Consider the following 57,671-nt stretch of genomic DNA (forward strand, 5'->3'; position numbering starts at 1 on the left):
TGGCGATCGATTGCCGTTGGATTTAACCCGTAACCACGAAAAATAAGCAGCCCGGACAGAGTTCAGTTTACATACCCATTACGACACTTCGTCTTGCTTTCTAATGCCAATTTTTGAGCCCACTCATAATTTCTCCCACACTCTACCACACTTTTCCCCACTTTCTGTAATTTTGATATTCACTCCTTTACAGACTATTAAAAACGCCTTTACATTAAGTAAGAGACGTTTCTCTCATTTCATTTCTTACTTTCATCTTCCAAAATAATCTCCTCTCAAATCTTTCTTTAATAAATGCTTGACAAATTACATCCTTTCGGGGTACATTGTGGAGTGAAGTGGGAGAATGTGGGAGTTCTAAATCCACTTATCGAATTCGATAACATTTGCTGTTAATTCTGGGGACCATATGCCAAGCTTTAAGGGTCAATACGAACATAGTGTTGATAACAAAGGACGCGTTAGCTTCCCGGCTAAACTACGTAAAACCCTTAACCCCCAGGCACAAGAGCGTTTTACTATATTAAGAGGTCTTGAACCCTGCCTTTATCTGTACCCAGAAGATGAATGGCAGAAAGTAGAGGATCAGCTCTCCCAGATCAACAGCTTTACCAAAGAGGGTCGCACGGTAAAACGTAATTTCTTGCGTTTCGCCGAAGATGTTAACTTGGATAATCAGAATCGCATTCCTCTCCCTTCACAATTAACTGATTGGGCCGGCATTGATGGCAAAGCCATTTTCATCGGTAGCGGCGAACGCATTGAAATATGGTCGCCCGAAAAACTGGATGAAATTGACTCCGGCCTCGATTTTGAATCGTACCAAGAACTTTTTGAGCGCGTGATGGGTGACAATGACAACCATAATGACGAACAATGATACATATCATGAGCATCAGCCGGTACTGCTGGAAGAATCCGTAGACTACTTAATTACGGATGCCAGCGGGATCTATATCGATGCGACTTTAGGCGGTGGCGGACACAGCCTGGCATTGTTATCTCACCTAAATGACGACGCTCAACTTATTGGTATCGATCAGGATGACGAAGCCCTTGCGGCAGCAAATGCACGCATCGGCGACGACAAACGATTTTCTTCCATAAAAGGAAATTTCGGTTACCTCTCCAGGCTATTACCCCCAGAACTCCACGGAGAGGTAGCCGGAATCCTTCTTGACCTGGGCGTATCTACCCATCAAATAAAAGAAGCCGAACGTGGATTCACGTTTCAGGAAGAAGGTCCGCTCGATATGCGCATGAGCAACTTGCGCGGAATAACAGCATACCAAGTAGTAAATGAATACTCCTACGAAGATCTGCGCGATGTCATCTATCATTATGGAGAAGAACGTAACAGTCGCAAGATTGCACGTAAAATTATTGACAGACGGCCGATTGAAACCACTACTGAACTCCGAAACGCCGTTGAGGCCGTCGTAAAAGGTCAATACCAGATAAAAAGTGTGGCTCGCGTTTTCCAGGGCATACGCATAGAGGTTAATCGTGAACTGGACATGCTCAGAAAGGTATTGGAACAATCCCTTGATGTGCTAAAAGAAAACGGGCGCATTGTGGCTATCAGCTACCATTCGCTGGAAGATCGGATCGTCAAAAAGTTTTTTAAAGCCGGTAATCACGAGGGAAAAATCGAAAAAGATTTTTACGGTAACCCGCTGTCTCCCATAGAAGAAATATCAGGCGGTATTATTCGTCCTACAGAAGAAGAGATCGAGCGCAATCCCGCTTCACGAAGTGCAAAGATGCGCGTTGCCCAGAAAATAAGTCCACCGGAGGTGTAATATGCTGATAAAATCTCCGATGAAAAAAGATAAGGTTAAGCAAAATCGACGAACGAAGAATAAAAAGTCGTCGCGCTCCTCAAATCGTATCCTTATTAATGGTAATAGCGGTAATAAACGAACCAATGTTTCATCCAAGAAGAAAAAGGGAATATCCCTTCCCAAGTTGAAACCCTGGAAAGTGATTATTGGTGCGATTGCGCTTGGAGTGTTGGGTATTCTTTATCTCAACCATGTATTTGCAACCCAGCAATTATTGCGCGAAGTCAATCAGCTTGAGGCTGAATATAATCGCGTTGAACGTATGCATACCGACTATAAACTTATTTATGATCGAATGATTGGTCCCGCCAAAATTTATGAAAATGCCCAAAATGCTGGTTTCATTAACGGCGGACCGGCTGAAAAAGTAATTGAGGTGGAAAAGTAGATGAAAAATACTCGTTCTGCCATACTGAATCGGATGTTTATGGTTTTTGGTCTGGTCCTATTGGTACCCTGTGCCATTGGACTACAGCTGGTCCGTGTCAACTTTATAGAGGGCGATGAGCTTCGCAACCTCTGGAATGAACAGGCCATCGACTATATCTCCATCCCTGCACAGCGTGGTAATATCTATGGTCAAGAAGGGAGTCTGCTTGCCACAAACAGTGTCGTTTATAAAGCTGCTATCGATCCTAAAATTAAGGGACTTTCCAGTTCACAAATTACACAGATCTGCGACACGCTGGCTAAATATACCGGCCAATCTTCACAATTTTATCAGCAAAAGATCAACAAGGCCCCCAACCGGTCAAGGTATGTAGTGTTAAATAAAAGTATCGACACTGAAGCCCATCAAGCACTCCGTCAGCTTAATATTCGGGCTGTTATTCTTGAAGAAGAATATAAGCGAAAATACAATTTTGGAACATTAGCAGCCCACACTCTTGGCTTTGTAAATCATGACCTTAACGGCATGACAGGCCTTGAAAAAAAATATAACAAACAACTCCGTGGGGAAGATGGGGTACAGCAAGTTCGTCGCGATCGTAATGGCCGTATCTATGCCTATCTGGGTGCACCTCGAAAGCAACCGCAACAAGGTTATTCCCTTCACACCACTATTGATTCTCATATTCAAGCTATTGTAGAAGAAGAGCTTAAAGCCGGGATTGACAAAACCAGATCCACCAGCGGTTCCGCTATTGTTATGGATCCTCAAACAGGAGCCATTAAAGCGATGGCTAATTATCCCACATTCAATCCCAACAATCCTGCCTCTCTTAACAGTACGAACCGCAGGAACTTTGCGATCTCGGATATGATCGAGCCCGGCTCTACTTTTAAACTTGTTACATCCATAGCAGCTGTTGAACAAGAGAAAATACAATTTGATGAGCAGTTTGAAACTCCCGATGACGGCAAAATGCTGATACACGGGCAGTGGATGCGCGACCATGAACCGTTAGGAACGCTTTCCTTTCCTGAGGTGATCCAAAAATCATCAAATGTGGCTACGGCCCAAATCGCTATGCGTCTGTCTAAGGATGCATTTTATCAATATGCTCGTAATCTCGGGTTTGGCACACTTACAAATATTGATCTTCCTAATGAGGAAAGCGGGCGACTGCCAAAACCTTATGAATGGAGCCAGGTTACCCTACCCTGGATGTCGATCGGTTATGAAGTACAATCCACTCCCATTCAGATTGCACAGGCGTATGCTGCTTTTGCCAACAACGGAACAATGATGCGCCCCTATTTGGTAGAAAGGATTACAAACGGCCAAGACGAAGTTGTTCGGAAAAATAATAAAGTGCCTGTGCGAAAAATTGCTAAAGCATCTACCATTAATAAACTATACCCGATCTTTAAGAATGTGGTTTCGGATTCTGGAACAGCGGAATATGCTCAGGTTAAAGGACTTTCTATCGTAGGCAAAACCGGGACCGCCCAAAAATATATTGATGGTCAATATCGCAATGAATATCGCTCTTCATTTGTGGGCGTATTCCCGGCTGATAATCCCAAATACGTTTGCCTGGTTGTACTTGATGATCCAGATACCTATCCGCCATACGGTGGTGTTACTGCGGGGCCTATCTTTAGAGAAACGGCCAACCGCATTGCCGGGTTAGACAATGAAATTGAAAAACACATTTTGCAAAAGGAGCAAGATGATGAAGTCTGGGCCTTCGCTCCCAATCTTACCGGATTAACAAAGAAAGATGCAGAAGCCCTGTTACAGAAGCAGCAACTATCATACAACTTTCAGGGGGATGGCGATTGGATTACCAGTCAGACACCGGCAAACGGTACAGAATTAACACCTAACGACGAAATTGAACTGACACTTTCTAATACCATTGCTGAAACAGAAGTACAAGAATTACCCGATGGATATGCAACAATCCCCAATGTGGGCGGAATGAGCATGCGAAAAGCAATGGTACTGCTCAATAACCGCGGTTTTGAAACTAAAATTATTGGTTCGGGCACAATATATACCCAGTTCCCTCGTCCCGGTGATATGATGAAACAGGGACGAACTGTTACCATCCGCGGAAAAGCCAAACCATTGGAATCACTGACAGCAAATAAGTCAACGGAATGACATTCGATAAACTTATATCACTTTGCAAGCCGATTGACGTCTCCGGACCGGAGCCGAGTAGCATTGGTATGCTTCGTCAAGATTCCAGGAAGGTCGAACCCGGTGATGTGTTTATTGCTATTAAAGGTTTTCAGGTTGACGGACATTCTTTTATTGATGATGCCATTGCCAATGGGGCCTCGATTGTTATATGTGAAGAACCATTTTATTCTGATGAAGAGGTCTGTGTTGTTGAAGTTCCGAATACCCGATCATTGGTCGGACCACTGGCACAGGCATTTTACGACAACCCGGCTAAGAAATTAACGCTTGTTGGTATCACCGGAACCAACGGTAAAACAACTGTTGCCAATCTGGTTTATCAGACCCTACAAAAGCTGGGCAAAAAACCATCACTGTTGGGCACGGTAGCAAAACGTATCGGTAATCAAGAATTAGAAAGTAAACTAACAACCTCCGATCCTATTGAATTGGCTGCCGATATGGCTCAAATGGTTAAAGCCGGATCAACACACTTGGTGATGGAAGTTTCATCACATGCTCTTGATCAGCAGCGAGTTAATGGGATTGACTTTCAGATTGCTGCCTTTACTAATCTCAGCCACGACCATCTGGATTATCATCATGATTTAAAGTCGTATGCAGAGTCAAAAAAGAAATTATTCGATAACCTAAGTCCAGATGCCACTGCGGTCATTAATGGAGATGACGACCAAGCCAGTTTTATAGTAATGGACTGTCCTGCAGAAGTTATTGACTTTAGCTTTAAAAAAGCGCTCAAAGTTGATTGCCAGGTACTTTCAAACAACATGGACGGGCTGGTTGTCCGCATCGGCAAAGTTATGGTTGAGAGTCCGTTAGTCGGCACCTTCAACGCCTACAATTTGAGCCAAGCCTTTTTGGTTTGCCAATCCATGGGGTATGACAGCGAAGAAGTGAAAGAGGCTTTGGAATCCTCCAATGGAGCAGCCGGTCGGCTGGAACGCGTAAAGGGTTCAGGAGAAAAAGGGAATCCCGTTGTACTGGTAGACTACGCCCACACCCCGGACGCTTTGGAAAATGTGGCCTCTACCCTGGCTGATATTAAAGCAGAACAACAGCAATTCCATATTGTTTTTGGATGTGGAGGTAATCGGGATAAGACCAAGCGTCCCAAAATGGCCAACATTGCGGAGCGGTACGCCGATAAAGTAACCGCCACCTCAGACAATCCTCGCGACGAAGATCCCGATGCCATCATTGATGACATCATGGAAGGGTTTGATGATCCTAAAGCCATTACAAGAATTACAAATCGAAAAAAAGCTATTGAACAAGCCATTATTGAGGGTAATGACAATACCTTGATTTTAATTGCTGGTAAAGGGCACGAAACATATCAGAAAGTTGCGGGGAAACGTCACGATTTTGACGACCGCGCTATTGCCCGGGCAGCATTAGGTAACAGAAATATGAATCCTAAAAACGAGGATACCTAATGCTATACGAACTCTTACATTGGTTAGAAATGAACTATCAGCCGCCCGGCTTTGGCGCGTTTGAATTTATTACTACCCGGGCTGCTATTGCTGCGGCTATGGCGCTGTTTATCAGCGTAATGATTGGCCGACGTATCATCGAATGGCTCGAAAAAATGCAGCTTCGCGAAGTAATCCGTGAAGATATCGGCTTGGATACCCACCTTGGAAAGGCTCATACTCCAACGATGGGAGGCCTAATTATTCTGTTGGCTATTCTCATCCCGGCTATTTTTTGGATGAAAATGGACAGCATCTATACATGGATGATTATTCTTGTCACTTTCATCCTTGGAATCGTGGGTTTTGCCGATGATTATATTAAAGTAGTTAAAAAGGATAAATCGGGCCTAAGCGGCAGATTAAAAATTGCCGGACAAATTTTTGTGGGTCTTCTGTTGGGACTTACCCTCTATTTCTGGCCGGAGTTTCAGGATTTTAATACGCTGTCTACCGTGCCATTCCTGAAAAATGTAAATATAGATTACGCCGTATTGGGAGAAGCACTCGGGTGGGTCATTTATATCCCGATGGTGGTTTTTGTGATTACAGCTGTCAGTAACGCCGTAAACTTGACCGACGGCCTTGACGGCCTTGCGGCCGGCACATCAGCCATTGCGGGACTCATCCTCGGCATTTTTGCCTATGTATCCGGCCGAACCGACTTCTCCGACTTCCTTGACATTATTTATCTGCCCGGAGCGGGTGAGCTAACCATATTTGCTGCATCCTTGGTAGGAGCCTGCATGGGCTTTTTGTGGTACAACGCACATCCGGCTTCTGTTTTTATGGGGGATACCGGATCGCTGGCTTTGGGCGGATCTTTCGGAGCTTTGGCTCTAATGCTGCACAAGGAACTCCTACTGCCCATTATCTGCGGAATATTTTTTGTCGAGACCGTTTCTGTGATCATTCAAACAACGTATTTCAAATACACAAAACGCAAATATGGAGAGGGGAAACGCGTGTTTTTAATGACCCCCATCCATCACCACTTTGAGAAAAAAGGACTTCCTGAATCTAAAATAGTCATTCGCTTCTGGATTGTTGCTGTGCTCCTTGGAATTCTAAGCCTCTTAACCCTCAAATTGCGATGAGAGAAGTTGAGAACAAACATATCGTTGTTGTGGGAGCCGCCCGAAGCGGGTTGGCTGTGGCATCGCTGTTGAAGCGAAAAGGAGCCGATATATTTGTCACAGACCACGGCCCGATCAGTAAATCCACAAAACAAAAACTCAAAAAACTGGACATCGCTTTTGAAGAAAACGGGCATACGGAAAAAGCGGAGCAAGGAGCATTTTTAGCCCTAAGTCCCGGCGTGCCTACAGAAGCCCCGCTCGTCCAGCACTATCTGAACCATGGAAAAGAAGTATTTTCAGAGATCGAGATTGCCAGCTGGTTTAACAAAAGCTCTATTGTAGCAGTTACCGGCAGCAACGGAAAAACAACGGTAACAAACTGGCTGGACCACACATGGAAAAAAGCTAATCGCAAGCATATTACGGCTGGTAACATAGGCTATGCATTCTCAGATAAAGTGGAACAAACATCACATAATTCTGAAGCTTTGTTGGAAGTCAGCAGTTTTCAACTCGATCACATAAATCGCTTCCATCCACATGTAAGTGTTCTCTTGAATATTTCGGCTGATCATCTCGATCGATATAACGATGATTTTTCTAACTATGCAAAATCAAAGTTTCGAATTATTGAAAATCAAACCGGGGATGACTGGTTTATCTATAACTACGATGATCCGACAATTGCCGGTCATGTAGATTCACTTAAAAAAAAAGAAACTGCTCCCCGGCTTCTGCCCTTTTCAATCAAAAAAGAACTTACAGGATCGAATGGAGCTTTTGTACGAGACAAAAACATCATTTTAAAAATAAACAAACAAGAAGAGGTACTCATGCCAACTCGTGATGTTAAACTTTCAGGCCAACACAATTTAAGTAATGGCCTTGCTACGGCCCTTGCTGCCCGTGCTTCCGAAATTAAAAGTGATGTTATCCGTGAAAGCCTACGCACTTTTGAAGGTGTAGAACACCGCCTTGAACTGGTGCGGACTGTGAACGGTGTCAAGTACATTAACGACAGCAAAGCAACAAACATCAATGCCGTATGGTACGCGCTGGACAGTTTCGATGTACCTCTAACTGTTATTATGGGTGGACGCGATAAAGGAAATGACTATTCAGAGCTCGTTAATCAGATCCGCGAAAAAGTCCACACTATTATTGCTATTGGTGAAGCTCAACCATTGATCGAAGAGCAGCTAAAATCCGTGGTTCCCAATTTTAAAACCGCCGATAACATGAACGATGCAGTGCGATCAGCAAAAGGAGTAGCCAAGCGCGGAGAGATTGTCTTGCTAAGTCCGGCTTGCTCCTCTTTTGATATGTACGACAATTATGAACATCGAGGAAATGAATTTAAAAAAGCAGTAAACAGACTTTAAAGCTCAGCCTTGAGTTTTCAGCTATCTACTTTTTATTAGTTAGCTGAAAGCCGAAGACTGAACACAGATATTATGCTATACACAACACCAAATAAAACCATCTCGTCGATACTGGGCACCAGCCCGGATGACATTGATACACCCAAGCAGGGCAGTGACCGTATCTTGCTGATTTCGGTGATCCTATTGATGATATTCGGCGTATTGGCGGTGTACTCATCTATAGCCTTTTTTGCAGAGGCTAAACATACAACGGCCGGTAGTCTTGTTGCGGGACATGCCATGAAGGTGGGGATTGCTTTTCTGGCCATGCTCATAGTTTCAAAAATTGATTACCACATTTTGGCCAGGTTTAGTCGACTGGGCGTAATATTCAGTTGGATTCTTTTAATTGCTGTCATGGTTTTTGGCAATGAAGTATTTGGAGCCAGACGATCACTAAATATTGGCGGTGTCTCATTCCAGCCGGCGACCTTCGCTATACCAGCATTACTCATTCACATTTCTGTGTTGTTAGAGAAAAAACAGGAATACATAAAAGATTTTAAGAGGGCTTTTTTACCCATCATGTTTTGGGTGGTCATCACCTGTGGACTTATCGGTATTGAAGACTTTAGTAGTGCCGGATTGCTTTTTTCTCTGTCACTTCTGGTCATGCTTGTAGGACGCATTAGTATGATGCAGTTAATGACGCTGGTATTTATCGGCACTATAGGAGCCGGTTTTTTAGTTTGGCAATCCCCAGAACGACAAAGTCGTATCGATCAGTATATAGATCAAATTGTAGATATAAACAGTACTAAATTTAACGTCGAAGAGGGATACCAGGCCCAACAAGCCCATATTGCCATTGCTAAGGGAGAACTATTTGGCGTTGGGATTGGCAAAAGCACACAACGCAATTTCCTGCCGGCTCCTTACAACGATTTCATTTTTGCCATTATCGCCGAAGAATATGGACTGGTAGGATCCGGAATAGTCCTTCTCATGTTTATCGTAATCTTATTCAGGGGCATTGCCAAAATTGCAAAGAATGCTCCAGATATTTTAGGGATGCTCATCGCTGTAGGTTGTACCCTAACAATTGTTTTGTATGGATTTATAAATGCCGGCGTTGCCAGCGGGTTACTGCCAATTACCGGTCTGCCAATGCCTTTTGTAAGCTATGGTGGAACCAACATTCTTTTTGCCGGCGTCATGGTTGGTATCCTGATGAATATTTCGAAATACAACAGCAGTAAAAAAGCGGTGTTTTATGCATAGTGCTGCAGCTAAGAACATATCATCACACGACGGACCAGACTCCGCTGCCATGGGTACTCTGAAAGTGCTCATAGCAGCTGGAGGTACTGGTGGTCACGTGTATCCGGCCATTGCCATAGCCGATGCGCTGCGAGATTCCAGTACGAATACTGAAATTCTGTTTGTGGGCACGAAGAATCATATGGAATGGCAGACGGTATCCAAAGCGGGCTATAACATTACCAGTATCTGGATCAGCGGATTTCATCGACGTCTTACTATTAAAAATCTACTATTCCCGGTCAAATTAGTCTCAAGCCTTGTTCAAAGCCTGGCTATCATTAAAAAATTTAAACCAGATATTGTCGTTTCTTGTGGCGGATATGTTGCCGGACCGGTGGGCTGGATAGCAACAAAAATGGGAATTCCACTGGCTATCCAAGAGCAAAATAGTTTTCCGGGCGTAACAAACCGCCTGCTGGGGAAAAATGCCGAGTTTGTTTTTACCGCTTTTGATGATGCCCAAAAATATTTCCCAGAAGACAAAACAAAAATGGTCGGCAATCCTACACGAAAATCGTTAATACAAACAAACCGCAAAGAGGCCTTAAAGACTTTTGATTTCAGCGGTGAAAGAAAAACGCTACTAATACTTGGAGGTAGCGGTGGAGCCAGGAGCATCAACGAAGCAATGCAGAAGCATATTGATACCCTGCATAACGATTTGGGACTTCAAATTATTTGGCAATGCGGTAAACGCTATTATGACAAGCTTCGTCGAGATATAGATGGTCAAGATTATGACCGCTTGAGGCTGAAAGATTTTATCAATGATATGGCTAAAGCCTATTCTGCTGCAGACTTAGTAATTAGCAGAGCCGGAGCCCTCTCCTGTTCGGAGCTGGCACTGACCGGCAAACCGAGTGTTTTGGTTCCATCACCTAATGTGGCCGGTGACCATCAGACGAAAAATGCACGCTCTATGGTTGAATCCGGTGCCGCAAAATTAGTGCCTGATAACGAGTTAAAGAAGAGATTGGCAGATGTTGTTGACGAAATTATTCACAACGAACAGCAGCTTAAGAAAATGAGTCAATCCGCCAGCGATTTAGCACGACCTAATGCTGCCAAAGAAATTGCAACTGTAATTATAGAATTAATTCATAAGGAAAATAAAATTACTGATTAAGTCATATCAGCCAATAGTAGAATATTTAACATCTAAGATTTCTCGCTAACGCTCGAAATGACCATAAATAGACCATTAAACCTTGATGAGTAAACAAATACAAACACAACCTATTTTCGGCAGAACCCGCCATATCCACATGGTTGGGATTGGTGGCATCGGCATGAGCGGCATGGCCGAGATATTACTCCAAAAAGGATATCATATTACCGGCTCTGATGCCAATATGAGTAGTACCATTAAGCGGTTACAGGAGCTCGGAGCACAAATTTCTATTGGTCATGATGCGAAAAATATTGAAGGAACGGATGTGGTTGTGTATACCAGTGCTGTACAGGCAGAAGATAATATTGAAACCAAAGCTGCACTGGACCAGGGCATCCCCGTGATTAAACGCGCCGAAATGCTGGCTGAACTCATGCGCATGAAATATGGCGTTGGTGTGGCCGGAACTCACGGCAAAACAACGACTACAACCATGATCGGCCATGTAATACAGGATGGGAGCTTTGATCCGACTATCATGGTAGGCGGTAAAGTACACAGTTTTTCCGAAACCAACGCCGTTGTTGGAAAGGGTGATATCATCGTTGTTGAAGCCGATGAATTTGACCGTACCTTTTTGCGTCTTACGCCTTCACTGGCGGTAATTACCAACATCGAGGCCGAACACCTGGATATTTATGACAACCTCGATGATGTAAAAGAGGCCTTTATTGAGTTTGCAAACAAAGTTCCCTTTTACGGTTCTGTAGTACTTTGCCTGGACGATCCCAATGTACGAAGCATTATCCCCGAAATTGAACGCCGTAGTACTACGTATGGACTGACCCCCCAAGCAAAAATTCGGGCGGTTAATATTGATATTGACCACTTTAACAGCAGATTTACGGTCATTAATGACGGCGAAGAACTTGGTGAAGTTAACCTCCGAGCACCCGGTGAGCACAACATAAAAAATGCGCTGGCTGCAGTTGCCGTGGGGCTCGAACTGGATATCGATTTCAAAGATATAAAATCCGGGCTCGAACGATTCGAAGGGGTTTTCCGGCGTTTCCAATTAAAGAGTGAACATGACGGCGTTATGGTGATTGATGACTATGCCCATCACCCCACCGAAGTACAAGCAACACTAAATGCAGCACGTCAGGGATGGAAAGATCGTCGTATAGTAGCTGTATTTCAGCCACATCTGTATTCCCGAACCCAAGAACTTTACAAGGAATTTGGACTCTCATTCTTTGATGCCGAAGTGTGTGTAATTACGGATGTATATCCGTCACGTGAGGAGCCCATTGAAGGAGTCACCGGTAAACTAATTGCTGATGTAGCTAAAGAATACGGACATCGAAAAGTGCAATATGTAGAACAAAAAGCCGACCTGCCCGCTAAGTTGAAAGAAATTGTAGAACCCGGTGATGTCGTCATTACCATGGGCGCCGGCGATATTTATAAATACGGCGAACAATTTGTTGAAGCATTGGAAACAGGAATATCAAAACTGAAATAAATAAGCAACTTAAGCACTCGTATCAGATACTGAGACAAGCTTAGCATGACACAGATTTTTAAAACATTTAAATGACTGAAAACAAACAACATACCGAATCCCAAAACAGCAGAAACCCCTGGCCGTGGATTGCCGGTGCGGTTTTAGTTTTAGGATTGGCAACATTGGCGGGACTTTACTGGAGCTCTACCATGAAGGTGCAGCGTGTACAGTTCGAGGGAAACCATTTTGTTTCTGAAGAAGATCTGCAGCTGGTGGAGGTACCCATGGGTATGAGTCCGGATAGCATGAATTTTGGGGCCATTAGAAAGGACTTTGAACAGCTACCGTATGTAAAGCATGCTGATATCAGTATAGAACCCAATGGAAGTATGAATGTAAAAATCTCCGAACGTCAGCCCATGGCGCTGCTGATTGATGGGGCCAATAAAATGTATATCGACGGTGCCGGCATAAAACTGCCCCTTGTACCGGGCAAAATGGTGGACGTGCCGCTCCTGTATGGATTTAATGCGAAGCCTTTGCAAGATACGCTGCGAAGCAATGTTTTTGAAACGGTTTCTAATTTTTTAACAGCTGTCCATAGCAACAATGTGGCTGATGCAACGATAAGTGAAATTGCCTGGTCTTCGTCTAATGAAGGAGTGGTTGCGTTAACCAATCAGAATGGGGTAAAACTAATTTTTGGAAAAGGAGATTTTGAAAATCGACTACGCAACTGGGAAGCATTTTATGGCGAAGTAATCAAACAAAAAGGAATTGAAAAAATGCGTTCTATCGATCTTCGATTTGAAGGACAGATCGTAACGCGCGAAAAATAAATTCAAACACAAACTATAATGTCATCCTGAACTTGTTTCAGGATCTAAAAATGAAATAACTGATGATGCTGAAACAAACTCAGTATGACATGATGACTAAATTAATCACAACAGTACGTGGATAACATTATGGAAGAACAAGAAGATAGAATTGTCGTTGGCCTGGATATTGGTACTACAAAAGTGTGCGCGATTGTTGCATCTATTGATCCACAGGACCGAATTAATATCCTGGGAGTAGGAAAAGCCCCAAGCGATGGACTCAACCGCGGCGTTGTTGTAAATATCGACAAAACCGTTAACGCCATCCAAACGGCCGTAGAACAGGCTCAACTGGCGTCCGGGATCGAAGTAAATTCCGTGAATGTAGGTATTGCCGGCGACCATATCCGCAGCATGCGCAGCAAAGGGGTGATCACCATCAATAACCGTGATAATGAAATTACGGTGGATGATGTTGAACGCCTGCTTGAAGACTGCCAGCGCATTATGCTACCAACCGACCAGCAGATCATCCACGTGATACCACAGGAATTTGTTGTTGACGGGCAAGATGGAATTCAGGATCCCGTTGGCATGAGCGGCATGCGAATGGAGGCGGAAGTCCACATTATTACCGGGCTCGTTTCTGCAGCTAAAAATATTTACCGATGCGTAGAACGCGCCGGTTATCAAGTGGCCGATATTATTCTCGAACCCTTGGCCTCTTCCTATTCCGTACTCGATGAAGAAGAAAAAGAAGCAGGTGTTGTATTGGTGGATATCGGAGGCGGCACTACCGATGTAGCCATCTTCCAGGATAATACTATTCGCCATACGGCCGTGATCGCAATTGCTGGCAAGAAAGTCACAGACGACATCCGGGTTGGATTAAGCGTGCTTGACGATCAAGCCGAGAAGCTGAAGCGTGAACACGGCGAAGCATACGTGGACATGATTGAAGAGGACGAAGCCATTACAGTGCCCGGTATTGCCGGACGCCCCCCCAAAGAAATTACCAAAAGTATTCTGGCTAAAATCATCCAGGCACGAATGGAGGAGATTCTGGAGATCGTAGCTATAGAAGTAAAACGAAGCGGATATGCCGATTCGCTCAGTGCTGGAGTAGTGCTCAGCGGCGGCGGATCACTAATAAAAAACGTTTGTCCCCTTGCCAACGAAATATTAGGCATGGATGCCAAAATTGGCAAGCCGATAGGACTTAGCGGCGGACTCATTGAAGAAGTAAATAATCCCATTTATGCAACGGGCGTCGGACTGGTTATGCACGCTATTAAAACCGGCTCCGGCCCGACAAACCAAGCTATCGTGCCGTCATCCACCAAAGGATCAAGCGTGGAGAAGGTAATGAATCGTATCGCCGAACGAATGAAGAGCTGGTTTAAAGAACTTTAAAATGCCGACAGCCATATCTGCTGTCAAAAAGAGACAACATATAGCAATCAAATAGCAATAAACAGTACACAGCAATCTAAAAAAGGAGTAAATATTATGTCTAATCTCAACTCTCGTTTTAGTTTTGACATCGACGGTCAAGACAATGCGAAAATAAAAGTGATAGGTGTTGGAGGCGGCGGAGGCAATGCCGTTAACAACATGATCGAAAAAGGCCTGACCAGCGTGGAGTATATCGCTCTTAACACTGATGCACAGGCGTTAAAAAACAGCATGGCTGATCTTACCATACAAGTAGGAGCTAATCTTACTAACGGACTGGGTGCAGGAGCGCGCCCTGAAATTGGAAGAGAAGCCGTGGAAGAAAACCGACACGAAATTGAAGAAGCCATCGAAGGCGCCGATATGATTTTCGTTACGGCCGGCATGGGCGGTGGTACCGGAACGGGCGGTGCTCCTGTTGTTTCGGGTATTGCCAAACGAAAAGGAATCTTAACGGTCGGCATTGTAACCACACCGTTCGACTGTGAAGGACCCAAACGGATGAAATATGCACTTGAGGGGATTACCGAACTCAAGAAAAACAGTGATACTGTCATTGTTATCCCCAACGAACGACTTATGGATATCGCCGATGAGGATACCACGCTGCTCGAAGCTTTTGAGCAAGCGAACCAGGTGCTTTACAATGCTACGCGTGGCATTTCAGACCTGATTCTAATGCCCGGGCTCATCAACCTTGACTTCGCTGATGTGCGGACAACCATGCTTGATGGTGGAGCTGCCATTATGGGGGCTGCCAATGCTACAGGAGAAGATCGCGCAGAAATTGCAGCCCGTGAAGCGATCAATTCGCCCCTGCTTGATGGGGTAAGCATTAACGGTGCTCGCAATGTGTTAGTTAATATTTCATCCGGGGCAAATCTTGGAATGAAAGAAACCAACACAGCCACCTCTATCATTCAGCAAGAGGCGGGCGAAAACGCTGAGATTATTCTCGGTACGGTGCTCGACGAAAGCTTTGATGATGAATTGCGAGTTACTGTTATAGCAACCGGATTTGATCTGGCTGAAAGTAACAAAGAAGCTCGTGTAGCTCCGAATGAGAAAAAGAAAGGAGCCAACAAGAAAAACCATTCTGACGATCTGGATATGCCAAAGGCCAGCGATGTTACCGGGCACAGCCGATACTCTGCTACCAATGAACCTTTTTACAAAGGGGAGAAAAATCTTAAACAGATGGATCAGCCGGCATTTCACCGACGCGGACTCAAAAACGTGCGCCCCCTCAACGATGATGAAAAAGAGGAAAAAGAAATGCAGGATGAGCAGGAAAAAAGCAACGAACTACTCAACAATCGCCGTGAACGAATCGACAAAACTGATTCTGATCAACCGGCATTCCTGAGAAAGATAATGGATTAAGCAATGGTTTAAATCCTGTTAAGATTGCTATGTACATAACGGATGGCTGATAACTTTCAGTTTCATTCTAATCCCTTTACTCTGGGATTTTGATTGCTATAAATAGAAAAGGAGTCCTTTGACTGGGGCTCCTTTTTTTATTGCCCTCTAAAATACTTCGATAATCAATTTCAAAGCCATCGCAATCGCTAATGCTGAAAAGCCAAACTGTAGATAGCGACGATCAATTTTTAGATTAAATAACGCTCCCAGAAATCCCCCCAAGAGTCCACCCAATGCCAATGGAAACGCAGCACCAAAATCCACATACCCCCAGTAAAATTCTGTAAGCGTACCCATACTATTGCCAGTATAACCAAGCTGCACCCAACCGGAGAGCGAAATTAACACAATAGCGAGCGATGAAATGCTTACTGCCCGGGCAAAATTTTTCTTGAAAACCAGATTCAGCAACGGTACCATCACTCCCCCTCCACCAATTCCTGCCAGTGCTGCTACAAAACCACCCAATCCGCCCGTAACAACTGACTGCGATAATGTAACAGAGGTATCATTTTGCTCAATCTCTTTTTGCTGCCGCGCCCCCCTTTGGTAAAACATGTATGCAACGTAGATTAAAAGCAGACTGAAAAAGATGACGAACTCCTGCTGGCTGTAATATGGAGATGTGATAACCAACTTGCCAAGATATACTCCGCCAGCTCCCATTAAACCAACTTTGAGACCATCTCCCAAATAGAAATTCTTTTGCTGAAATTGGCGCACTGAGCTCCCAAAAGCAGCAATAAACGTGCAGAAGAGTGAGCTACCAATAGTCAAAACTACGGGGTTTTCAATGCCTGCATCACTGAAAACAATAAATAAAATTGGCGTAAAGAGTATACCGCCGCCCAAGCCAAACAAACCAGCCACTATACCCGCAATAATACCAAGTAATAAAAGAATGAGCATTTCCATCAGACTACAATTTGTCCTTGCATAACTGTACAGGCTTCACCGGAAATTTCAACACGATCTCCTTTTTGATGACAATAGACCATACCCCCACGCCGTGATACCTGTCGTCCCACCAACTTCTTTTTTCCCAGTCGACTGCTCCAATATGGAGTCAACATCGTATGGGCCGAGCCAGTCACCGGATCTTCATCAACGCCGGCATTGGGAGCGAAAAACCGGGATACAAAATCATATTCTTCACCTGGGGCCGTAACGATAATTCCACGTACATCCGCCTTGGTCATCGATCGAATATCCGGATTTAAATTGCGAATCTGCTCTTCCGTTTCTACCACATATAAATAGTCAGTATCACGGTAGCATTCGCTGGCAGTAATCCCTACGGCTTTTTCCAAAAATGAAGAAGTTTCAGCCTTGTTTAGCTGAGCAGTGGGAAAATTCATCACCAAACGAGCACCTTTTTTTTGAACGCTCAGCTCTCCACTTTTGGAATTAAATTGAATGGTATCCCGATCATAATCCAGATGCTCAAATAACACATGGGCCGAAGCCAGCGTCGCATGTCCACACAAGTTTACCTCGGTGGTAGGCGTAAACCATCGCAACCGAAATCCATTATCCTGCGGAACAAAAAAAGCCGTTTCGGAAAGATTATTTTCCATGGCTATTTGTTGCATAAGCTCATCGGGCAGCCATTCATCCAGCGGGCATACAGCCGCGGGGTTACCTTCAAACGGTTCTTTAGCAAAAGCATCCACCTGGTAAATCGGTATTTTCATAAAAATTTTTAGCTATATCTTATTCTGTACTTCCTATTGTGGGGACTTTAAGCATGATTTCAATTAACAATTATTTTACTCTTTTCAAATTCATCATTTTCGCGGTAAGAAGCTTATATTTCGACAGCTTATTAAATAAATTCGCGGAGTGCGGTGAGGGTACCACAACCTTAGAAGTCTCAATTAATTTTCTACGTGGCTTGCCTCCGGTACTCTGTTGGTAAATAAAGATTTTTGAATAGTATTCCATGCACTTATTCCCGAAACATCTGAGCGACAAAATTGGATTCGAGTCGATTCGAGAAGCTACGCTCAAAAAAGCACAGTCTGAAATGGCTCGCCACCAGATCAAAACGATGATGCCCTTTTCAGATCGCGAAGTTATCGAGCGACGGCTGCAACAGACCAGCGAGATGATGGACCTGCTACTTAACGACTCTGCTTTTCCATTGCGAAATCTGCACGACGTACGTAACTATTTGGAAAAAGCACGTCCAGAAAACAGTATCATTCCGTTGGAGGCTTTTGTAAAAATTCTGGAGCTCAGTATTACTGCCCGTGTAGTTAAATCCTATATCGATCAGCGGAAGGAGCATTATCCCGCTCTTAAAAAAATTGCCGTCGGACTCATTCCACTAAAAGATCTCGAAGACACGCTGCAAGATGTTCTTACCGATAATGGCGAACTCAGGAGCGATGCCAGCCCCAAGCTGCAATCCATCCGCAATAATATTAACAAACGAAAAAATGATCTACGCACAACGATAAACCGTGTAATGGGTCGTCTTTCTAAACAAGGAATGACTTCTGACGAAGGGGCTACTATTCGCAGTGGTCGCATGGTCATACCCGTGCAAGCTGAATACAAACGAAAAGTACAGGGATTTGTTCACGACGTCTCTTCATCAGGACAAACGGTGTACCTGGAACCGGTAGAAGCGCTGGAAATCAATAACGAAATTCGCCAGCTCGAATCCGAAGAAAAACAGGAGATCGAACGTATTCTTCGCGAGCTAACCACGCATGTGCGGAAAGATCGGAACTCTATCCGACAAAACCTGGAAACCGTAACAACGTTCGATATTATTTCGGCCAAAGCACAACTAAGTATCGATCTGGATGGATTTGTGCCTGTGATTTCAGAGACCTCTCATCTATACCTGCGAGAAGCTTACAATCCGCTGTTACTACTCAAAAACTTTCAACTTCCCAAAGAACAGCAGGAAGAAGTAGTACCGTTGAATTTGGAACTCACTGAGGATGAACGCTGCCTTGTTATTACCGGCCCCAATGCCGGCGGGAAATCAGTAGCGCTCAAAACACTGGGCTTATGCAGTATGATGATCCAATCCGGATTTGCTATTCCCGCCCGTGACAGCTCCGAGATTCCGATATTTAACAGCATATTTGTGGATATGGGTGATGACCAATCCATCGAGAACGATTTGAGTACGTTTTCCTCGCGCCTCGACTGGATGAAACATACCTTGGATAATGCTAATGAAAATAGCTTGGTGCTAATTGATGAGGCTGCTGCCGGCACCGATCCCGAAGAAGGTGGCGCACTATTTCAATCGCTCATCGAAATTCTAATGGAGCGAAAATCCAAAACGCTGGTTACCACCCACCACGGATCGCTTAAAGTTTTTGCCCACGATCACGAACACGCTGTCAACGGCTCGATGGAGTTTGATCAGGATACTCTTTCGCCCACTTACCGATTTAAGAAAGGCGTTCCGGGAAGCAGTTACGCTTTTGAAATTGCGGAGCGGATGCAACTTCAAAATAAACTTCTCAGTCGATCCCGCACGCTTTTGGGCGAAGCCAAAAGTGATATGGAAACGCTGATTACGGACCTCGAGTCTAAAACCCAAGAGGCCGAGGAGCTCAAAAAGAAATATGATCAGCTGAAATCAAAAACGGAAAGGGAACGACATCGTTTCGAAGAAAAATGCTCTGCCATTGAAAAAGAGAAAGAACAAATTCGGGAGAAGGCACTCAAGGAAGCCAAAGAAATAATGGACTCCGCAAACCAAAAAATTGAGGATGCCGTGCAACGAATCGTCGAAAAGGGTGAAAAGGATGACGAAACGATTAAAGAAGCGCGAAAAGAAGTCGCGTCTCATCGCAAAAAAATATCATCCGATCTACAGGAATTGGAGGAGGAGCAGGAACAATATCAGGATTCAGCCGAACAGCCAGAAGTCGGTGACTTAGTACGGTTAAAAGACGCCAATACGACAGGTGAATTAAAAGAGGTTAACGGAAATAAAGCAGTGATCTCGGCCGGTGGTCTACGAGTTAAAACGAAATATAAAAAGCTTGTTAAAGTGGAGGATGCTTCAGATCGTCAGCACAAAAAACAGAAGGTAAAAGTGAATTTTGAAGGGGGCAATCGATTCAAAATGGTGAAACCGCAGCTCAGCATTCGCGGCATGCGTGGTGATGCAGCTATGAAGGAGGTGCAACGTTATATTGATGATGCAGTGGCCGCAGGACGCAGTGATGTGCAGATAATCCACGGTAAAGGCGAAGGCATCCTCAAGAAGTTAGTACACGAATACCTGAATGAACGTAAAGAGGTAGAAGGGTATGAGATAGCCCCGATCTCTCAAGGCGGTGCCGGCTGCACAATCGTAAAGTTCAAATAATTACAATTCCTTAAAAGGAACCTAACCTCACAGAAACACCTATTCCGCCAAAAGGCTGCTCGGTGTTAACATTTAAAAAACTATTTATCCCTAACGCCAAAAACCGTATAGGCTGCCAAGATACTTGTCCTCTCAAAGGAAAACCAATACTCGTTTCTATAGACGTTTTCGTTCCCCTTCCAAATAAATCAGAATATCCCTCGCCTCCTATGACCGCTACTCCAGTTCCCGCCGAAAGGTAAAAAGAGCGATAATTCATGCTTCGACCATAAAGCAAAGCGATATCCCAGGTCTCGGTTCCTACATCCAAATCAGTACTTGTAGTACTTATTGAAAAAAGATGATTGTTATAATCAACTACCAAGTCTGCCTGTACCCCAGTTCCCAGTGTAGTAATAGATGGACCGGCCTGCACCCCGTAGTTAATATTGGAATCACTTTTTTGCATTCCCTGACCATAGCTTACAGAAGTGCTGGTAACAAGTATTAACGGTAGACCTAATAAAACCAGCAATGCTTTTCGCAATTCAGACTTGTTGAATCTAATACCCATATCTTAAAACCTTGTATTTACAACATTCGCAAAGTCGGAACCAAATGTATACGAAAGGGATATCGCTCCATAAATTGAATAATCAGTAGCTAATTCTTTTTGTTCCAAAAGAACATCCTCAATTGATGTATCTCCTATGGGCAGTGAAAGTTGATCTTGAATCATCTCAAACCGGGTATAGAAACTAAGTGAAAGTCCCTCCGTCAACCGAACAGAAATATCTGCGAACATTTCTGCACGACGCTGACTAAAATCATGAAGATAATGGGCCCCTTCAATTCCACCTTGTATCTCTCCCCATGGCTGTTTAATACGAACCGATGCAGAAAGCTCTTGGTTGTACAAATGCTCGTTAGATTTTTTAAATATCGTCTGTTCATAATAATCAGCATAAACATACCCCACTCTATACGTAAAAGTGAGGGATTTTCGGGTAGCTTCCTGGTAGGGAAATATATTGTATTCAACCCCCGGTGTTAATCGGAACCGGTGTCTATAATTACGATCATTTCGAGTTAGATAATCTCCAAAGACCCCCAAAGACCAATGGTCATTCAGGCTCTTGATAGCATAACTGTTAATACCATGCCTGTGCCTCCGGCTCGTTATCGGATCGTCTTTTCCCTCCCGATCTATCTCAACGTATTCATAATTAAAATAGGGACGAAACCTAATCTTCCACTCATCAGTAACATGATCGGCATAAAACCCCCACCGTGAATCAAACTCCTTTTGATTCGACTCTAAATCCAATCGTAGACTTCCGGCATAAATCCTAAACACCCAGTAATTCCATGGATCTTCGACTTGCTGATCTGAAGCTTGATCACCTTCACCTCCAAGATATTCAAGTCGATACATCGAAGGATCAGAAACTTGTATAACATATCCCACAAGTCCCATCTTTATTACTTCGTTTAACCCTTTCCTTCTTTCATCAGCAGAAGCATCCCGGTTTACAGTATGATTTAAAGTGTATTCTATGTCTTTAAAATTTCTTCGTCCAATAAAAGTCAGTTCGTACTGCCGTCCGCCACTGCCTGTATTTTCATACGTTATAAAAAGATGAATATCTGCCGGTTTTGGATCCCTCACATAATTAACAAACGTAATTTCACGACGTATGTGATCATAATCACAGGATTGGCAATCTACATATACACTAAGTTTAGACGACTCTCGATTATTGGATACATTTTCTGTACCCTGAGCATGTATCTTGGGAGAAATAACAAGTAAAACAAGCAACAGCCCCATCCAAAATTTAAGACTGTTGTTAAATAGCCCATTAGTAGTAAAGAAATTTAAAGAAACGTAATGGTAATTTTTAAAACCCGTTTTACTCACAACTAATGTCCAAAAAAATTCTATGTTAGTTCTTCCGAAAATACAATACCCACTTCTGGGCAATATTTAAATAAAAAAAGAGACAGGGTGATGGTAATAAACAATTAAGAACCTAACATGGAAATTTAAATATTAATACATTTTACACCTATCCTTATATTCTTTTAACAAAATCGCACGAATTCAAACCACTTTCCCATCTTGCTAAGGCAAGAAAGCTAAATAGATTCAAAACATCAGGTAATCTCAATAACGTTAAGTTTTTAAAGTTTACTTTTTATAATCTCCTTGACAGAATCCCAGCTTCCTTCGGCTTGTTGGTCAACGTCAAGACCTTCGGTTGCAAGCTTCTCGGTAACCGCTTGATCCCCTGTAATAACCGTTGCATTTTCATAGTCGGCATTAGGAAAGGCTGCCAGTATACGATTTACCGAACGACGGGAATGGAAGATGACAAATTCCGGCTCATGGGCAGCAAAATCTTTTCGGAATTCCTGCAGGTTTTCTTCTTTGGGACCCTCTAACGCAAAGAGCACCAGCTCATCCACCTTAATATCCAACTCTCGCAACAAGGCCGGCAAATCTTCTGCTGTTTTGTCTCCGCAGGGATAGAGCGTTTTGCCAATGCGTTTTATCCGCAGCATAAATTCAAGCAGGTTGATAGCCTGACCCTCTGAATGAGGATGAACGGCTGGTATACCCTGCTCTTCGAGATAATCTGCTGTATGTTGGTTTAACGCCAAATTCAGCTGATCCCGCGCTTCTTCCATCTTGTCAAACTCTTGCAGCCACTTAATCCAAAACTGGGCATTTCTTTTACTGCCGTGTACGATATTTTCATAATCCTCAAGATTTTCCAAAGCATCCAGAATGTCAGCATTATCTTCCAATGCTTCATAGCGTTCCAGAGGATAATGCAGTACTAAAATGGGTTGTTCTTCAAACTCTGACCGAAAAACTTCAGTATCTTCTTTAGCTGCTGTTAGTAAAACTGATCGACTCATTTTATCAGAAAAAAATTAAACCTTGATTAAATTTTATAAAAATCTCCTTAAATAAATTTACCCTGACACAAGTTTATTTAACAAATGATCCTAAAACATATACCCTATCCCAATGTAAATTCGGCTCACATCTTCAGAAAAACCAATCTCTCCGCGCAGGATAAAATCGGGATTAAAAATTGACATTGCTCCGCCGAATCCGACGGTTTGATGATATCCTTCAAACAAATCACTTACGTCGTCTGTTTCGGTAAAAACTCTTCCCGTATCGGTAAAAAATTGTCCGCCAAATTTAAGATTATAAAGCTCTGGGAATTTGAGCAGCCACGTGCGTAATTCCAACGTATAGGCCAATGAGGTATTTCCTTTGAAACGATTAAGTGGATAACCACGGAGCGTTTTTTTATCCCCGAGCGTAGATAATTCCCAGTAGGGAGTATCGCCCGCGGCATGATGTGCTTCCAAGCGATTTGCGACGGTTAACCAATCAAACAGATAAAAATATTGGCGCAACTCCAGTCGTGCCGTAGCCAATCCATAGCTTCCAATCCATTTTGGGGCTGCCCGGAGTTCGAGCTCAGCCCTGTTTCCACGGTGGGGATCAAATTCACTATCGCGATTCTCCCAAATAAGTCCCGTATTCAAATTATTAACCCAACCACCTTCGCTCCCATTAGGCGGTTGCAAAGCAAACGATGATTGTTCTTTGATTATATATGGAATATGATATTCAGTAGCCGCTCCGAACTGCAGATCAAGCTGCTTGCGTCCTCGTTCATAAATTGGTTTTCTAATCCGATAGTCCAGACTAAACCCAACAGACCTAAAGAAATAATATTCATCCTCCCATTGGTCATCGGTAAATGTTGTTTCATTTCCAATCCCAAAAAACTGATCCTGCGTATAACGATAAAAATATATATCTGCTATTGAGCGAATTTCGCGACCAAAAGTTTGGGTCTGCTCATATCTTGCTTCCACCTCTACAAAACCTTTGGTGCTGGCAATAGCCGAAGTCTCCAATAAATTATTAAAGGGTTTGTGGTTGCCACGGTAATCGTATCGGCTAAAAATTACCCCACCAATAAATCCTTCATTGGAGCTATATCCCGCTGCCGGAACTATGGCCGTTGATACTGAATCAGGCTCTCCTTGCGGTCCCATCACTTGAGCATTAACCGAAGTGCCTGTCAAGAATATTATGAGGAATAATAGTAATGCGTGACGAATCAAAATGGTAATATTTTAAGAATCGAGATGACCTTCTTTTTCCAATATTTCGAGCGTATCCACCGCATGACGCAAGTGTGGTATTACGATACTTCCTCCAACAACCAGCGCCACATTTAACGCATCAACAATTTCATCTTTGGCAAATCCGCTTTTAGCGCACTGCTCCAAATGATAATCGATGCAATCATTGCACCGCAGTACTGCCGAAGCCACCAATCCGAGCAACTCCTTGGTCTGCGCAGGTAATGCCCCATCTTTATAGGTATTATTATCGAGGTTAAAAAAACGCTTGATCCCCAGATGATCCAGATCAAACACTTTTTCGTTTGCTTGCTCGCGCTCTTTACGAAATTGTTCCAGTCGGTTGCTTTCTATTTTGCTCATCCTTTTACTACATTCTGTTTGAAAAAGACCTGTTAAGATACGACATATTTTCAGGAAGTTTAATCATAATTCTAAACCAGCTGGTTAGGATTCCATTTTAGTTTGAACAGTAAAAAAACACATCCCAAACATAAACTGGTAGTTCTCGGTGATAGCGTTAGCCAGGGATTTCAAAACGGCGGTATATACCGCACCGACCTTAATTTCCCCAATTTTTTACGTCAATGCTGGGAACCGGAACCTGAATTCGAACAGCCCTTGTTTACTGCGCAGGCAGGCATTCCGCTGAACCTTGAAGTTCTGGCTCGCGGACTTTCGGATGAGTTCGGCGAATCCATTGAGTGGAATGAATACCTACCCGCTATTAGCCACCTTTATTCAACTTTGAGGCGTGTAAAACGCTATTGGGAGGGAAAAATAAAACCCCTGAAGCAGAAGCGCGAAATACCCTATCACAATCAATCGATATGGGGATTTGCCATGAACGATGCATGGATGATTACCGAACAAAACAGCCGGGAACATATTGAAACCCAGCCTGAAACCTTTTCTATGTTTGACATGCTGCCTGATCACGCTATGTATGTTACCGCCCGGCTGGTTCTCAACCCTTCCTTTAACAAGCGGTTTGGTCAATACACACAGATCGACAATGTCAACTTTCTGCAACAACACGGCGGGATCGAAAATCTCATTGTCACCATGGGCCATAACAATGTGATTGGAGCCGTTTCAGATCTCAAGTATGTGCTTTCTGAGGAGGAAGATTTGGGTAAATTTCCGACCGAAAGAGATTACACGGTCTATCGTCCCGAGCATTTTGAACAGGAGTTTCGCAAGCTGGCTGAAAAGGTCAGTAAAATAGGAGCTGAACGTATCATCACTCAAACCATCCCCTACGTAACCATCCCACCCGTTTCGCGCGGGGTTAATGCAGATAAATCCCGTAAAGGACATACCGGTTACTTCGATTACTACACACGTTTCTGGGTTTGGGATGCCGATTTTAATCCCGATACACATCCACATCTTACTAAAGAACAGGCTATTTCACTCGATCAAAATGTTGACGAGTACAATACTATCATACGCGAGATAGCGGATGAATACGGTTGGATTACAGTGCCATTAAATCGATATGTGAGCGGCATTGCTCGCCGTCGACTTGGGGGTAAAATGCGACTGCCCTACCCCAAAGAATTCTGCAAGGCCATGAACCGCAATCCCAATACCAAACATCTTGTGGAAGACCATGAAAACCCCAAACTTAGTACCGATTATTTGCGGATCGACCGTGATTCAGGTAAAGTCTATAAGGGAGGTATATTCAGCTTAGATGGCATCCATCCCACAACCATTGGATATGGGCTCATCGCACATTTGTATAAACAAACTATGGAACAGCACGGCATTTCTTTTGATAAACCGCTGGATTGGGATCACATTATCAAAAGTGATTCGCTGGTCACCAATCCGCCCTTTATTCTTGTAGAACTCAGGAAGTTTTTACGCTTTCTCTCACTTGGACGACAGAAAAAACTATCAACCGTCAGTAGCGGGGTCCTGAACCAGCTCATGGATCTGTTTTCAGACCGGGATTGATTAAGACCATTTCCGCTAATTAGATCTACATCAACCTTCCTGTGGGCAACCCAAAAAGACTATTCTTTTATTTAGAATTAGTCTATATAGTTTTTATCTTCGCCTCTAATTAGAATTAATATAAATAAAAATGAACTACTAATGCATTCCTCAATTCATCTCCAACGATTAATAACAATACCTCTGTTGGCAGTTGCATTCTTGATTACTTCCTGTGATATCATCGACAGCAATGACAATTCTACTATTGATACTCCAGAAAACTATGAATTTACCCGCAATGGGGAATCAACCGTAGCCTATCCCGGACAAAATGACCGTCTGGATATGGTTGAAGAGATGAAAGCTTATATCGCTACCGCAAATGATGGAGACATCCTTTCTGAACAAGCACTCAATGATATGTTTGCAAACACAAACGGTGACGGAGGTGGGAACTTTCCTTTTACCTCGGATCGTGATCTGAAAAGCAAAACGTTTGCCCCTGATCTCGATAACAATTTGTTCGAAGGTATTTTCTCGGATGCTGCTTCAGCAAGTGAAAATGGGAATGCAGGTGTTCGTGCCCAAGATGGGGTTGCAGGCCTCCTTGAGCGTGAAGACAGTGGCAATGATATTTTAGTTGATGCCAAAGGTCGGGAATTCACTCAGCTCGTCGAGAAAGGTTTGATGGGGGCTGTTTTCTACAACCAGATTTTCAATGTCTATCTTACGAATGAACGTATTGGTCCCGATGTAGAGAATGATGAAACCGAGGAGGGAGCCAACTACACTGCCAAGGAACACCATTTTGATGAGGCGTTCGGGTACTTCAATGCACCTGCTGATTTTAAATCTGACTGGCTGGATTCACGAACCGACGAGCTTCGCTTCTGGAGTAAGTACTCAAATAGTTCTGATACGCAACTCGGTTTCAATGATACCATTATGTCAGCATTCATCAACGGACGTACGGCCATTGTTAATGATGACCAGGAAGCCTTAAATGAAGAGGTAAACATCCTATACAACTCTTTGGAACTGCTCGCCGCGGCTACTGCTGTCCATTACATTAACAGCACGCTTGGTCATCTCAACAATGGAAATACCGGTGAAGCTTTTCACGCTCTTTCAGAGGCGTGGGCGTTTGTAAATGCTTTGAAATATAGTCCAAAACGCAAAATATCTAATGATCAAATTGATCAAATCATCAATACCAATTTTGGAGAAAACAGCAACTTCTGGGAGGTAACGCCCACTGGTTTAAATAACGCTAAGTCAACCCTTGTAGAAACGTACCCTGATCTTGCTCCCGTACAAGATCAACTGTAATAAGTTTGAACTCACAGAGCCAAATCGATCGCCAGATTTGGCTCTTTCTAAATTTTACGACCTATGTCACAACGCAAACTAACCCACATCCCTTTATTGTTACTCTTATTCCTAACGGCCTGCAGCAGTAGTACTAATCCTGATGAAACTACTGACTTTGATCGTGCTGCCATGCTCGAAAATTACGGCAACAACATCATATTGCCAGCATTTGAGGATATGCAAACAGCAACTGAGGAACTCCAGTCAGCTGCACAAAGTTTTGAAGCAGCCCCTACACTTAATCAGCTGGAGGCCTTGCAAGCTTCACTGAAAGAGACCCGACTTGCTTGGCAAGATGTAAGCCCCTTTCAATTTGGCCCATCTGAATCAATTTTACTGCGCGCCTCACTAAACACCTATCCGGTTGATACAGATAAAATTCAACAAAATGTATCCAGCGGCGATTATACATTTGGCACTATCAATAATCGCGATGCGGCCGGGTTACCTGCTTTGGGATATTTGCTTCATGGAACGGGCGATACTAACGAAGAAATCCTGACAATGTACACCACTGATGATAATGCGAATAACAGAATGAACTATCTGCTCGACAACATTACTTTTATCAAAGAACAAGTCGATACTGCCACAGAAGACTGGCAAACATCAGGCGGCAACTACATCGGCATGTTTTTAAGCGAAGACAACGCGGGCACCGACGTAGGAAGCTCATTAGGAATGCTTATCAATAGCTATGTAATGCATTACGAACGAATTCTGCGCGATGGCAAAATTGGTATCCCGGCCGGAGTTCGTAGTGCCGGTACCCCTCGTCCTGTAGCTGTTGAAGCCTATTATGGTGGTTACTCTTCCGAACTGGCTCGTGCCAATCTTAAACAAATCGAACGTATTTTCACAGGTGCGGGGGGCCGCGGGCTTGATGACAACCTTGAAGCCCTTAACGCCGGTGATCTTGCTAATGAGATCCAAACCCAAATGGATGAAGCGCAAACAGCTTTTAAAGCCTTAAATGATCCGTTATCTCAACAGGTGCAAAATAATAATGAGCCTGTACTTACAGCCTTCGAAGAAATCCAACAGGTCGTAACCCTCGTCAAAGCTGATATGACCTCCATTCTTGGTATTACCATCACCTATCAAGACAACGATGGAGATTAATACCCCATGATTCCCGAGGCCGTAAAAAAACACCTTTCATCCCAGGTATCCATTGCCCCACTGGCGGTATTCCGGTTTCTTTTCGGATTTATCATGCTTATCAGTATGATCCGGTTTGCTGCCAACGGTTGGATCTATAAACTGTATATAAAGCCGGATTATTATTTTACTTTTTACGGTTTCGACTGGGTCGTACCGCTGGGAGATCCCGGCATGTACTTGCTTTTCCTGGGGATGGGATTAGCTGCCCTTTCTATTATGCTGGGCTATTATTATCGCCTGGGAATCATCTTCTTTTTTTTGGCCTTTACCTACGTCGAACTCATCGATAAAACCAATTATCTTAACCACTATTATTTTGTCAGTATAATCAGCTTCCTGCTGATGTTTGTGCCGGCAAATCGTAGCTTTTCAATCGATGTTTTAAGAAAACCATCACTGCACGTAGATAAAGTTCCCGCATGGACGATCAACATTTTTAAACTCCAATTGGGACTCGTTTACTTTTTTGCGGGTGCTGCAAAACTTAATCCCGACTGGCTCTTCAACGCCATGCCCATGCGGATTTGGCTGCCCGCCAATGCTGACCTCCCAATATTGGGCTGGCTATTGGAGTATACCTCTACTGCCTATTTGTTTAGCTGGGCCGGAGCACTCTATGATCTCACTATTGCTTTTTTCCTGCTTTGGAAACCCACCAGAGTTTACGCCTACACCACTGTCGTGATTTTTCATCTTATGACTTACGCTCTGTTCCAGATCGGTATGTTTCCGTTTATCATGATATTGAGCACGCTCATCTTCTTCCCAGCTAATTTTCATCAAAAGGTTATAGATTCTATCTTAAAGCTTAAGCATCTTCTTCCCTTTCAAGGGGGGCAAAGGTCAGTATCAAAGCAAACAGAGTGGGATCTAAGTAAAAGAGGAAGTACAATTATTGGATCCATCTTAGTTCTTCATTTTATACTGCAGTTTTTGTTACCTCTGCGTTTCGCCCTCTATCCCGGAAATCTATTTTGGACCGAACAGGGCTATCGTTTTTCGTGGCGCGTTATGCTAATGGAAAAAGCGGGTCATGTGACTTTTACTGTTACTAATCCAGACAACAATCAACAGTGGCAGGTTCAAAATTACAAATACTTGACTCCAAACCAGGAGAAAATGATGTCTACCCAGCCGGATATGATTTTACAATTTGCACACTATCTTGAACAACAATATAAACAGCAAGGTATTGATGACGTCAAAATTACAGCCGAAAGCTATGTGACGCTCAACGGTCGACGTAGCCAACCTATGATCAATCCGAATGCAGATTTAACCGAAAAAGAACGGGGATTTAGTCATAAGGATTGGATCCTATCCTTTAACGAACATCAACAAAATTGGTTCAGAAATCTATCACAATGAAGGTTCGCTTTTTTACAACACTATTGCTCTTCATATTAAGCTGGACATATACAAGCCAAGCTCAAAACTTTAACATCTCAGGAACGGTTACCGATCAAAGTGAGGCTCCTCTCTCAGGCGTAACCATTTACCTATCCGAAAGCCAAAACAGTTCGGCAGCCAAGCCTCTTGAATACCAGGCTCGAACAACTTCAGGTCCCAATGGTAATTATCTTATTCCGGATATAGACCCGGGTGATTACCAGCTTATTGCCTACCTACCCGGCAAGCGAACAAAGACAAAAGAAATATCAGTCACCAATAGCGATATCCAACAAGATATACAGCTCTTGGGCTTCGAAAGTACGATGAGTGAAGTGGTCGTGGGTGGACAAAAGGTATCGACTAATGGCATAACGCGCTTGCAGTCGGTTGAAGGAGTAACTATCAACGAGAGCAAGAAGAACGAGGTTCTTGTACTTGATGATATGGTGGTCAATAAAGCCACCAATAATACACGCCAAGTATATGCCAAGGTTCCCGGTCTCAACATTTGGCAAAGCGGAGATGCCGGTATCCAAACGAGCGTAGGCGGACGTGGCCTCAGCCCCAAACGGAATTCTAATTTTAATACCCGTCAAAACGGTTATGATATTGCAGCGGATGCGTTAGGCTATCCCGAAAGTTATTATACACCTCCAGTACAAGCGCTGAAGCGTATAGAAATTATTCGCGGAGCGGCTTCCCTTCAATACGGAACACAATTTGGCGGTATGCTGAATTTTGAGTTCAAAGACGCCCCCGAAAACGATCCTTTCCAATTAAATACCAACCAGTCCTACGGTTCATTCGGACTTTTTAATTCTTTCAACAGCATTGGAGGTACCCAAGATAATATTAGCTATTATGGGTTTTACCAATACAAAACAAGCAACGGCTGGCGTCCCAACTCTCAACTCGATCAACACACCGCTTACACTTCTTTTGATATTGACCTGAGTCCTGACCTTACCATTACGCCCGAATACACACACATGAATTACCTGGCCCAGCAACCGGGCGGATTAACGGATGCGCAATTCCAAGATGATCCCAGCCAATCAAACCGTGAACGTAACTGGTTTAAAGTGAACTGGAACTTATTTGCGCTTAAAGGGACCTATAATTTCAACAGTAAAACAAGACTTAATACCCGGATTTTTGGATTATTAGCCGGACGTGATGCGCTTGGCAACCTTCAACGTATCGACCGCTTGGATGCCGGCGGTGAACGAGATCTGCTAAAAGACGACTTTCAAAACTGGGGCAACGAAACTCGGCTCATTCATCGTTATAACTTCCTTGATGGCATCTCCGTTTTTCTTGCAGGTATTCGTTTTTATAACGGTTACACCCATCGCCGGCAAGGGAATGGCCCCGATGGTAACGATCCTACCTTTGATTACCTTTCCCCTGAAAACCTAATGGGTTCTGACTTTGACCTGCCCAGCCAAAACCGATCCTTTTTTGTAGAAAATATTTTTAACATTACTCCAAACTTTAGTATTACTCCCGGCTTTCGCTTCGAATACATTAAAACCGAAGCCGAAGGCTACTATCGTAATATTATTCGTGATTTAGCCGGCAATATCTTGGTAGACGAACGCATTACTGAAGATCGCAGTCGTGAAAGATCATTGGTGCTTTTTGGGATAGGATCAAGCTATCGTCCAAATAGATCGGTCGAAATTTATGGGAACTTCTCCCAGAACTACCGCGCCATGAACTTTAATGATATCCGAGTGGATGTTGGCAATCTTGAGGTGGATCCCAATATACAAGATGAAAGAGGCTTTAATGCCGACTTGGGAATTCGTGGTCAGATTGATGACATCTTCCAATATGATATTACCGGGTTTCATCTTTCTTATGAAGACCGCATTGGAACGGTCTTGCGCACCGAACCCAATCCCAAATTCAACAATCTTATCGATCGAACATTTCGATATCGCACCAATATAGCTGATGCAAAAATCTATGGACTGGAATCATTTGCAGAAGTGGATTTGTTTAAGCTTTTCGATGTTGGTAGCGATGCTCAACTCTCCCTCTTTACCAACCTTGCGCTCATCGATGCTACGTACAGCGATTCTGATGAGCCCGGCATCGAAGGTAATGAGGTTGAACTGGTTCCCCCGTTAAACTTTAAGACCGGCCTGACGTTCGCACAAAACGGTTTTGAAGCCTCCTACCAATTTAGTTATGTAGCTGAGCACTTTTCCGATGCCTCTAATGCCCGACGTACACCAACCGCTATCGAAGGTATCATCCCATCCTATAAAGTGATGGATCTATCGGTCAAGTACAGCTACCGTAGATTTACTTTAGAAGGAGGCATCAATAACCTGATGAATGAACAATATTTCACTCGCCGCGCAACCGGTTATCCCGGGCCTGGTATTATTCCTGCTAAAATTCGAAACTTTTATATCTCGGTCGGTATACGAATTTAACATACTGGTACTGAATCCTTTCCAATAAAAAAAGCCCTACCGAAATCGGCAGGGCTTCATAAGGTGTGATGAAAAATATTAGATCAATCCAGCTTCTCTAAGCAGATTCAGCGTTCCTTCCAGCTGCTTAAGCTGCTCATAGTCATATTCCGGACTCAATTCCAAGGCATCCTCAGCATTAAGCATATAACCGGGTAATTCCACTCCACGGATCACCGGATATTCATGCACAGACTGTGCAGCAAACTCTTGTGCTTGCTGAGACAATAGAAAGCTTAAAAAACGTTGTACTTTCTTAGCGTCATTAGCTGTTTTAAGCTGTGCCGCCCCCGTAACCAAAGCCAGGTTTCCTACATCACCAGTTTCAAAATGATAAGTAGCAATGTCTGCATTTGAATCAGGACCACTTTCTCCATATTCCTCATGATCCTCATATTCACCTTCGGCACCACCTTCAAGCATACGCAGAATGTAGTAATGATTGGTTAATGCGATATCAATCTCTCCAGCTGCTACTGCCTGCACCATCGGAGTATTTGAGCTATAAGATTTGGGATTCAGTGCTTTCATACCTTCCAACCACTGCTTGGCCGTGTCCTCCCCTTCGAGTAAACGCATAGTCGTAATAAAATCGTAAAAGCTCGAATAAGTGGGTGTCCATCCAACTCGTCCTTCAAACTCATCCATTGTAGCAAGATCCATTACTGATGTCGGCAAATCTTCTTTATCAATCGCATCCGTGTTATAAGCCAACGTACGAAAACGCACAGTCACTGGAATCCATTCTCCTGATGAAGAAGTATACGAAGCAGGTTTTGATGTCAATGAATCGGGAAGTGCAACAAGTTTGCCTTGCTGTGATGCATTAGCTAAAGCTCCGGTAGTATTTGCCCAATAAATATCGGCTGGACTTTGGTCTCCCTCTTCACTCATCACAGCCAGGAGCTCAGCATCATTGCCGTAGCGTACCTCAATATCAATACCAGTTTGTTCTTTGAAATCCTCAACAAGTGGATTTACCAACGCCTGACTTCGGCCGGAGTACACTACCAGCTGATCATCGGAGGTCTCTCCGCATGAACTCAAGAAAAAAACAGTCATTCCAACTGCCAATATTTTTAATACATTCTTCATAATTCTAAATCTTTAATCTTCACTTGTCATTAATATTTTATTGCTATCATTCTTCAGATATATAAAACCCTATCCTTAATTAGATTAATTCTAATTAAGGCACGGAAAGTATAGATTTTTTTATACAATGACTAATAAAAATACAACGGTTGGCATACTCGGCGGAGGTATTTCGGGATTATCGTTAGCTTATAAACTATCCTCAAAAAATATTTCGGTAACCGTCTATGAAAGAGAGAAGCAGGTAGGTGGAGCTATTAAAACGTTTCGAGAAAACGGCTGGATGGTTGAAGAAGGACCCAATACGCTGATGGTAAAATCCCAGAAAGTTTGGGATTTGCTTGAGGATCTTGATCTCAAGGGCAAAAGCATCGAAGCGGGAAAAACAGCCAAGAAGAGATTCATCATCAAAAACGGGCTCCCAACCCCTCTGCCTATATCGCTGAGTAGCTTTTTAAAAACGGAACTTCTATCTATAAAAGGGAAGCTTCGATTATTAAAAGAACCATTTGCCCAAGCATCCCATAAAGAGGACGAATCTATTGCCCAATTCATTACACGTCGGCTTGGCCACGAGCCATTGGACTATGCTATAAATCCATTTGTGTCAGGGATTTATGCGGGCGATCCCAAAAACCTTTCTATCAAGCATACCTTCGAGCCACTCTGGACGATGGAGCAACAGCACGGCAGTTTATTAAAAGGATTGCTAAAGAAAGATCGCAACGGCCAAAAGCCAAAACGAGCACTCATCTCTTTCGAACAGGGACTTCAGCAATTGCCGTTGGCCATGGCCGACCGACTAGGAACTGCCATAAAAACCGGAATTGAGATTCAATCTGTGCAAAAGAGTGATTACCGATGGACTGTAACAGCACAGAATGAGAAAAAATCCGTCACCGCTCAACATAATATTATCGTATCAACCCTGCCGGCCCATTCCCTTGGACGTATTTTTAAGGACTTACAGTTGGATTCCCTTTCTGACCTTCCCTATGCCCCGTTAAGCGTCGTTGCGTTGGGGTTTTCTGTTGATCAAATTGACCACCCTCTGGATGGCTTTGGCATGCTTATTCCCGAGGTGGAGCAATATAAAACATTGGGTACGTTATTTTCATCAAGCTTGTTTGCTGGTCGTGCTCCCGAGGGACATGCCCTGCTGACCAGCTTTATTGGCGGTGCCAGAAATCCCGAGTTAGCATCAAAAAATCCTACTGAATTAGAATCCATCGTTCTGAAAGAGCTTCAAGAACTGCTTGGAATTTCAGGCAAACCGGTGTTTTCGCATCATCACTTTTGGCCGGCAACAATTCCACAGTATACTGTTGGTTATGATAAATATTTATCAGCTATTGATAAGATCGAAAAACAACATCCCGGGCTTTTCCTCAACGGCAATTTTCGTGGAGGGGTATCCGTACCTGATTGTATCACCTCGGGATTTTCCATGGCTCAATCAATCACTAAACAAATCGAACAAAGCTAATTTAGCGAATATAGCGCTCCTCCAATTCTGCAATATTTTTTGTACTTTCATCCACGAAAACAGCAAGATTTTTTAGGAAATCCGAACCAAAAACAACCTAAGTATTATGGCTAACGCATTTTTTGAAATTCGGGAACCGGAAAATGAGCCGGTTTATTCATACGCTCCCGGAACTCCTGAACGAGAGAAACTGAAAAAAGAATTAGAACGACAAAAACAGCAACAGGTTGAGATCCCCGCTATTATCGGCGGTAAAGAAGTAAAAACCAACCGCTCGGCTGATGTTGTCATCCCCCATAACCACAGCCATAAACTTGGCACTACCTATTTATGTGGCGAAAAGGAAGTTGAGATGGCGATCGAATCTGCCCTGGAAGCCCGCAAAGAATGGGCGAAAATGCCTTGGCAAGACCGAGCAGCTATTTTTCTGAAAGCAGCCGAACTGCTATCGGGATCATGGCGATACAAAATAAATGCTGCTACCATGCTGGCACAATCCAAAACGGCCTATCAGTCAGAAATTGATGCCGTAGCAGAGCTCGCAGACTTTTTCCGTTTCAACGCTTATTACCTGCAAGAAATTTACCAAGACCAACCGGATTCACCCAAAGGCATGTGGAATCGCTCGGAATATCGTCCGCTGGAAGGGTTCATCTTTGCAGTTACGCCCTTTAACTTTACGTCTATTGCCGGCAATCTGCCAACGGCACCGGTACTTTGCGGCAATGTATCCATCTGGAAACCAGCCACCTCTTCGGTTTATTCCAGCTATTTTGTGATGAAGCTGTTGCAAGAAGCCGGAATGCCCGATGGGGTTATCAACTTCTTGCCGGGTAACGGTGCTGACGTTGGAAATCCCGTTCTTGAAAATGAGAACCTTTCAGGCCTGCACTTTACCGGCTCAACGGGTACGTTCCAGCACCTTTGGAAAAGCATCTCTGACAGGTTGGAAAAATACAATACCTATCCACGCATTGTCGGAGAAACCGGCGGCAAGGACTTCATCTTTGCTCATGAAGAGGCCGATGTAGATGCATTGGTTGTTGCTGCATTGCGCGCTGCTTATGAATACCAAGGGCAAAAATGTTCGGCGGCTTCTCGCATGTATATCCCCGAATCGCTTTGGGATGAATTCCGTGAGAAGTTTACAGCTGAAGTCAACAAAATTAACATGGGTGAAGCCGAAGACTTTACCAACTTTATGACGGCCGTGATCGACCAGAAGGCTTTTGACAGCATCACCGAATACATCGATTATGCCAAAGAGGCCGATGATGCTGAAATCGTGCTGGGCGGCGATTACGATGACTCCGATGGATACTTCATTGAACCGACATTTGTTCAGTCACATGATCCGCATTTCAAAACAATGGAAGAAGAGATCTTTGGCCCGGTACTCACGGCTTATGTGTATGAGAATGATAAATTCGAGGAAACACTCGAACTTTGCGACAATACTTCTCCCTATGCACTTACGGGAGCAATATTCTCACAAAACCGATATGCCCTTAAACAAATGGATGAAGCACTAAAACAAGCGGCCGGCAACTTCTATATCAATGACAAGCCAACCGCTGCCGTTGTGAATCAACAGCCATTTGGCGGAGCACGAAAATCCGGTACCAACGACAAGGCGGGTAGTGCAGCCAACCTCATGCGCTGGATTTCTATCCGTTCTGTCAAGGAAACGCAAGAGCCGCCCAAAGACTGGACGTATCCGTTTATGAAAGAAGAGTAATTACCTATTGAAACCTGTTCCGTATAAGACATACGGAACCAGATCTAATAATCCATCGGATAGTAAAAGCAGCTCTCCGATGAAGGAATTACTTTTTTTGGGCTCCTGACCTTTAGTTGGGAGCCTTTTTTATTTAGTGAATTTGCAAGCTTTCTGCCATGAAGGGATGCAACAAGCAAGAATCGATCAAAAGGAAAGGCCCGACATGGTGTCGAGCCCTTTTATACTTAAATCATTTTTCCGGTAAATCTACTTGTTTTATCAGTGATCAGGAATCAATACCCAAATCTTCTTTCAAGCTATTGAATGAATCTTTAAGACCATCAAGCTGATCGTCGATATTCTCTTTGAGATCATACCAATTTTTATCTGCTTTTGCGCGCAGTTCATCCAGATCATTTTCGAGTTCTTCTTTTTGATCATTTAGACTCTCCCATTGTTTCTGAAGATCAGACTTCTGCTCACCTGTTGATTCATTAATTTTCTGTTTAAGCTCATCCATTTCCTCTTCCATCTTTACCAGCTGCTCATCCACAGCATTAATGAATCTTTCTTTCTGGACATTAACCTCTTTTTGGGCTGATTTTATCGTTTCCTCAACCTCTTCTTGAGCTTGTTGCGTCTTTTGCTCAGACTTTTCGGTACATGCCGTAAACCCAATACTTAAGAACACTATTAAAGTATATGCTGTTAAACGTTTCATAAGAGAATAGTTTATTTATTATTTCGTTGAATAACTCCACACCTATCATTTTATCTCGGAACCTGAAATTTGTTCCAATAATGATATTGGAAGTTGCTTTTTAGATATTTAACCCAATTTATTTTTCAGTTAATCAAACAGCTATGACAATCAGCATTTTGGGCTGCGGATGGCTTGGCCTGGCCTTGGCCGAGCGCCTTCGTGATGAAGGAAATCAGCTTAAGGGATCAACAACCAGTGAAGACAAGCTTCAACTACTTAAAGGAAAAAATATTCAACCCTTTCTACTCGAGTTAACTCCGAACTTACAGTGTGAAAATTGTGATGGTTTTTGGGATGCTGATGTGCTTGTGCTTAATATACCGCCGGGCCGTGGTAGAGATAATGTAGCGGATTACCATCTAAAGCAGATCCAATCGGTCGTCGAAGAAGTCAAAAATTCGTCCATTTCATTCGTTGTATTTATCAGCTCTACTTCGGTTTATCCGGAGCGTGCAGGCATTGTGAGTGAAGAAGATACCGAAACCGGAAATGCATCACGTCCCAGCGGGAATGCCCTACTAAAAGCCGAACGGCTACTGCAAAAGCAACCTGAGTTTGATACCACGGTCATTAGATTCGGTGGATTATACGGCCACGATCGTCATCCCATAAAATATCTTGCCGGAAGAAAAAACATCCAAAAAGGTAATGCTCCGGTGAATTTAATTCACCAAGAAGATTGTATTAATATCATTCAATCGATAATCCAGAACGGTATAAAAGGGAAAGTATTTAACGGAGTTTCGGATGGTCATCCTCCAAAAAAGATGTACTATCCAGCTGTTGCCAAAGCAATGAATCTGGAACCCCCTACCTTTCAAGAAGATGAAAATAAGGAGTACAAGATCGTATCAAACAGGAAGCTTAAAATGATGCTGGATTATAAATTCCGACACCCCAATCCTATGGATATTTAAGTCGGCGGCGTATAATCCATATCAACCCACTTTTGCTGTTTGCCGCTTTCGATCGCTTTGTGGATAAAATGAACCCCTCGGGCTCCATCCTGCACTGTGGGGAAATCCATCGCCAATTTATCGGGCTGCGCCCCTGACTTTCGCGCCGAAATTACGTCCGCCACATTGCTATAAATATTGGCAAAAGCTTCAATAAATCCTTCGGGATGACCCGCAGGAATTCTATTATGGTACCGGGCCGCTTCCGACAAATAGCTATTCCCTCTTCTGTAAATTTCTTCTGGCTTATCAGGATATTTCAATCGCAGCTCATTAGGCTGTTCCTGTTCCCATTCCAAAGCAGCCTGATCACCATAAAGACGAATTTTGAGCGCATTTTCCTCACCAATTGACACCTGTGAAGCATATAAAATACCGCGCATGCCATTCTTATAATGCACCAATAAATTAGCATCATCCTCAAGCGTCCTTCCATCAACAAAGGTGTTGATATCAGCATACAGTTCTTCAATTTCTGCTCCAGTAATAAATCGCACCAAGTGCTCGGCATGCGTCCCGATATCTGCTATAGTCGAAGAAATTCCGGCAATATTGGGATTCAGGCGCCAAACCTCAGCCTCATTTTCTACCGACCGGGCAAGCCATCCCTGGGGATATTCCACTACCACTTTCCGGAGGGTTCCCAATGTTCCTTCTTCAACCAACTGACGGGCCTCCTTCACCATCGGGTAACCCGAGTAGTTATGGGTAAGCGCAAAAAGGGTGTTATGTTTGGCAACCAGTCGACAAAGCTCCTCAGCTTCCTCAAGGGTGTTGGTCATGGGCTTGTCGCAAATTACATGAACACCGGCCTCAATAAACGTCTTGCAAACGTCATAATGTAAGTTATTTGGAACAACAACGCTGACGACATCAATACGTTTATCTTCGTGCAGTGCCGCTTCGTTTTCAGCCATCTGCTGGTATGATTCATAAACACGATCGGGCTGCAAATTCAATTGGCTTCCCATCCTTCTGGACTTTTCGGAGTCAGAGGAAAACGATCCGGCCACCAGCCTCATTTTACCATCCAGGTTTGCCGCCATCCGGTGTACTTTCCCAATAAAGCTGCCCGGGCCTCCACCCACCATACCGTAACGTATCAATTTTGCCATAGCTGATATTTTTATTCGTTCTAAAAAACGATTGTTTAATATAGAAAGCTTGACGATCCAATTAAATCGCCTATCTTTAAGAAAAAAGAATACAAGGATTAGGTTTCATGAAAAAGAAAATACACAGTTACGAATCAGACGATATCACCGTAGAATTCGACAGCAAACGATGTATTCATTCAGCAGAATGCGTTAAAAACCTACCTTCGGTTTTTAACCCGGATAACAAACCATGGATAACCCCTGAAGAGGCTTCGGCTGAAAGTATTAAAGAGGTCGTTCATCACTGCCCTACCGGCGCCTTAAAATACAAAGGAGCAGATACCGAAGAAAAACCGTCAAGAGAAAATACCATCACCATTGTTCCCGACGGACCACTATATCTGCGGGGGGATATCGAGATCCAAAATGCCGAAGGTGAAACCCTGCATAAAGATACGCGCGTAGCCGTTTGCCGTTGCGGAGCTTCTGAAAACAAACCCTTCTGTGACAACACACATAAGGACGTTAATTTTGAGGCACCCGCTTCGTTTGAAAAAGCTAAATTAAAGCCAACTAAAGACGGTGATCCATCCCAAAATAAACTTATTTTAAAGTTAATGGATAACGGTCCAATTCTACTTGAGGGCACCTACACCGTGCACTCTATTGCAAATGAAACCGTTAGCAGCTCTAAAAATGTGGCTCTTTGTCGCTGTGGGCAATCTTCATCCAAACCTTTCTGTGACGGCACGCATAAAGATGTAGGATTTGAGGGTTGAAACCTTGTAGGGCCATCCCATTTTCATACTCGCTTCATGTTGGATATATATTATTGACCGGATAATATTTCTGATCGATAAAACTCATCCCATAACATGCATAAACCATTTTTCATTATTGGCTCCATTGCCATGGCGCTGGCCGTTGCGCTGGGCGCATTTGGTGCTCATGGCCTCAAAGAAATGCTTACCGATGAAATGCTGGATATCTTTGAAACCGGCGTCCGATATCACTTTTACCACGCACTTGGCCTGTTATTGATTGGTTTTGCATTCCAATTTATGTCAGGCTTATCACTGTTACAGTGGTCCGGTTGGCTGATGTTGGGGGGGATTCTCATTTTCTCGGGCAGCCTTTATATTCTGTCCATTTCAGGGATTCGCTGGCTGGGAGCCATTACTCCCATTGGTGGCGTGTGTTTTATTATCAGCTGGATACTTCTGGCTGTTGCCGCTTGGCAAAATTTGTGAACCCCTGTTCCAAGCACCAATTGGCATAAAACTTGCAACTCCCAATCATTATTATATTTTAAGACTAATTATTTAAAATCGTCTCACTACGGTTGAGACTCTCATTCTTTTCAATTAAACGCACAGCAATAGTCGCTTAGTAATCAATTTCTGAAAAACAAAAAAGCGCTGATCGCGTTTTATAGAAACCAATATTTATTAATTTACCTTCTACATGAAACTCAAAGAATTTAAAGAATTTTGCCTTTCATTTAATGGAGTAACCGAAGAATACCCCTTTGATGAAGAAAACCTCCTCGCTTATAAAGTGATGGGGAAAATTTTTGCCATTACGAATATTGACCAATATGATGGTATAAACCTAAAATGTGATCCCGTAAAAGCGGCTATGCTTCGTGGTCTTTATGAAGAAGTGCAGCCTGGACGTCACATGGATAAGAAAAATTGGAATACCATAACTCCAGAGGGAGAATTAGATGATGAGCTTATCAAAGAATGGATCAAAGATTCGTACAATCTGGTTGTAGAGGATTTATCTCGCAAGAAACAGAAAAAGCTCGAAAAGATGAGCGATGATTAAGCTTCTTTTTCTTTATTTGTGAAAAGTCCTTTAATTCGTTTCAAGCTTTTCTTTTCAAAGTTCCAGACAAATTGGAATTGGCCGGTAATAAATCCAAAAAACAGGAACAGCAGCTGGTAAGAGGGGAACACGATTAGTGCCCAAGCAATAACCTCTAACCATAGCGGCGTCTCCGGCCCAATACCAATCCAGTTAAAGGCAACTTTGCGTACATAAAGTGCCGACATTCCTGTTATTGAAAATATAAACAGGATTAAAAGCAGTCCGCCGAAGGTTTCGACGCCCCACCTCTTTTTCATTTTTTCAATAAATTCGCCCACAACAACCCTCATATTATCCGTTATCCAGGGCTACTTTTATCGATTGGTCGGCAGCTTCAATAGTTTTTTCAAGATGATCTTCGGTTAGAGAATTTGCCAAGAACAGAGCCTCAAATGGGGACGGCGGTAAATAGATACCATTCTCCAACATCTGGTGAAAATAAGCTTTAAATAAAGCCTGATCCGTTGTATTAGCCGTTTCAAAATCAATAACCTCTTCCTCTTCCGTAAAGAAAATACTCATCATTGAGCCCACTTTATTAAGCACAAAAGGTACATCATACTTTTCAAGTACCTCCTTGAATCCAGTAGCCAGCTTCACTGCTTTCTCTTCCAGCTCATCATAGTGCAACGGGTTATCCTGTAATTCTGAAAGCAATGTATAGCCTGCGGCCATCGCCAACGGATTGCCCGAAAGGGTTCCGGCCTGGTAGACATCACCTACCGGAGAAACAACATCCATAATTTCCTGTTTACCCCCGAAGGCTCCCACCGGCAGGCCGGCTCCAATAATTTTGCCATAGGTCACTAAATCAGCCGTAACACCATAACGCTCCTGTGCACCGCCAAGCGCTACACGAAACCCAGTCATTACCTCATCAAAAATAAGAACCACATCATGTGCATCGCAAAGCTCGCGAAGTCCGGCCAAAAATCCTTTCTTGGGAGGAATACAGCCCATATTGCCAGCCACGGGCTCTAAAATGATAGCAGCAACTTCTCCTTTATATTTCGTCAAAAGCTTCTTGACGGAATTCAAGTCGTTAAAATTGGCAGTCAATGTATCTTTTGCTGTTCCTTCCGTCACTCCGGGACTGCTGGGCTGTCCCAACGTAAGGGCTCCACTTCCTGCATTAATCAAAAACGAATCACCGTGGCCATGATAGTTGCCTTCAAATTTAATGATTTTAGCACGATCGGTATAGCCCCGCGCTACGCGGATAGCACTCATGCAGGCTTCCGTTCCAGAATTTACCATTCGGATTTTATCGACGCCGGGTACAATCTGTTTAACGAGTTCAGCCATCTTGACCTCGATCTCGGTAGGCGCTCCAAACGAAGTTGATTTCGCAGCTGTTTCTTGAACGGCTTTGATCACTGGTTCGTAGGCGTGACCTAAAATCATTGGGCCCCATGAACCCACATAATCAATGTATTCTTTTCCGTCCACATCAGTAAGAACAGATCCTTTAGCTTTTTCCAGAAATACGGGCGTACCGCCTACCGATTTAAAGGCGCGTGCAGGGGAATTAACACCACCGGGAATAAATTGCTGTGCTCGATCAAATAATTTTTTACTCTTTTCTAACATAAATCCAATTGTATCATAGACCACAGATTACACGGATCTAAACGATTTACAATCTATAAGTATCTTGCGAAGATCCATCAAACCTGCGTTATTCGCCTTCTATTTTAAAACCACGTGTCATTCTGAACTCTCCTCAGCATGACACAAAACGTTGTTTATAACTTCTTATTCAATACCTTTGATGCTGCCTTGGCAAAATAGGTGGCAATCAAATCAGCGCCGGCTCGCTTAAAACCAACCAGTGCCTCCATCATCGCCTCTTCTTCGTTCAGCCACCCTTTCTCAGCAGCGGCCTTTAACATAGCGTATTCTCCGGAAACATTATAGACTGAGACTGGAACGGATACGTTTTCTTTAACGGCTCTTATCACATCCATATAGGGTAAACCGGGCTTCACCATTACAATATCGGCTCCTTCCTGTTCGTCGAGTTTGGCCTCTTTAATTGCTTCCTGCACATTAGCGGGATCCATCTGGTAGGTTTTCTTATCACCGAATCCGGGCGCCGAATCCAGCGCATCCCGAAACGGTCCATAATAACTGGAAGCATACTTTGCACTGTACGCCATAATACCGGTATGCTCAAAACCTGCTTCATCCAACGCGTCACGCATTGCGCCAATGCGACCATCCATCATATCTGATGGGGCCACCATATCAACACCGGCCTCAGCATGGCTTACTGCTATCTTTGACAGCACTTCCACGGATTCATCATTCAGGATTTTACCATCCTCAACAATGCCGTCGTGACCGTAACTCGAGTAGGGATCCATCGCGATATCCGTCATCACCAGCATTTCAGGAAACTTTTCTTTGATAGCCTGTACCGCACGCTGCATCAATCCATCGGGATTAAGCGCTTCAGTTCCCTTGTTGTCTTTGAGCTTATCAGGCACCTTGGCAAATACCAATACCGATCGAATGCCTACTTCCTTTAGCTCCTGAATTTCATCCATCAAAAGATCCAGAGTATAGCGGTAGTAATCTGGCATGGATGGTATTTCGGCTTTTTCATTTTCTCCCTCCATCACAAAAATGGGAGCAATAAAATCAGCCGGCTTCAGGTTATGCTCAGCCACCATATCGCGCATGGCTGCTGAAGTTCGCAATCGTCGTCTACGTATGTATGGAAATTGTCCGTGTGTCATAAAATATTAGCTTTTCATCGTTAACTGTCATTTCGAGCGCAGTGAGAAGTTTTTGTTTTTAAACTTTGACAAGATCTCTCCCTTACGGTCGAGATAACACGAGGCTTACATTTATTATTTATTCCAATATCCCTTCTTCTTTCCCATACTCAATCCAATCAATAGGATTTTTTAGTTGACCAATAAGATACGCCTCACGACTTCCCTCTTCGATCTCAAAATCATAATCCCATCGAACACGAGGCGGGAGACTCATCAAAATTGACTCTGTCCGGCCGTTCGTTTTCAGGCCAAATAGTGTTCCCCGGTCGTGAATCAAATTAAACTCGACATATCGGCCGCGGCGGATTTCCTGGAAGTATCGCTGGCGATCAGTATACGATTCATTCTTGCGCTGTTTTACAATCGGTACGTAGCTATCCAGAAACGCATCACCTACAGCCGTTGTAAAATCATACCAATCCTCAGCCGAACGTTCTTCATTGGGACGCAGATAATCGAAAAATAACCCGCCAATTCCGCGCCCTTCCGACCGGTGATCATTATAGAAATATTCGTCACACTCTTTTTTAAAATGAGGATACAACTCCTTTCCATGCTTATCACACGCTGCTTTCAATACCTGATGAAAATGTACGGCATCTTTATCCCACAAATAATAGGGAGTTAAATCCGCACCGCCACCGAACCACTGGTCGCGTACTTCGTTCATCTGGGCATCATCATACAACTCAAAATAACGGTAGTTGGCATGTACAGTCGGAACCATCGGACTTTGGGGATGAATAACAAGCGACAATCCGCCGGCCCAAAACCACCCCTGCTCTACCTCAAAACGCTTACGAATTAATTCGGGCAGCTCTCCATGCACGCTCGAAATGTTAACGCCCCCCTTTTCAAATACATTACCCTTCTCAATCACACGGGTATGTCCGCCGCCCCCGCCATCACGTTCCCAATCATCATGACGGAATTGGGCTGTTCCGTCAATCGCTTGCAGGGTATCACAAATCTCATCCTGCAAGTTTCGGATGTAGGTTTTAAATCGATTTTTAATTGAAGGCACGTTAGAGTCCCCCTTCGAAGGGGGCGCAGGGGGATGATTCTCTATCCAACCTTTGATCGAGCGCTCCACATTTCTAAGGTCACTCAATACTTCATCATCTGTAAATCGTAAAACAGTAAATCCTCTTTTTTCAAGTTCTTTTTCTCGATCTAAATCTTTATACCACTTTCGCTCATCTTCATGAGAATACCCATCAACTTCAATAATCAGCTGTAGCTCTTTACACATAAAATCGGCAATGTAATTTAACACCGGCCGCTGACGTAAAAAGGTGTAACCTTTCATTTTCCCAGCTCGCAACAGTTCACTCCAAAGTCGTATTTCCGCTTTCGTTGAATCTTTTCGAAGCTTACGAGCAAGCTCTTTTAGATCCTTATTGTAACCGTAATTATCGTATTCAACTGACATAATATTTTTTGCTTTAGGTCATCCCCCTTAATCCCCCTTCGAAGGGGGACATTAAAATCTCTGCTAATCTGTGGCTGAATATTCCTTAACGGTATCAACAAAAACACGGGCGTTTTCTACGGGGATATTCGGCAAAATGCCGTGTCCCAAATTCGCAATATAATTTTGTGTTCCAAAACGATCGATCATTCGCTTGGTTTGCCGACGAATTTCATTTTGTGGCATCATAAGCTTTGAGGGATCAAAATTACCCTGCAGCACAACATCGCCTCGGGTTGCATCACGTCCATATTCAGGAGTGATGGTCCAATCAAGTCCCAATGCTTGTGCGTCACTTTTAAAGCTGAGTCGCTCCAAGGCATACCAGCTGCCTTTGGCAAACAGAATTACCGGCACCTCGTCGATGGCCTCACAAATTTCCATCAAGTATGGCATTGCCCACTCGTTAAAATCTTCGGGACTTAAAAGCCCTGCCCACGAATCAAAAAGCTGAACCACTTGCGCGCCTGCCTCTATTTGTGCTTTCAGGTAATCGATTGTGGCTTTGGTAAGCTCTTTCATGACATGCTTGGCCGCATCAGGATGCTGATACATAAAAGCTTTCGCCTTCGCAAAATTCTTAGACCCTTCACCCTGTACCATATAGCAAAATAGTGTCCAGGGCGCTCCGGCAAAACCGATCAGCGGCACGCGACCGTTAAGCTCTTCGCGTGTAAGCGTTATTGCTTCCATCACGTGATTGAGCTTCTCGGGAATATCCTCAGCTAAAATTGAAAAAGCATCATCCACACTGCGAATAGGATTTTCCATCACCGGCCCCTTACCTTTCACCAGATCAACATCGATACCGAGAGCCTGAGGGATAGTCAGGATATCTGAGAAAATAATCGCTGCATCGGGCTCTAACTCATCAATAGGCTGGATAGTAATTTCACAAGCCAGCTCAGGCGTTTCCACGCGCTCAAAAAAGGTGTATTTCTTGCGCAGCTTCATGTACTGGGGTAAGTAGCGTCCAGCCTGTCGCATCATCCAAACCGGCGGACGTTCGACCTCTTCACCCCGGAGTGCTCGGAGTAGTAAATCATTTTTAAGCTCTGGAAAATCTTTGTCCATAAATACTTTTTTCTGGCCACTGATCCACACAGATTACAACAGAATATATCTTTGCTTTACTGTGAATATCAATGGCTATATACTTTCAGATTTATTAAAAATGTAATCGGCGGTGGTTCGGAGCAGCACTTCGGTGTCGGGCTGCTTGGCAATTTCCACATGCTGATCGGTGTGCTCTTTAAGAGCACCGGCCGTTGTAGGCCCGATGGCAAAGAGTGGCGGTAATTCCTCCTCAAACCCAGTGCCTTGGGCAAAACCTTCCACTGCACTGGGGCTATAAAACAGGATTCCACCCACCGACTTATTCGGCATTTTCACCGGATTGATAATCGTCTCATAAACCTCCAGTTCAATTACTTCAATACCGTCATCCTCGAGCTTATTCGTCATCTCGTCACGGCTCAAATTACCGTGAAAATAGATTACTGAGTTGATTTTTCCTTCTTCAATAATCAGCTCAGCCAAGTGCTTCCCGTCCTGCTTTCTTGGGATCTTAGCCTCAAGTCCTAAATCCTGCAAGGCATCACGCGTTTTTGCCCCCACCGCAAAAAGCTGTACTTCAGGACGAACGCGAAGTCCTGCATTCATAAGTTCTTCCAACGCTTTTACGCCGTTAGTGCTGGTAAAAACCCAATCGGATTTCAGATGCTCGTTAATTACTCTGAGCACATCATCCCAGTAATCGGGAAATTTAAATTCAAGAGCCGGTTCAATAATAGGCTCTAACCCTAAAATACGAGCGTATTCAAACTGCTGTGCAGAGAGAGGTCGCGTTACTAAAATATTTCGTTTGTCTTGTCTCATTGATCGCTGATTAACATCTCCTCCTGAACTTGTTTCAGGATCTATTCAATTTCCTACTTAATAGAGGCTGAAATAAATTCAGCTGGATACAATTCATTCGCGGCCCGATTTCATTTCTTCAATTACCTTAATTGCCCCTTCACTTAACAGGGCTTGTGCCGCAGAGTGACCGAGGTCACCGGCCTCACCTACTGAAACACTTTTTTGATAATCATATTGCTCACGTCCGTCGAGCGTAAGGGCAACGGCTTTGAAACGTACATCTCCATTTTCAACATAGGCATACGCTCCCACCGGAGCACTGCATCCGGCTTCCATATCATGTAAAAAATCGCGTTCAATGGTCGTGCATAAGGCCGTCTCATCATGATTAAGCTGTGAAACAATTTTTCCCATCTCACTGTCATCTTCGCGGATCATCACAGCCATCGCTCCCTGTGCCGCTGCCGAAACCATCCAGTCAAGGTATTCGCTTATATGATGACCGAGGTCAATGCGTTCCAGTCCCGCCGCAGCAAAAATAGCCCCGTCCCATTCATTTTTTTCTACCTTTTCGAGGCGCGTATTCACATTTCCGCGAATGTTCACAATCTCATGGTTCGGATAGCGATGCAGCCACTGCGCACGTCGCCTGTTACTGCTGGTAGCAATAGTGGCTTTGTAATCTGGATCATCCAAAAAATCAGTACCGTCGGGGGCAACCAGTGAGTCACGAGCATCGGCACGCTCCATAATGGCTGCCACTTTGAGCGGTAGCGGATTCTCGGTGGGCAGGTCTTTAAAAGAGTGGACCGCAATATCAATTTCATTGTTAAGCTGGGCGTTATCGAGAGCTTTCGTAAAAACGCCCTTACCCCCCATTTCAGTCAGCGGGGTCGTCAGATCGATATCCCCTTCCGACTTAACAAAAATAAGCTCGGTGTCATGGCCGAGCTTTTCTAACTCTCTGGCAACCTGCTTGGCCTGCCATGTTGCAAGCTGACTGTCTCTGGTACCAATACGTATGGTGTTACTCATCTTCCGGGTTGATTTCGAGCTTAAACATATCATTAACAACTTTGGTTACCTGTTCCGACTCATGATGATCTCGCAAATGCTCAATAGAATAGGCAGCAATTTTATTGACGATGCGACGAGTCAGATTTTCCACTTTCTCTTTATCAGTATCTGATATCTTATTTTTAAAAAAGTCGAATTCATCTTCGCGAATGTTATCAAACTTGTTCGTCAATGCCTTGATGGTCGGCACCACCTTCTGCTTGCTGAGCCATTTTTTATAGTCCGTCAACTCATCTTCAATAATTTTCTTCACCAACGGTATATTTTCTTCCCGCTTGCGATACGCCTCGTCGGTCACATCTGTCAGAAAATCCATGTTGGCCAGATCCACAAAATCCATTTCACCAATTTCGGGGTCTATATTCCGAGGAACAGAAAGATCCACCATAACTTTAAACTTTGGATCCAGCAACGAGGGTTTCATGTCATCAAGGGTGATAATCGGCTCTTTGGCGCCCGTTGCTACGATCACGAGGTCGGCCTCGGCAATCTGCTGCGGCAACTGTTCCATGCCGGCTACCTGTAAATCAAATTTATCCGCCACAAATTCAGCCCGCTCTCGTGTTCTGTTGATGAGCGTCAGTTTTTTAGCTCCGAGATTTATCAGATTCTTACACGTAACCTTCCCGATCTTACCGGTTCCGACCAGTAGAATATTTTTGTCTTTGAGATTATCGAAAGTCTTCACAGCAAACTTTACGGCGGCATAGGCGGTTGTGGCTGCACCTTCCCCGAGCGAGGTTTCGTTTCTGGATCGCTTGTGCGCACGAAAAACATGCTGCATCAAACGGTGAAGTTCTCCGTCCACAGCATCCATTTCGCTGGCCAACTCATATCCTTCCTTCACCTGCTTTACAACTTGAAGATCACCCAAAATTTGCGAATCGAGCCCAACCGTAACCTGGAAAAGATGTTCAACGGCCTGCTGCCCCTCTTTCTCAAATCCGTAATTATGAAATTCGTCGAGCGTTGCATTAGAATAGGTGATTAACAATCGGACAAGCTCTTGGGGCGTAACATCCTGGGCAAATACTTCAGTACGATTACAAGTCGAAACAACAAAAAGGCTATTCATACCTTCGCGTTTAGCCCCTTCAATAAGCTTTCGCTTCTGAGCTTTTTTCAGGCTAAAGCGTTCGCGCACATCAATGGTTGCCTCCCAGTGATTTACGCCAACCGCACAAAAATCAGTTATTTGTGGTTGCTCTGACATCTATTGGGCTGAAACTTTTTTTGATTCTTTTGCTTGTTGCTCAACTTCAATTTCGTGATCCAGCTTGTCTAAAACCTGGTCGGCTAATGCTTCAATATATTTGGGATGGTCATTAATGCCTTCCATCACTTTCAGGTTTTCAAATTCATATCCTTCTTCTTCGAGATCCTCGACCAGTTCAATACCCAGCTCAAATAACGTTTCCACGTGGTCGGTCACAAAGGCAATAGGAATCATTAAGAAATTCTTGATTCCATACTCTATATGGCGCTCCACAAGCTCAGCTGTGTTAGGTTGTGTCCATTTTTGCGGACCCACTTTTGACTGATATCCGATCCAATAATCATGATCGTAGCCACGCATTTCCATGATGGCTTCCATCGTCTGGTTGATCTCTGTCGTATAGGGATCACCGCTCCGAACTTCGAGCTTGGGCGTACCGTGTGCACTGAAAATAAAGTGCGTTTTTTGACGTGTCTCCTCATCCATCTCGGCCAGTGCCTCGTCAATGCGATCATTCATCGCCGAAAGGTACTTTTCGTCAAGGTGATAGTTCTTTACATGAAATTCCTCCCAGGGAGTATCGTGACCAAATTTCTCATCCCGTTTGGTCTCCCAATCGCGATAACTACTTCCGGTGGTCGTCCACGAAAACTGGGGATACAACGGTACCATCACCGCATGCGTAATACCATCTTTTTCCATATCCTCAAGCGTTGTTTCCGCAAAGGGCAGCCAATAACGCATACAGGTATACACCTTCAAAAACTGATCGTCGGGCATTATGTTTTTGAGATATTTTTCAAGCCCGCGGCGCTGCTTCTCGGTCAAACTGTTGATGGGTGAACAGCAGGTTGAGGTAATACCCTTTTGACGATTCAAGCAATGCTTATTACCCATACACCCGCGCGGACATCCATTAATCTCTTCGTAATCTTCCTGAACGTTGGGCGCTCGAAATTTAGAAATAATCTTTGCGAAAAAGTCCTGAAATTTCCCGCCGCCCAATTTGATGATATCCTCATCTCTAAAAAGATTATAGAGAAATGGACGAACAGCATAATCAGCGGTAGGACCACCTAAATTCATCAATACAACGCCAATTCGCTTTTCTTCAGCTGACATAAAATTCTTATTTCAAGCCTGTAAAGGCTGATTAAACATTCAAATACTTATTAGAAAAAGAGTCCTCACTCATCATGGTGAAGAAAACCATTCTTTGTGAAGGAAATTTGAAGAAAAGCTGGCCAATTCTATTTAGAACTAATCTAATTGGCAACATGCTAAAACCCATTGATAAAGAAAGAAAAAGCCTTATGCCTTGGGCAAATAAAACCAGAAACGGGTACCTTCACCGATGGTGCTTTCTACATGGATATCAGAACCGTGCCCTTTTATGATGCTTTTCACAACGGCCAGCCCCAAGCCGGTTCCTCCTTTGTCACGAGATCGTGCTTTATCAGTCCGGTAGAAACGATCAAACAGCCGGTTTAAATGCTCATCTGAAATCCCAATGCCAGTATCTTTGACTGATATCAGCACTTGATTCTCTTCCTTTTTATAAGTCATATCCACCGATCCCTCGTTGGTATATTTAAGTGCATTTGAGATCAAATTATCCAGCACCTGCTCAATTTTCCCGGGATCCCCAACTACCTTACAAGTATGATCAGCGATATTCAGCTCCAAACCTTTTTCTTTAGCTTTATCGGCATACCAATCCTGTATATGACGAGCAATATCAGCCAAATCAAACTCTTGTCGCTCCACAAAATACTCGTCGGAATCGTAACGCTGAAGGGTTTTCAGATCCTTAAACAGATGCGAAATTCGCTCGGTCTGTTTTTTTGCTGTGGCAATATATTTGCTCTTCTTTTCCTCTGATAATTTATCCAGCCCCAACATGTCAAGCGCTCCGGAAATCGTGTGTAGGGGATTTCGAATTTCGTGGGTGATATCTGCAAAAAACTGTCGCTGCTTTTCCGCAAATTCCTTAATCTGCTCGGTATCCGCACGTAACTTCGAAGCCATTTGGTTTACGGATGTCGCGAGCGTCCCAAACTCATCACTTCGTTTAATATTTATTTCTCGATCTACATCACCATCGGCAATATCCTGGGCCGCATCTTTTATCTGAGTAATCGGCTTTGTGAGGTAGCGTGCCATCCAGATGCTTACCACCACAACCAATCCGATAGAAATAAACATACCGTAATAAATAATCCAACGAATAGTTTTAATGGGCTCATAAATCTCATCTTTAAACTGAGAGGCCTGCAGATATTTGGCTCCGGCAACAGGTTGATTCAATGCCACATAACTTGTCAGCACTTCGGAGCCCGGATTTTGCGGGAGCAAGGGTAAATTATTACGATTGTTTACGCTTTCCATAATCCCTGCCGGCAGACTCTGGCTCATGGGAATAAGCGTATCGCCACTGGCAAAGGTGTTTAGCAGATGTCCCGTAGAATCGTACACCGCCAACTGATAACCCGAAGTACGTGCGGTTTCGAGCAGTCGTTTTTCGAACTCATCGTCATCTGCCAAACTGGATGCTGTAACGGCAAGCCACCGAGTATCGCGCTCCATTTCCACACGTCCCTCCTCGAGTAAATAATCGCGAATAAATAAAATGGAGTAGCTGCTGATGGAAGTAATTCCAAAGATAAGCAGTAGAATAAATGTCCATGCAAGTTTCGAACGAATACTCATAGAACACAGATAACGCTATTTATGCTGGTATTCACTAATTTTATATCCTTCAAAATCCATTGCATTTTTCTACTATACCTTTACTATTTCGCGATTCAAGCCATAGCCAATACCACGGTACGTCTTTATCACTTTGCCGGCATCCCCCATCTTCAGGCGCAGATTTTTGACATGCACATCCACCGTTCGATCAAAGACATACCGGTCGTCTTCGGTAATATGCTCTAAAATCTCCTGCCGCGTATATACTCGTTTAGGGTTTTTATAGAAAAGCTCAATCAGTGTGTACTCGGTTGAGGTCAACTCAATTTTTTCATCCTCCACGTACAACTCCTTGGCATCAGTATCCAGATAGGTATCGCCATATTGCAGCCAGTTTGCTTTCTGTGGATTTTGGCGACGAAGCAGCGACTCAACATGCGCTTTCACCAACGGCAGGCTGGCCGGTTTGGGAATGTAATCATCCGCCCCCAACTCGAGTCCTTCAATTTCATCCTGTTCTTCGTCTTTTGCTGTCAAAAATATAACGGGAATATCATTCAATACCGGGTGATTACGAATATGCCTGCAAATCTCTTTGCCGTCTACATTGGGCACCATGATATCCAAAATGGCCAAATGGATTTCCCCGGCATGCTGCTCAATAAGATCCAGTGCCCGGTTCCCTTCGTGGGCTACAAGCACATCGTAGTCATTCATCTCCAAAAAATTAGCCAGCATCTCCGCCGGTTCTTCCTCATCCTCAACTAATAATATACTATGCTTAGGTCTCACAATGATTATTTTTACTTAATAATGGGATCAATAACAGCTTTACACAGAAAATCGTTGATTGTGATAAAATAGTAAATGTTACCGAGTATCTGAATAGATACTCAATACCGTTAAATGACCCTTGTCATACTACAAATGATTCTGCATACTTAGAGCAAGTATTTCTGATTCTGAATTAGCCATTTCACAATGTCATTTCAAGATAAAATTGTGTGGATTACCGGTGCCTCATCCGGCATTGGAGAAGCACTGACCTACGAGCTCAACAAACAAGGTGCAAAAGTCATTATTTCATCGCGCCGACAAAAAGCTCTGCAAAAGGTTAAAACAAGCTGTCTTCAGGCCTCTAAGGTACATATAATTCCACTCGACCTTACCAAGACCGAAGAACTTCCCTCAAAAGCTGAAGAAGCCATAAGCCATTGGGGAGCTGTTGACTATCTCTTTAACAATGGTGGTATCAGTCAGCGCTCGGAGGCCATCAACACCCAAATGAATGTCATTCGTCAGGTTATGGAGATCAATTTTTTTGGGACGGTAGCTCTTACTAAAGCCGTGTTGCCATCGATGATTGAGCGAAAATCGGGACACATTGTAGTAACCAGCAGTGTTATGGGAAAGTTTGGTACCCGATTGCGATCCAGTTATGCGGCTTCAAAACACGCTCTGCACGGATATTTTGATTCCCTCCGCCAAGAGGTGTACGATAAAAATATCGATGTTTCTCTGGTCTGCCCGGGATTTATTAAAACAAATGTCACAAAAAATGCACTTGAAGGCGATGGCAGTAAGCATAATAAAATGGGTGCAGGACAAGAAAAAGGGATGGCGGCCGATGAGTTTGCTCAAAAATTGATCCCCAAAATAAAACAGGGGAAAGAAGAAATTTATATTGGCGGAAAAGAAATATGGGGCGTTTACCTAAAACGGTTTTTCCCTCGTCTGTTGAACAAGATATTACGCAATGCCAAGGTTACCTGAAAAATCCTTCTGCGCGAAGTACCTTCCTGTGCAACCATATATTACCCGAGTCGTTTACGCTTATTTAGATACGCCAGCAACGCCATATCAAATTCGCTTTGCGTGTCCAATTGTTCAAAATCAATTTGGAACTCACTGCATGCCAGTTTAAACTTGTGGGTTAACTCCTCAACTTTTTTCTGATAATCTTCGCGAATCTGGGACGGCACCACTTCCATTTGTGACCCGGTCTCCATATCCTGCATTCGGAGCCGACGGTCAGGGAAATCCAGTTTGCGCTCACTTTTTTCTTCCAACACATTAAAAAGCAATACTTCATGTTTGCGGTGCCGAAGATGTTTCAAGGCTGAAACCAGCTGATCATGCTGTTCCACATTTTCAAAAAGATCGGTGAGTACAATAACCAGGCTGCGATGGTTAAGCCGCTCGGCCACCTCGTGTAATACTTTGGAGGTAGCTGTTTTTCGTTGTTCCTGATTTATTTCCTCTTCTTCGGCCAACAGCTTTTCGAACTCCGAAAAGAGCATCCGCAGATGCGAATAAGAAGACTTCGCCGGAATAAATTGATTAATCTCCTCTCCAAAGGTTATTAATCCACAAGCATCGCGCTGACGGTGCATCAGGTACATCAAAGAAGAACCAAAATGGATGGCGTAGCGTAACTTACTCCATGGACTAAAGTATTTAAAATACATTGAGCTGCTTGTATCCAGCAGCAGGTAACATCGCAGGTTGGTTTCCTCCTCATACTTTTTTACAAAAAGTCGCTCGGTTTTGCCATACACCTTCCAGTCGATATGCTTGATTTCATCGCCGGGGTTGTACGGGCGATGCTCGGCAAACTCTACACTGAATCCATGGTGGGGACTTTTGTGCAGCCCCGAAATAAAACCCTCAACAATTTTTCGGGCCCGCAGTTCCAGCGGCGCCAATTGCGACAGTAATTCGTGATCTAATAACATACTTACTCCGTTGTGGAAAAAATGAAACCGTAATCTAACAAAATATCACGGTGAACCTCGAACCTACATTAAATATAATTACCGTTAAAAAGTTTATTCTTTTCTACAAATGGTTATCTTAGGAATCAAAATTATGGAAGAATCCTTTCTGAAAATATTGTAACTAAGCTTAGTATCTATGGCGCAAGTAATTACATCTGCAGATCAAATCGATTTTACCGTTGATGACCGTCCATCCATGCCCTTACCTACCGATGTTCTGATGGTACGGCCGCTGCACTATTCTGTTGATTATGTTATCAACCCGCACATGGCCGATCAGGTTGGAAAAGTGGATAAGATTGAAGCTAATAATGAATGGGAGCTTGTTCGTTCACTCTTCGATCAAATCGGGATAAATATTCATGTCATTGAAGATCAGGAAGGCCTGCCCGATATGGTTTTTTGTGCCAACCAGAGCTTACCTTATCTCGATGAAGACGGTAAAAAGCATGTCTTCATGAGCATTATGCACGCCGACCAGCGCAAGGATGAAGTCCCCTATTTCGAACAGTGGTATCGTCAGCATGGATACGAACTGCACTATTTTGATGAAGATACGATTAATGACTTTGAAGGCTGTGGCGATGCAATCTGGCATACGGGTAAACGTCTGCTCTGGGGCGGATATGGATACCGTTCTTCTATGGAAGCCTACGAAACAATCTCGGACACTTTTGATATACCCGTATTAGCGCTCGAACTCGTAGATGAATCGTTCTACCACCTTGATACCTGCTTTTGTGTACTGGATGAAAACACCGTACTTATTTATCCAGAAGCGTTTACAGATGAAGGCTTAGCTATGATTAATAAGATGTTTGACAAGGTAATCCAAGCCTCTAAATATGAGGCTGAAGAGCTTTTTGCCTGCAATGCCTCTTGTCCCGACGGACGTAATGTCATTATCCAACAAGGCTGTACGGATGTAAACAAGAACCTCCGCGATGCCGGGTTCTCCGTTCACGAAGTCAGCACTTATGAGTTTCTCAAAAGCGGCGGCAGTGTATTTTGCATGAAGATGTTGCTGTGGTAGGATAATATTAAGTGGTGAGTAATAAGTATTGAGATACCTTATTATCATTTTTGAAACAAGGTATAAATCTGGTACCGTTGCTCTGCGACGGTGCCTTTTTTATTCAAACTGAATAATTCGTAATAAGTAAGCATCTTTATCTTCTTCCATAGCTGCGCTGGGTAACGAAAATATCATTTTATTTCACTAAGAATTGCACATCAATGAAACATAAAGGGGAATCCCAGGGAACTGAATATCGTTGCGCGTATTGCGGAGAAGTGAACCACACTTTCGTAGATCCCTCCCAGGGCAAGACGCAGAAATACATCGAAGATTGTCAAGTTTGTTGCCAACCGAACGAACTTTCCGTTTCCTACGATACATTCAACAAAGAGTTTATTATCCAAAGCCATCAGTCCCAGTAGCTTATATCACTTAAAAAATCCGTTGAAAATCGACCCTTTGATTTGTATCTTTTCACAGTTTTGCGCTGGACGTAAATGAAGCACACAATTTTGAACACCTGATGCTATAACAACAAACGTTGATAATCCAGTCTACAACACTTGATTCAGCTGGCAGGCTCAACTGTCACAGAAAATTTCCGAATGGCACTTCGATTCGGAAAACACATTTTCCATTCTCTTTTTCAAAATCCGACTCTTTGTTAGTCGGATTTTTTTTATGTCTAAATTTTAATACCACAAAACCAATATACCCTCACTATGTCACTCTATCCCAGAGATAAAGCTATCATTGCTCTATCCGATGGTACCGTTGAACACGGATATGCCATTGGCAAAAAAGGCACCACCGGCGGTGAACTCTGTTTTAACACCAGCATGGTCGGTTATCAAGAAATTTTTACCGATCCCAGCTACTACGGTCAGCTTATGATGATGACCTATCCCCATATCGGAAACTACGGC

General features: G+C 43.6%; 51 protein-coding genes (1 of these 51 running past the window's edge). 29 read left to right on the forward strand and 22 right to left on the reverse strand.

Annotated elements, in window-relative coordinates:
* Window positions 1-409 precede the first annotated feature (409 nt).
* The 13 genes from mraZ to ftsZ all read left to right on the forward strand — a co-directional run bounded on the left by mraZ (window position 410) and on the right by ftsZ (window position 15,958).
* Window positions 410-880: a division/cell wall cluster transcriptional repressor MraZ gene (mraZ, locus tag ACQ76V_RS12970; protein ID WP_441000930.1), complete on the forward strand. Its 471-nt coding sequence runs from the start codon at window positions 410-412 to the stop codon at window positions 878-880.
* On the forward strand, window positions 867-1,802 hold the full coding sequence (gene rsmH, locus ACQ76V_RS12975; RefSeq protein ID WP_441000931.1) for a 16S rRNA (cytosine(1402)-N(4))-methyltransferase RsmH: 936 nt from the start codon (window positions 867-869) through the stop codon (window positions 1,800-1,802). The genes mraZ and rsmH overlap by 14 nt, the downstream gene beginning before the upstream one ends.
* Window positions 1,803-1,821: 19 nt before the next feature.
* Window positions 1,822-2,232: a hypothetical protein gene (locus ACQ76V_RS12980; RefSeq protein WP_441000932.1), complete on the forward strand. Its 411-nt coding sequence runs from the start codon at window positions 1,822-1,824 to the stop codon at window positions 2,230-2,232.
* Window positions 2,233-4,398, forward strand: coding sequence for a penicillin-binding transpeptidase domain-containing protein (locus ACQ76V_RS12985; protein ID WP_441000933.1), 2,166 nt, complete (start codon window positions 2,233-2,235; stop codon window positions 4,396-4,398).
* Entirely contained in the window at window positions 4,395-5,876 is a 1,482-nt protein-coding gene (locus tag ACQ76V_RS12990; protein ID WP_441000934.1) for a UDP-N-acetylmuramoyl-L-alanyl-D-glutamate--2,6-diaminopimelate ligase, read from the forward strand. Before ACQ76V_RS12985 ends, ACQ76V_RS12990 begins: the two co-directional genes overlap by 4 nt.
* The gene (mraY, locus tag ACQ76V_RS12995) at window positions 5,876-7,012 is read left to right on the forward strand and encodes a phospho-N-acetylmuramoyl-pentapeptide-transferase (RefSeq protein WP_441000935.1); all 1,137 of its coding nucleotides are present in this window, start codon (window positions 5,876-5,878) and stop codon (window positions 7,010-7,012) included. Before ACQ76V_RS12990 ends, mraY begins: the two co-directional genes overlap by 1 nt.
* Window positions 7,009-8,376: a UDP-N-acetylmuramoyl-L-alanine--D-glutamate ligase gene (gene murD, locus ACQ76V_RS13000; RefSeq protein ID WP_441000936.1), complete on the forward strand. Its 1,368-nt coding sequence runs from the start codon at window positions 7,009-7,011 to the stop codon at window positions 8,374-8,376. The genes mraY and murD overlap by 4 nt, the downstream gene beginning before the upstream one ends.
* Before the next feature lie 72 nt (window positions 8,377-8,448).
* Window positions 8,449-9,639 carry an FtsW/RodA/SpoVE family cell cycle protein gene (locus ACQ76V_RS13005; RefSeq protein ID WP_441000937.1) on the forward strand — a complete coding sequence of 397 codons (1,191 nt, stop codon included), beginning with the start codon at window positions 8,449-8,451 and terminating at the stop codon, window positions 9,637-9,639.
* Window positions 9,632-10,807 (forward strand): undecaprenyldiphospho-muramoylpentapeptide beta-N-acetylglucosaminyltransferase, encoded by a 1,176-nt coding sequence (gene murG, locus ACQ76V_RS13010; RefSeq protein WP_441000938.1) that lies wholly within the window; start codon window positions 9,632-9,634, stop codon window positions 10,805-10,807. The genes ACQ76V_RS13005 and murG overlap by 8 nt, the downstream gene beginning before the upstream one ends.
* 112 nt (window positions 10,808-10,919) lie before the next feature.
* Entirely contained in the window at window positions 10,920-12,317 is a 1,398-nt protein-coding gene (gene murC / locus ACQ76V_RS13015) for a UDP-N-acetylmuramate--L-alanine ligase (protein WP_441000996.1), read from the forward strand.
* 71 nt (window positions 12,318-12,388) lie between these two features.
* Window positions 12,389-13,138: a cell division protein FtsQ/DivIB gene (locus tag ACQ76V_RS13020; protein WP_441000939.1), complete on the forward strand. Its 750-nt coding sequence runs from the start codon at window positions 12,389-12,391 to the stop codon at window positions 13,136-13,138.
* Between the two features lie 117 nt (window positions 13,139-13,255).
* Entirely contained in the window at window positions 13,256-14,533 is a 1,278-nt protein-coding gene (gene ftsA / locus ACQ76V_RS13025; protein ID WP_441000940.1) for a cell division protein FtsA, read from the forward strand.
* 96 nt (window positions 14,534-14,629) lie between these two features.
* On the forward strand, window positions 14,630-15,958 hold the full coding sequence (gene ftsZ, locus ACQ76V_RS13030) for a cell division protein FtsZ (protein WP_441000941.1): 1,329 nt from the start codon (window positions 14,630-14,632) through the stop codon (window positions 15,956-15,958).
* 147 nt (window positions 15,959-16,105) lie between these two features.
* On the opposite strand, the gene ACQ76V_RS13035 is transcribed toward ftsZ, so the two are convergent.
* On the reverse strand, window positions 16,106-16,909 hold the full coding sequence (locus tag ACQ76V_RS13035; RefSeq protein WP_441000942.1) for a TSUP family transporter: 804 nt from the start codon (window positions 16,907-16,909) through the stop codon (window positions 16,106-16,108).
* Between the two features lie 5 nt (window positions 16,910-16,914).
* Window positions 16,915-17,694, reverse strand: a complete 780-nt coding sequence (locus ACQ76V_RS13040) for a PhzF family phenazine biosynthesis protein (protein ID WP_441000943.1) — start codon at window positions 17,692-17,694, stop codon at window positions 16,915-16,917.
* 248 nt (window positions 17,695-17,942) lie between these two features.
* On the opposite strand from ACQ76V_RS13040, the gene ACQ76V_RS13045 reads away from it, so the two are divergent.
* A complete protein-coding gene (locus ACQ76V_RS13045) occupies window positions 17,943-20,345 on the forward strand; it encodes an endonuclease MutS2 (RefSeq protein WP_441000944.1) in 2,403 nt (800 codons plus the stop codon).
* A gap of 10 nt (window positions 20,346-20,355) precedes the next feature.
* Here the strand turns inward: ACQ76V_RS13045 and ACQ76V_RS13050 are convergent, their stop codons facing one another.
* The 5 genes from ACQ76V_RS13050 to ACQ76V_RS13070 form a co-directional block, all read right to left on the reverse strand.
* On the reverse strand, window positions 20,356-20,898 hold the full coding sequence (locus ACQ76V_RS13050) for a hypothetical protein (RefSeq protein WP_441000945.1): 543 nt from the start codon (window positions 20,896-20,898) through the stop codon (window positions 20,356-20,358).
* Window positions 20,899-20,901: 3 nt separating this feature from the next.
* Window positions 20,902-22,155, reverse strand: a complete 1,254-nt coding sequence (locus ACQ76V_RS13055) for a hypothetical protein (protein ID WP_441000946.1) — start codon at window positions 22,153-22,155, stop codon at window positions 20,902-20,904.
* Window positions 22,156-22,508: 353 nt separating this feature from the next.
* Window positions 22,509-23,249 carry a uroporphyrinogen-III synthase gene (locus tag ACQ76V_RS13060; RefSeq protein WP_441000947.1) on the reverse strand — a complete coding sequence of 247 codons (741 nt, stop codon included), beginning with the start codon at window positions 23,247-23,249 and terminating at the stop codon, window positions 22,509-22,511.
* 90 nt (window positions 23,250-23,339) lie between these two features.
* Window positions 23,340-24,413, reverse strand: a complete 1,074-nt coding sequence (locus ACQ76V_RS13065; protein WP_441000948.1) for a BamA/TamA family outer membrane protein — start codon at window positions 24,411-24,413, stop codon at window positions 23,340-23,342.
* Window positions 24,414-24,494: 81 nt separating this feature from the next.
* Window positions 24,495-24,866 (reverse strand): carboxymuconolactone decarboxylase family protein, encoded by a 372-nt coding sequence (locus ACQ76V_RS13070; RefSeq protein WP_441000949.1) that lies wholly within the window; start codon window positions 24,864-24,866, stop codon window positions 24,495-24,497.
* 102 nt (window positions 24,867-24,968) lie between these two features.
* Between ACQ76V_RS13070 and ACQ76V_RS13075 the strand changes: the two genes are divergently transcribed.
* The 5 genes from ACQ76V_RS13075 (at window position 24,969) to ACQ76V_RS13095 (ending at window position 32,824) form a co-directional block, all read left to right on the forward strand.
* On the forward strand, window positions 24,969-26,468 hold the full coding sequence (locus ACQ76V_RS13075) for a hypothetical protein (protein WP_441000950.1): 1,500 nt from the start codon (window positions 24,969-24,971) through the stop codon (window positions 26,466-26,468).
* A 186-nt stretch (window positions 26,469-26,654) separates the two neighbouring features.
* On the forward strand, window positions 26,655-27,779 hold the full coding sequence (locus tag ACQ76V_RS13080) for a DUF4856 domain-containing protein (protein WP_441000951.1): 1,125 nt from the start codon (window positions 26,655-26,657) through the stop codon (window positions 27,777-27,779).
* Between the two features lie 63 nt (window positions 27,780-27,842).
* Complete coding sequence (locus ACQ76V_RS13085) at window positions 27,843-28,943, forward strand: imelysin family protein (RefSeq protein ID WP_441000952.1); 1,101 nt, start codon at window positions 27,843-27,845, stop codon at window positions 28,941-28,943.
* Between the two features lie 6 nt (window positions 28,944-28,949).
* A complete protein-coding gene (locus tag ACQ76V_RS13090) occupies window positions 28,950-30,353 on the forward strand; it encodes an HTTM domain-containing protein (protein ID WP_441000953.1) in 1,404 nt (467 codons plus the stop codon).
* On the forward strand, window positions 30,350-32,824 hold the full coding sequence (locus ACQ76V_RS13095; RefSeq protein WP_441000954.1) for a TonB-dependent receptor domain-containing protein: 2,475 nt from the start codon (window positions 30,350-30,352) through the stop codon (window positions 32,822-32,824). The genes ACQ76V_RS13090 and ACQ76V_RS13095 overlap by 4 nt, the downstream gene beginning before the upstream one ends.
* Window positions 32,825-32,902: 78 nt before the next feature.
* On the opposite strand, the gene ACQ76V_RS13100 is transcribed toward ACQ76V_RS13095, so the two are convergent.
* Window positions 32,903-33,958, reverse strand: a complete 1,056-nt coding sequence (locus ACQ76V_RS13100; RefSeq protein WP_441000955.1) for an iron ABC transporter substrate-binding protein — start codon at window positions 33,956-33,958, stop codon at window positions 32,903-32,905.
* Between the two features lie 127 nt (window positions 33,959-34,085).
* Between ACQ76V_RS13100 and hemG the strand changes: the two genes are divergently transcribed.
* The gene (gene hemG, locus ACQ76V_RS13105) at window positions 34,086-35,444 is read left to right on the forward strand and encodes a protoporphyrinogen oxidase (protein ID WP_441000956.1); all 1,359 of its coding nucleotides are present in this window, start codon (window positions 34,086-34,088) and stop codon (window positions 35,442-35,444) included.
* A 106-nt stretch (window positions 35,445-35,550) separates the two neighbouring features.
* A complete protein-coding gene (gene pruA, locus ACQ76V_RS13110) occupies window positions 35,551-37,182 on the forward strand; it encodes an L-glutamate gamma-semialdehyde dehydrogenase (protein ID WP_441000957.1) in 1,632 nt (543 codons plus the stop codon).
* Between the two features lie 268 nt (window positions 37,183-37,450).
* Here the strand turns inward: pruA and ACQ76V_RS13115 are convergent, their stop codons facing one another.
* Window positions 37,451-37,885, reverse strand: a complete 435-nt coding sequence (locus ACQ76V_RS13115; protein ID WP_441000958.1) for an Rnase Y domain-containing protein — start codon at window positions 37,883-37,885, stop codon at window positions 37,451-37,453.
* A 143-nt stretch (window positions 37,886-38,028) separates the two neighbouring features.
* On the opposite strand from ACQ76V_RS13115, the gene ACQ76V_RS13120 reads away from it, so the two are divergent.
* On the forward strand, window positions 38,029-38,844 hold the full coding sequence (locus ACQ76V_RS13120) for an SDR family oxidoreductase (RefSeq protein ID WP_441000959.1): 816 nt from the start codon (window positions 38,029-38,031) through the stop codon (window positions 38,842-38,844).
* Here the strand turns inward: ACQ76V_RS13120 and ACQ76V_RS13125 are convergent.
* Entirely contained in the window at window positions 38,841-39,998 is a 1,158-nt protein-coding gene (locus ACQ76V_RS13125) for a Gfo/Idh/MocA family protein (protein WP_441000960.1), read from the reverse strand. The genes ACQ76V_RS13120 and ACQ76V_RS13125 overlap by 4 nt on opposite strands.
* Before the next feature lie 107 nt (window positions 39,999-40,105).
* On the opposite strand from ACQ76V_RS13125, the gene ACQ76V_RS13130 reads away from it, so the two are divergent.
* The 3 genes from ACQ76V_RS13130 to ACQ76V_RS13140 all read left to right on the forward strand — a co-directional run bounded on the left by ACQ76V_RS13130 (window position 40,106) and on the right by ACQ76V_RS13140 (window position 41,810).
* Window positions 40,106-40,759 (forward strand): CDGSH iron-sulfur domain-containing protein, encoded by a 654-nt coding sequence (locus ACQ76V_RS13130; RefSeq protein WP_441000961.1) that lies wholly within the window; start codon window positions 40,106-40,108, stop codon window positions 40,757-40,759.
* A 96-nt stretch (window positions 40,760-40,855) separates the two neighbouring features.
* Window positions 40,856-41,230: a DUF423 domain-containing protein gene (locus ACQ76V_RS13135; RefSeq protein ID WP_441000962.1), complete on the forward strand. Its 375-nt coding sequence runs from the start codon at window positions 40,856-40,858 to the stop codon at window positions 41,228-41,230.
* 214 nt (window positions 41,231-41,444) lie between these two features.
* Window positions 41,445-41,810, forward strand: coding sequence for an MmcQ/YjbR family DNA-binding protein (locus tag ACQ76V_RS13140; RefSeq protein WP_441000963.1), 366 nt, complete (start codon window positions 41,445-41,447; stop codon window positions 41,808-41,810).
* On the opposite strand, the gene ACQ76V_RS13145 is transcribed toward ACQ76V_RS13140, so the two are convergent.
* The 11 genes from ACQ76V_RS13145 to ACQ76V_RS13195 form a co-directional block, all read right to left on the reverse strand.
* Window positions 41,807-42,130 (reverse strand): DUF6787 family protein, encoded by a 324-nt coding sequence (locus tag ACQ76V_RS13145; protein WP_441000964.1) that lies wholly within the window; start codon window positions 42,128-42,130, stop codon window positions 41,807-41,809. The genes ACQ76V_RS13140 and ACQ76V_RS13145 overlap by 4 nt on opposite strands.
* Before the next feature lie 13 nt (window positions 42,131-42,143).
* Window positions 42,144-43,442, reverse strand: coding sequence for a glutamate-1-semialdehyde 2,1-aminomutase (gene hemL, locus ACQ76V_RS13150; protein ID WP_441000965.1), 1,299 nt, complete (start codon window positions 43,440-43,442; stop codon window positions 42,144-42,146).
* A 155-nt stretch (window positions 43,443-43,597) separates the two neighbouring features.
* Window positions 43,598-44,593: a porphobilinogen synthase gene (gene hemB, locus ACQ76V_RS13155; protein ID WP_441000966.1), complete on the reverse strand. Its 996-nt coding sequence runs from the start codon at window positions 44,591-44,593 to the stop codon at window positions 43,598-43,600.
* A gap of 118 nt (window positions 44,594-44,711) precedes the next feature.
* Window positions 44,712-46,067, reverse strand: a complete 1,356-nt coding sequence (hemF, locus tag ACQ76V_RS13160) for an oxygen-dependent coproporphyrinogen oxidase (protein ID WP_441000967.1) — start codon at window positions 46,065-46,067, stop codon at window positions 44,712-44,714.
* 63 nt (window positions 46,068-46,130) lie between these two features.
* Entirely contained in the window at window positions 46,131-47,180 is a 1,050-nt protein-coding gene (hemE, locus tag ACQ76V_RS13165) for a uroporphyrinogen decarboxylase (protein WP_441000968.1), read from the reverse strand.
* Window positions 47,181-47,255: 75 nt separating this feature from the next.
* On the reverse strand, window positions 47,256-47,984 hold the full coding sequence (locus tag ACQ76V_RS13170) for a uroporphyrinogen-III synthase (RefSeq protein ID WP_441000969.1): 729 nt from the start codon (window positions 47,982-47,984) through the stop codon (window positions 47,256-47,258).
* A gap of 93 nt (window positions 47,985-48,077) precedes the next feature.
* On the reverse strand, window positions 48,078-49,001 hold the full coding sequence (gene hemC, locus ACQ76V_RS13175) for a hydroxymethylbilane synthase (RefSeq protein WP_441000970.1): 924 nt from the start codon (window positions 48,999-49,001) through the stop codon (window positions 48,078-48,080).
* Window positions 48,994-50,256, reverse strand: a complete 1,263-nt coding sequence (gene hemA, locus ACQ76V_RS13180; RefSeq protein ID WP_441000971.1) for a glutamyl-tRNA reductase — start codon at window positions 50,254-50,256, stop codon at window positions 48,994-48,996. Before hemA ends, hemC begins: the two co-directional genes overlap by 8 nt.
* Complete coding sequence (hemH, locus tag ACQ76V_RS13185; protein ID WP_441000972.1) at window positions 50,257-51,381, reverse strand: ferrochelatase; 1,125 nt, start codon at window positions 51,379-51,381, stop codon at window positions 50,257-50,259.
* Between the two features lie 189 nt (window positions 51,382-51,570).
* The gene (locus ACQ76V_RS13190) at window positions 51,571-52,968 is read right to left on the reverse strand and encodes a sensor histidine kinase (RefSeq protein ID WP_441000973.1); all 1,398 of its coding nucleotides are present in this window, start codon (window positions 52,966-52,968) and stop codon (window positions 51,571-51,573) included.
* Between the two features lie 72 nt (window positions 52,969-53,040).
* Window positions 53,041-53,742, reverse strand: coding sequence for a response regulator transcription factor (locus ACQ76V_RS13195; RefSeq protein ID WP_441000974.1), 702 nt, complete (start codon window positions 53,740-53,742; stop codon window positions 53,041-53,043).
* A gap of 189 nt (window positions 53,743-53,931) precedes the next feature.
* On the opposite strand from ACQ76V_RS13195, the gene ACQ76V_RS13200 reads away from it, so the two are divergent.
* Window positions 53,932-54,723 (forward strand): SDR family oxidoreductase, encoded by a 792-nt coding sequence (locus ACQ76V_RS13200; RefSeq protein WP_441000975.1) that lies wholly within the window; start codon window positions 53,932-53,934, stop codon window positions 54,721-54,723.
* A gap of 41 nt (window positions 54,724-54,764) precedes the next feature.
* On the opposite strand, the gene ACQ76V_RS13205 is transcribed toward ACQ76V_RS13200, so the two are convergent.
* Window positions 54,765-55,685 (reverse strand): DUF58 domain-containing protein, encoded by a 921-nt coding sequence (locus ACQ76V_RS13205; protein WP_441000976.1) that lies wholly within the window; start codon window positions 55,683-55,685, stop codon window positions 54,765-54,767.
* Window positions 55,686-55,863: 178 nt separating this feature from the next.
* Between ACQ76V_RS13205 and ACQ76V_RS13210 the strand changes: the two genes are divergently transcribed.
* From ACQ76V_RS13210 to carA, 3 genes are all read left to right on the forward strand, one after another.
* Window positions 55,864-56,760 (forward strand): dimethylarginine dimethylaminohydrolase family protein, encoded by an 897-nt coding sequence (locus ACQ76V_RS13210; protein ID WP_441000977.1) that lies wholly within the window; start codon window positions 55,864-55,866, stop codon window positions 56,758-56,760.
* 203 nt (window positions 56,761-56,963) lie between these two features.
* Window positions 56,964-57,167 carry a CPXCG motif-containing cysteine-rich protein gene (locus ACQ76V_RS13215; RefSeq protein WP_441000978.1) on the forward strand — a complete coding sequence of 68 codons (204 nt, stop codon included), beginning with the start codon at window positions 56,964-56,966 and terminating at the stop codon, window positions 57,165-57,167.
* Between the two features lie 300 nt (window positions 57,168-57,467).
* On the forward strand, window positions 57,468-57,671 hold the beginning of the coding sequence (gene carA, locus ACQ76V_RS13220) for a glutamine-hydrolyzing carbamoyl-phosphate synthase small subunit (RefSeq protein ID WP_441000979.1). Its footprint extends 918 nt past the window's final position; the window shows 204 of its 1,122 coding nt (coding positions 1-204); its start codon is at window positions 57,468-57,470; its stop codon lies off the right edge, out of view.

The organism is Fodinibius sp. SL11, assembly GCF_052060035.1.
Taxonomy (GTDB): Bacteria; Bacteroidota; Rhodothermia; order Balneolales; family Balneolaceae; genus Fodinibius.

What these genes read in the sequence shown, in the direction of transcription:
- ftsZ (WP_441000941.1), top strand. Translation starts at nt 14,630, where the DNA reads ATGTCTAATCTCAACTCTCGTTTTAGTTTTGACATCGACGGTCAAGAC.
- ACQ76V_RS13190 (WP_441000973.1), bottom strand. Translation starts at nt 52,968, where the DNA reads ATGAGTATTCGTTCGAAACTTGCATGGACATTTATTCTACTGCTTATC.
- murG (WP_441000938.1), top strand. Translation starts at nt 9,632, where the DNA reads ATGCATAGTGCTGCAGCTAAGAACATATCATCACACGACGGACCAGAC.
- mraY (WP_441000935.1), top strand. Translation starts at nt 5,876, where the DNA reads ATGCTATACGAACTCTTACATTGGTTAGAAATGAACTATCAGCCGCCC.
- ACQ76V_RS13205 (WP_441000976.1), bottom strand. Translation starts at nt 55,685, where the DNA reads ATGTTATTAGATCACGAATTACTGTCGCAATTGGCGCCGCTGGAACTG.
- ACQ76V_RS13140 (WP_441000963.1), top strand. Translation starts at nt 41,445, where the DNA reads ATGAAACTCAAAGAATTTAAAGAATTTTGCCTTTCATTTAATGGAGTA.
- ACQ76V_RS13005 (WP_441000937.1), top strand. Translation starts at nt 8,449, where the DNA reads ATGCTATACACAACACCAAATAAAACCATCTCGTCGATACTGGGCACC.
- murD (WP_441000936.1), top strand. Translation starts at nt 7,009, where the DNA reads ATGAGAGAAGTTGAGAACAAACATATCGTTGTTGTGGGAGCCGCCCGA.
- ACQ76V_RS12990 (WP_441000934.1), top strand. Translation starts at nt 4,395, where the DNA reads ATGACATTCGATAAACTTATATCACTTTGCAAGCCGATTGACGTCTCC.
- hemC (WP_441000970.1), bottom strand. Translation starts at nt 49,001, where the DNA reads ATGAGTAACACCATACGTATTGGTACCAGAGACAGTCAGCTTGCAACA.
- ACQ76V_RS13050 (WP_441000945.1), bottom strand. Translation starts at nt 20,898, where the DNA reads ATGGGTATTAGATTCAACAAGTCTGAATTGCGAAAAGCATTGCTGGTT.
- mraZ (WP_441000930.1), top strand. Translation starts at nt 410, where the DNA reads ATGCCAAGCTTTAAGGGTCAATACGAACATAGTGTTGATAACAAAGGA.
- ACQ76V_RS13055 (WP_441000946.1), bottom strand. Translation starts at nt 22,155, where the DNA reads ATGGGGCTGTTGCTTGTTTTACTTGTTATTTCTCCCAAGATACATGCT.
- ACQ76V_RS13040 (WP_441000943.1), bottom strand. Translation starts at nt 17,694, where the DNA reads ATGAAAATACCGATTTACCAGGTGGATGCTTTTGCTAAAGAACCGTTT.
- pruA (WP_441000957.1), top strand. Translation starts at nt 35,551, where the DNA reads ATGGCTAACGCATTTTTTGAAATTCGGGAACCGGAAAATGAGCCGGTT.
- hemE (WP_441000968.1), bottom strand. Translation starts at nt 47,180, where the DNA reads ATGGACAAAGATTTTCCAGAGCTTAAAAATGATTTACTACTCCGAGCA.
- rsmH (WP_441000931.1), top strand. Translation starts at nt 867, where the DNA reads ATGACGAACAATGATACATATCATGAGCATCAGCCGGTACTGCTGGAA.
- ACQ76V_RS13070 (WP_441000949.1), bottom strand. Translation starts at nt 24,866, where the DNA reads ATGAGCAAAATAGAAAGCAACCGACTGGAACAATTTCGTAAAGAGCGC.
- ACQ76V_RS13020 (WP_441000939.1), top strand. Translation starts at nt 12,389, where the DNA reads ATGACTGAAAACAAACAACATACCGAATCCCAAAACAGCAGAAACCCC.
- ACQ76V_RS13215 (WP_441000978.1), top strand. Translation starts at nt 56,964, where the DNA reads ATGAAACATAAAGGGGAATCCCAGGGAACTGAATATCGTTGCGCGTAT.
- ACQ76V_RS13115 (WP_441000958.1), bottom strand. Translation starts at nt 37,885, where the DNA reads ATGAAACGTTTAACAGCATATACTTTAATAGTGTTCTTAAGTATTGGG.
- hemL (WP_441000965.1), bottom strand. Translation starts at nt 43,442, where the DNA reads ATGTTAGAAAAGAGTAAAAAATTATTTGATCGAGCACAGCAATTTATT.
- hemG (WP_441000956.1), top strand. Translation starts at nt 34,086, where the DNA reads ATGACTAATAAAAATACAACGGTTGGCATACTCGGCGGAGGTATTTCG.
- ACQ76V_RS13100 (WP_441000955.1), bottom strand. Translation starts at nt 33,958, where the DNA reads ATGAAGAATGTATTAAAAATATTGGCAGTTGGAATGACTGTTTTTTTC.
- ACQ76V_RS13170 (WP_441000969.1), bottom strand. Translation starts at nt 47,984, where the DNA reads ATGAGACAAGACAAACGAAATATTTTAGTAACGCGACCTCTCTCTGCA.
- ACQ76V_RS13060 (WP_441000947.1), bottom strand. Translation starts at nt 23,249, where the DNA reads ATGAGTCGATCAGTTTTACTAACAGCAGCTAAAGAAGATACTGAAGTT.
- ACQ76V_RS13210 (WP_441000977.1), top strand. Translation starts at nt 55,864, where the DNA reads ATGGCGCAAGTAATTACATCTGCAGATCAAATCGATTTTACCGTTGAT.
- hemA (WP_441000971.1), bottom strand. Translation starts at nt 50,256, where the DNA reads ATGTCAGAGCAACCACAAATAACTGATTTTTGTGCGGTTGGCGTAAAT.
- ACQ76V_RS13095 (WP_441000954.1), top strand. Translation starts at nt 30,350, where the DNA reads ATGAAGGTTCGCTTTTTTACAACACTATTGCTCTTCATATTAAGCTGG.
- ACQ76V_RS13065 (WP_441000948.1), bottom strand. Translation starts at nt 24,413, where the DNA reads ATGGGACCGCAAGGAGAGCCTGATTCAGTATCAACGGCCATAGTTCCG.
- ACQ76V_RS13135 (WP_441000962.1), top strand. Translation starts at nt 40,856, where the DNA reads ATGCATAAACCATTTTTCATTATTGGCTCCATTGCCATGGCGCTGGCC.
- ACQ76V_RS13045 (WP_441000944.1), top strand. Translation starts at nt 17,943, where the DNA reads ATGCACTTATTCCCGAAACATCTGAGCGACAAAATTGGATTCGAGTCG.
- ACQ76V_RS13085 (WP_441000952.1), top strand. Translation starts at nt 27,843, where the DNA reads ATGTCACAACGCAAACTAACCCACATCCCTTTATTGTTACTCTTATTC.
- ACQ76V_RS13120 (WP_441000959.1), top strand. Translation starts at nt 38,029, where the DNA reads ATGACAATCAGCATTTTGGGCTGCGGATGGCTTGGCCTGGCCTTGGCC.
- hemH (WP_441000972.1), bottom strand. Translation starts at nt 51,381, where the DNA reads ATGTCAGCTGAAGAAAAGCGAATTGGCGTTGTATTGATGAATTTAGGT.
- ACQ76V_RS13200 (WP_441000975.1), top strand. Translation starts at nt 53,932, where the DNA reads ATGTCATTTCAAGATAAAATTGTGTGGATTACCGGTGCCTCATCCGGC.
- ACQ76V_RS13090 (WP_441000953.1), top strand. Translation starts at nt 28,950, where the DNA reads ATGATTCCCGAGGCCGTAAAAAAACACCTTTCATCCCAGGTATCCATT.
- ACQ76V_RS13125 (WP_441000960.1), bottom strand. Translation starts at nt 39,998, where the DNA reads ATGGCAAAATTGATACGTTACGGTATGGTGGGTGGAGGCCCGGGCAGC.
- ACQ76V_RS13130 (WP_441000961.1), top strand. Translation starts at nt 40,106, where the DNA reads ATGAAAAAGAAAATACACAGTTACGAATCAGACGATATCACCGTAGAA.
- ACQ76V_RS12980 (WP_441000932.1), top strand. Translation starts at nt 1,822, where the DNA reads ATGAAAAAAGATAAGGTTAAGCAAAATCGACGAACGAAGAATAAAAAG.
- hemF (WP_441000967.1), bottom strand. Translation starts at nt 46,067, where the DNA reads ATGTCAGTTGAATACGATAATTACGGTTACAATAAGGATCTAAAAGAG.
- ACQ76V_RS13035 (WP_441000942.1), bottom strand. Translation starts at nt 16,909, where the DNA reads ATGCTCATTCTTTTATTACTTGGTATTATTGCGGGTATAGTGGCTGGT.
- hemB (WP_441000966.1), bottom strand. Translation starts at nt 44,593, where the DNA reads ATGACACACGGACAATTTCCATACATACGTAGACGACGATTGCGAACT.
- ACQ76V_RS12985 (WP_441000933.1), top strand. Translation starts at nt 2,233, where the DNA reads ATGAAAAATACTCGTTCTGCCATACTGAATCGGATGTTTATGGTTTTT.